The 55,661-nt window shown below is 68.6% G+C and carries 57 protein-coding genes (1 of these 57 only partly in view); 40 read left to right on the forward strand and 17 right to left on the reverse strand.

Features of this window, described 5'->3' with window-relative positions:
* Nucleotides 1-34: 34 nt before the first annotated feature.
* Together ETC07_RS08030 and ETC07_RS08035 are read right to left on the reverse strand one after the other, a co-directional pair.
* On the reverse strand, nt 35-391 hold the full coding sequence (locus ETC07_RS08030) for a hypothetical protein (protein WP_240724594.1): 357 nt from the start codon (nt 389-391) through the stop codon (nt 35-37).
* 226 nt (nt 392-617) lie between these two features.
* On the reverse strand, nt 618-1,412 hold the full coding sequence (locus tag ETC07_RS08035) for an inositol monophosphatase family protein (protein ID WP_136247983.1): 795 nt from the start codon (nt 1,410-1,412) through the stop codon (nt 618-620).
* A 171-nt stretch (nt 1,413-1,583) separates the two neighbouring features.
* Between ETC07_RS08035 and ETC07_RS08045 the strand changes: the two genes are divergently transcribed.
* The 15 genes from ETC07_RS08045 to ETC07_RS08115 all read left to right on the forward strand — a co-directional run bounded on the left by ETC07_RS08045 (nt 1,584) and on the right by ETC07_RS08115 (nt 15,645).
* Nucleotides 1,584-2,354 carry an RNA methyltransferase gene (locus tag ETC07_RS08045; RefSeq protein ID WP_136247985.1) on the forward strand — a complete coding sequence of 257 codons (771 nt, stop codon included), beginning with the start codon at nt 1,584-1,586 and terminating at the stop codon, nt 2,352-2,354.
* A 110-nt stretch (nt 2,355-2,464) separates the two neighbouring features.
* On the forward strand, nt 2,465-3,343 hold the full coding sequence (gene cysE, locus ETC07_RS08050; RefSeq protein ID WP_136247986.1) for a serine O-acetyltransferase: 879 nt from the start codon (nt 2,465-2,467) through the stop codon (nt 3,341-3,343).
* A 106-nt stretch (nt 3,344-3,449) separates the two neighbouring features.
* Complete coding sequence (locus ETC07_RS08055; protein WP_136247987.1) at nt 3,450-3,920, forward strand: Fe-S cluster assembly transcription factor; 471 nt, start codon at nt 3,450-3,452, stop codon at nt 3,918-3,920.
* Between the two features lie 20 nt (nt 3,921-3,940).
* Nucleotides 3,941-5,089, forward strand: a complete 1,149-nt coding sequence (locus tag ETC07_RS08060; protein ID WP_136247988.1) for an aminotransferase class V-fold PLP-dependent enzyme — start codon at nt 3,941-3,943, stop codon at nt 5,087-5,089.
* A 60-nt stretch (nt 5,090-5,149) separates the two neighbouring features.
* Nucleotides 5,150-5,476, forward strand: coding sequence for a HesB/IscA family protein (locus ETC07_RS08065; protein ID WP_136247989.1), 327 nt, complete (start codon nt 5,150-5,152; stop codon nt 5,474-5,476).
* A gap of 164 nt (nt 5,477-5,640) precedes the next feature.
* Nucleotides 5,641-6,066: a nucleoside-diphosphate kinase gene (gene ndk / locus ETC07_RS08070; RefSeq protein WP_136247990.1), complete on the forward strand. Its 426-nt coding sequence runs from the start codon at nt 5,641-5,643 to the stop codon at nt 6,064-6,066.
* A gap of 126 nt (nt 6,067-6,192) precedes the next feature.
* Nucleotides 6,193-7,320, forward strand: coding sequence for a dual-specificity RNA methyltransferase RlmN (gene rlmN, locus ETC07_RS08075; RefSeq protein WP_136247991.1), 1,128 nt, complete (start codon nt 6,193-6,195; stop codon nt 7,318-7,320).
* Nucleotides 7,321-7,421: 101 nt separating this feature from the next.
* The gene (gene pilW, locus ETC07_RS08080; protein ID WP_136247992.1) at nt 7,422-8,132 is read left to right on the forward strand and encodes a type IV pilus biogenesis/stability protein PilW; all 711 of its coding nucleotides are present in this window, start codon (nt 7,422-7,424) and stop codon (nt 8,130-8,132) included.
* Nucleotides 8,133-8,159: 27 nt separating this feature from the next.
* A complete protein-coding gene (locus ETC07_RS08085; protein WP_136247993.1) occupies nt 8,160-9,161 on the forward strand; it encodes a RodZ domain-containing protein in 1,002 nt (333 codons plus the stop codon).
* Nucleotides 9,162-9,169: 8 nt separating this feature from the next.
* Nucleotides 9,170-10,285, forward strand: a complete 1,116-nt coding sequence (gene ispG / locus ETC07_RS08090) for a flavodoxin-dependent (E)-4-hydroxy-3-methylbut-2-enyl-diphosphate synthase (protein WP_136247994.1) — start codon at nt 9,170-9,172, stop codon at nt 10,283-10,285.
* A 23-nt stretch (nt 10,286-10,308) separates the two neighbouring features.
* On the forward strand, nt 10,309-11,631 hold the full coding sequence (hisS, locus tag ETC07_RS08095) for a histidine--tRNA ligase (RefSeq protein WP_276605505.1): 1,323 nt from the start codon (nt 10,309-10,311) through the stop codon (nt 11,629-11,631).
* A gap of 28 nt (nt 11,632-11,659) precedes the next feature.
* Nucleotides 11,660-12,316 carry a YfgM family protein gene (locus ETC07_RS08100; RefSeq protein ID WP_136247995.1) on the forward strand — a complete coding sequence of 219 codons (657 nt, stop codon included), beginning with the start codon at nt 11,660-11,662 and terminating at the stop codon, nt 12,314-12,316.
* A complete protein-coding gene (bamB, locus tag ETC07_RS08105) occupies nt 12,313-13,461 on the forward strand; it encodes an outer membrane protein assembly factor BamB (RefSeq protein WP_136247996.1) in 1,149 nt (382 codons plus the stop codon). Before ETC07_RS08100 ends, bamB begins: the two co-directional genes overlap by 4 nt.
* Nucleotides 13,458-14,861 carry a ribosome biogenesis GTPase Der gene (gene der, locus ETC07_RS08110; RefSeq protein WP_136247997.1) on the forward strand — a complete coding sequence of 468 codons (1,404 nt, stop codon included), beginning with the start codon at nt 13,458-13,460 and terminating at the stop codon, nt 14,859-14,861. The genes bamB and der overlap by 4 nt, the downstream gene beginning before the upstream one ends.
* A 151-nt stretch (nt 14,862-15,012) precedes the next feature.
* Nucleotides 15,013-15,645 (forward strand): hypothetical protein, encoded by a 633-nt coding sequence (locus ETC07_RS08115; RefSeq protein WP_136247998.1) that lies wholly within the window; start codon nt 15,013-15,015, stop codon nt 15,643-15,645.
* On the opposite strand, the gene ETC07_RS08120 is transcribed toward ETC07_RS08115, so the two are convergent.
* Nucleotides 15,630-16,499: an ATP-binding protein gene (locus ETC07_RS08120; RefSeq protein WP_136247999.1), complete on the reverse strand. Its 870-nt coding sequence runs from the start codon at nt 16,497-16,499 to the stop codon at nt 15,630-15,632. The two genes, ETC07_RS08115 and ETC07_RS08120, sit on opposite strands and share 16 nt — an antisense overlap.
* A gap of 120 nt (nt 16,500-16,619) precedes the next feature.
* Here ETC07_RS08120 and ETC07_RS08125 point away from each other — a divergent pair, with 120 nt between their 5' ends.
* Nucleotides 16,620-17,411, forward strand: a complete 792-nt coding sequence (locus ETC07_RS08125; protein ID WP_136248000.1) for a M48 family metallopeptidase — start codon at nt 16,620-16,622, stop codon at nt 17,409-17,411.
* A gap of 341 nt (nt 17,412-17,752) precedes the next feature.
* Here ETC07_RS08125 and aroE read toward each other — a convergent pair whose 3' ends face one another.
* The 5 genes from aroE to ETC07_RS08150 are packed head-to-tail and all read right to left on the reverse strand — an operon-like array spanning nt 17,753 to nt 22,345.
* Nucleotides 17,753-18,583, reverse strand: coding sequence for a shikimate dehydrogenase (gene aroE, locus ETC07_RS08130; RefSeq protein ID WP_136248001.1), 831 nt, complete (start codon nt 18,581-18,583; stop codon nt 17,753-17,755).
* Nucleotides 18,580-19,512: an oxygen-dependent coproporphyrinogen oxidase gene (gene hemF, locus ETC07_RS08135; RefSeq protein ID WP_136248002.1), complete on the reverse strand. Its 933-nt coding sequence runs from the start codon at nt 19,510-19,512 to the stop codon at nt 18,580-18,582. The genes aroE and hemF overlap by 4 nt, the downstream gene beginning before the upstream one ends.
* A gap of 28 nt (nt 19,513-19,540) precedes the next feature.
* On the reverse strand, nt 19,541-20,110 hold the full coding sequence (locus ETC07_RS08140; protein WP_136248003.1) for an L-threonylcarbamoyladenylate synthase: 570 nt from the start codon (nt 20,108-20,110) through the stop codon (nt 19,541-19,543).
* Between the two features lie 37 nt (nt 20,111-20,147).
* Nucleotides 20,148-21,248 carry a DNA-processing protein DprA gene (dprA, locus tag ETC07_RS08145; protein WP_136248004.1) on the reverse strand — a complete coding sequence of 367 codons (1,101 nt, stop codon included), beginning with the start codon at nt 21,246-21,248 and terminating at the stop codon, nt 20,148-20,150.
* 11 nt (nt 21,249-21,259) lie between these two features.
* The gene (locus ETC07_RS08150; RefSeq protein WP_136248005.1) at nt 21,260-22,345 is read right to left on the reverse strand and encodes a LysM peptidoglycan-binding domain-containing protein; all 1,086 of its coding nucleotides are present in this window, start codon (nt 22,343-22,345) and stop codon (nt 21,260-21,262) included.
* Between the two features lie 165 nt (nt 22,346-22,510).
* Between ETC07_RS08150 and def the strand changes: the two genes are divergently transcribed.
* The 7 genes from def to ETC07_RS08185 all read left to right on the forward strand — a co-directional run bounded on the left by def (nt 22,511) and on the right by ETC07_RS08185 (nt 30,405).
* Nucleotides 22,511-23,023 (forward strand): peptide deformylase, encoded by a 513-nt coding sequence (def, locus tag ETC07_RS08155; protein WP_136248006.1) that lies wholly within the window; start codon nt 22,511-22,513, stop codon nt 23,021-23,023.
* A 144-nt stretch (nt 23,024-23,167) separates the two neighbouring features.
* Nucleotides 23,168-24,148, forward strand: coding sequence for a methionyl-tRNA formyltransferase (gene fmt / locus ETC07_RS08160; protein ID WP_136248007.1), 981 nt, complete (start codon nt 23,168-23,170; stop codon nt 24,146-24,148).
* Nucleotides 24,145-25,485 (forward strand): 16S rRNA (cytosine(967)-C(5))-methyltransferase RsmB, encoded by a 1,341-nt coding sequence (rsmB, locus tag ETC07_RS08165; RefSeq protein WP_136248008.1) that lies wholly within the window; start codon nt 24,145-24,147, stop codon nt 25,483-25,485. The genes fmt and rsmB overlap by 4 nt, the downstream gene beginning before the upstream one ends.
* Before the next feature lie 78 nt (nt 25,486-25,563).
* The gene (locus ETC07_RS08170; protein ID WP_136248009.1) at nt 25,564-25,767 is read left to right on the forward strand and encodes a dodecin; all 204 of its coding nucleotides are present in this window, start codon (nt 25,564-25,566) and stop codon (nt 25,765-25,767) included.
* A 250-nt stretch (nt 25,768-26,017) separates the two neighbouring features.
* Nucleotides 26,018-27,391, forward strand: coding sequence for a Trk system potassium transporter TrkA (trkA, locus tag ETC07_RS08175; RefSeq protein WP_136248010.1), 1,374 nt, complete (start codon nt 26,018-26,020; stop codon nt 27,389-27,391).
* A 103-nt stretch (nt 27,392-27,494) separates the two neighbouring features.
* A complete protein-coding gene (locus tag ETC07_RS08180; RefSeq protein ID WP_438590658.1) occupies nt 27,495-28,973 on the forward strand; it encodes a TrkH family potassium uptake protein in 1,479 nt (492 codons plus the stop codon).
* A gap of 196 nt (nt 28,974-29,169) precedes the next feature.
* Nucleotides 29,170-30,405, forward strand: a complete 1,236-nt coding sequence (locus tag ETC07_RS08185) for a TraB/GumN family protein (protein ID WP_136248012.1) — start codon at nt 29,170-29,172, stop codon at nt 30,403-30,405.
* 21 nt (nt 30,406-30,426) lie between these two features.
* Here ETC07_RS08185 and ETC07_RS08190 read toward each other — a convergent pair whose 3' ends face one another.
* Nucleotides 30,427-31,374 (reverse strand): bile acid:sodium symporter family protein, encoded by a 948-nt coding sequence (locus tag ETC07_RS08190; RefSeq protein WP_136248013.1) that lies wholly within the window; start codon nt 31,372-31,374, stop codon nt 30,427-30,429.
* Between the two features lie 200 nt (nt 31,375-31,574).
* Here ETC07_RS08190 and ETC07_RS08195 point away from each other — a divergent pair, with 200 nt between their 5' ends.
* Nucleotides 31,575-32,033 (forward strand): MarR family winged helix-turn-helix transcriptional regulator, encoded by a 459-nt coding sequence (locus ETC07_RS08195; RefSeq protein ID WP_136248014.1) that lies wholly within the window; start codon nt 31,575-31,577, stop codon nt 32,031-32,033.
* On the opposite strand, the gene ETC07_RS08200 is transcribed toward ETC07_RS08195, so the two are convergent.
* Nucleotides 32,030-32,818 (reverse strand): tRNA-uridine aminocarboxypropyltransferase, encoded by a 789-nt coding sequence (locus ETC07_RS08200; RefSeq protein ID WP_136248015.1) that lies wholly within the window; start codon nt 32,816-32,818, stop codon nt 32,030-32,032. The genes ETC07_RS08195 and ETC07_RS08200 overlap by 4 nt on opposite strands.
* A 139-nt stretch (nt 32,819-32,957) precedes the next feature.
* Between ETC07_RS08200 and ETC07_RS08205 the strand changes: the two genes are divergently transcribed.
* The 3 genes from ETC07_RS08205 to ETC07_RS08215 are packed head-to-tail and all read left to right on the forward strand — an operon-like array spanning nt 32,958 to nt 34,786.
* Nucleotides 32,958-33,722, forward strand: a complete 765-nt coding sequence (locus tag ETC07_RS08205) for a pseudouridine synthase (protein ID WP_136248016.1) — start codon at nt 32,958-32,960, stop codon at nt 33,720-33,722.
* Complete coding sequence (tcdA, locus tag ETC07_RS08210) at nt 33,719-34,543, forward strand: tRNA cyclic N6-threonylcarbamoyladenosine(37) synthase TcdA (protein ID WP_136248017.1); 825 nt, start codon at nt 33,719-33,721, stop codon at nt 34,541-34,543. The genes ETC07_RS08205 and tcdA overlap by 4 nt, the downstream gene beginning before the upstream one ends.
* A gap of 15 nt (nt 34,544-34,558) precedes the next feature.
* Entirely contained in the window at nt 34,559-34,786 is a 228-nt protein-coding gene (locus ETC07_RS08215) for a DUF1653 domain-containing protein (RefSeq protein ID WP_136248018.1), read from the forward strand.
* Nucleotides 34,787-34,959: 173 nt separating this feature from the next.
* Here ETC07_RS08215 and bfr read toward each other — a convergent pair whose 3' ends face one another.
* The 5 genes from bfr to lptF all read right to left on the reverse strand — a co-directional run bounded on the left by bfr (nt 34,960) and on the right by lptF (nt 38,597).
* Nucleotides 34,960-35,436: a bacterioferritin gene (bfr, locus tag ETC07_RS08220; RefSeq protein ID WP_136248019.1), complete on the reverse strand. Its 477-nt coding sequence runs from the start codon at nt 35,434-35,436 to the stop codon at nt 34,960-34,962.
* A gap of 152 nt (nt 35,437-35,588) precedes the next feature.
* Nucleotides 35,589-35,795, reverse strand: a complete 207-nt coding sequence (locus ETC07_RS08225; RefSeq protein ID WP_136248020.1) for a (2Fe-2S)-binding protein — start codon at nt 35,793-35,795, stop codon at nt 35,589-35,591.
* Nucleotides 35,796-35,967: 172 nt separating this feature from the next.
* A complete protein-coding gene (locus ETC07_RS08235) occupies nt 35,968-36,441 on the reverse strand; it encodes an RDD family protein (RefSeq protein ID WP_136248022.1) in 474 nt (157 codons plus the stop codon).
* A 12-nt stretch (nt 36,442-36,453) separates the two neighbouring features.
* Nucleotides 36,454-37,518, reverse strand: coding sequence for an LPS export ABC transporter permease LptG (gene lptG / locus ETC07_RS08240; RefSeq protein WP_136248023.1), 1,065 nt, complete (start codon nt 37,516-37,518; stop codon nt 36,454-36,456).
* Complete coding sequence (gene lptF / locus ETC07_RS08245; protein ID WP_136248024.1) at nt 37,515-38,597, reverse strand: LPS export ABC transporter permease LptF; 1,083 nt, start codon at nt 38,595-38,597, stop codon at nt 37,515-37,517. The genes lptG and lptF overlap by 4 nt, the downstream gene beginning before the upstream one ends.
* 297 nt (nt 38,598-38,894) lie before the next feature.
* Between lptF and ETC07_RS08250 the strand changes: the two genes are divergently transcribed.
* The 5 genes from ETC07_RS08250 to ETC07_RS08270 all read left to right on the forward strand — a co-directional run bounded on the left by ETC07_RS08250 (nt 38,895) and on the right by ETC07_RS08270 (nt 46,170).
* Complete coding sequence (locus ETC07_RS08250; RefSeq protein ID WP_136248025.1) at nt 38,895-40,418, forward strand: leucyl aminopeptidase; 1,524 nt, start codon at nt 38,895-38,897, stop codon at nt 40,416-40,418.
* Between the two features lie 173 nt (nt 40,419-40,591).
* The gene (locus tag ETC07_RS08255; RefSeq protein WP_438590659.1) at nt 40,592-41,671 is read left to right on the forward strand and encodes a branched-chain amino acid aminotransferase; all 1,080 of its coding nucleotides are present in this window, start codon (nt 40,592-40,594) and stop codon (nt 41,669-41,671) included.
* Nucleotides 41,672-41,729: 58 nt separating this feature from the next.
* Nucleotides 41,730-42,470, forward strand: a complete 741-nt coding sequence (locus tag ETC07_RS08260) for an SDR family oxidoreductase (protein WP_136248027.1) — start codon at nt 41,730-41,732, stop codon at nt 42,468-42,470.
* A gap of 9 nt (nt 42,471-42,479) precedes the next feature.
* Nucleotides 42,480-42,923, forward strand: coding sequence for a DNA polymerase III subunit chi (locus ETC07_RS08265; RefSeq protein WP_136248028.1), 444 nt, complete (start codon nt 42,480-42,482; stop codon nt 42,921-42,923).
* Between the two features lie 400 nt (nt 42,924-43,323).
* Nucleotides 43,324-46,170 (forward strand): valine--tRNA ligase, encoded by a 2,847-nt coding sequence (locus ETC07_RS08270; protein WP_136248029.1) that lies wholly within the window; start codon nt 43,324-43,326, stop codon nt 46,168-46,170.
* A 247-nt stretch (nt 46,171-46,417) separates the two neighbouring features.
* Here ETC07_RS08270 and ETC07_RS08275 read toward each other — a convergent pair whose 3' ends face one another.
* On the reverse strand, nt 46,418-46,864 hold the full coding sequence (locus ETC07_RS08275; protein ID WP_136248030.1) for an META domain-containing protein: 447 nt from the start codon (nt 46,862-46,864) through the stop codon (nt 46,418-46,420).
* Nucleotides 46,865-46,977: 113 nt separating this feature from the next.
* On the opposite strand from ETC07_RS08275, the gene ETC07_RS08280 reads away from it, so the two are divergent.
* Nucleotides 46,978-47,382, forward strand: a complete 405-nt coding sequence (locus tag ETC07_RS08280) for a DoxX family protein (protein ID WP_136248031.1) — start codon at nt 46,978-46,980, stop codon at nt 47,380-47,382.
* A 99-nt stretch (nt 47,383-47,481) separates the two neighbouring features.
* Here ETC07_RS08280 and ETC07_RS08285 read toward each other — a convergent pair whose 3' ends face one another.
* Nucleotides 47,482-48,174: a GntR family transcriptional regulator gene (locus ETC07_RS08285; protein ID WP_240724595.1), complete on the reverse strand. Its 693-nt coding sequence runs from the start codon at nt 48,172-48,174 to the stop codon at nt 47,482-47,484.
* A gap of 218 nt (nt 48,175-48,392) precedes the next feature.
* Here ETC07_RS08285 and ETC07_RS08290 point away from each other — a divergent pair, with 218 nt between their 5' ends.
* The 7 genes from ETC07_RS08290 to ETC07_RS08320 all read left to right on the forward strand — a co-directional run.
* Nucleotides 48,393-49,835: a Na+/H+ antiporter NhaC family protein gene (locus ETC07_RS08290; protein WP_136248032.1), complete on the forward strand. Its 1,443-nt coding sequence runs from the start codon at nt 48,393-48,395 to the stop codon at nt 49,833-49,835.
* 132 nt (nt 49,836-49,967) lie between these two features.
* Complete coding sequence (locus ETC07_RS08295) at nt 49,968-51,611, forward strand: gamma-glutamyltransferase family protein (RefSeq protein WP_136248033.1); 1,644 nt, start codon at nt 49,968-49,970, stop codon at nt 51,609-51,611.
* Between the two features lie 3 nt (nt 51,612-51,614).
* Entirely contained in the window at nt 51,615-52,184 is a 570-nt protein-coding gene (locus ETC07_RS08300; protein WP_136248034.1) for a chromate transporter, read from the forward strand.
* Nucleotides 52,181-52,717: a chromate transporter gene (locus ETC07_RS08305; protein WP_136248035.1), complete on the forward strand. Its 537-nt coding sequence runs from the start codon at nt 52,181-52,183 to the stop codon at nt 52,715-52,717. Before ETC07_RS08300 ends, ETC07_RS08305 begins: the two co-directional genes overlap by 4 nt.
* An 86-nt stretch (nt 52,718-52,803) precedes the next feature.
* The gene (locus ETC07_RS08310) at nt 52,804-53,763 is read left to right on the forward strand and encodes a Bug family tripartite tricarboxylate transporter substrate binding protein (protein WP_205742522.1); all 960 of its coding nucleotides are present in this window, start codon (nt 52,804-52,806) and stop codon (nt 53,761-53,763) included.
* Nucleotides 53,760-54,293 (forward strand): tripartite tricarboxylate transporter TctB family protein, encoded by a 534-nt coding sequence (locus ETC07_RS08315; protein ID WP_136248036.1) that lies wholly within the window; start codon nt 53,760-53,762, stop codon nt 54,291-54,293. Before ETC07_RS08310 ends, ETC07_RS08315 begins: the two co-directional genes overlap by 4 nt.
* 30 nt (nt 54,294-54,323) lie before the next feature.
* Nucleotides 54,324-55,661, forward strand: partial view of a tripartite tricarboxylate transporter permease gene (locus ETC07_RS08320; protein WP_240724596.1) — the 5' portion only. 168 nt of this gene lie beyond the right edge of the window; the window shows 1,338 of its 1,506 coding nt (coding positions 1-1,338); its start codon is at nt 54,324-54,326; its stop codon lies off the right edge, out of view.

Genomic DNA, 55,661 nt, shown 5'->3' on the forward strand with positions numbered 1-55,661 from the left:
GGCGACGGCGGGCCCGCGTCGGGACGGGGTGCGCCTAGGCGACGCCCTGGGCCTCGCCATCCGCAGCGGGGGAATAGTCCTCGCGGGCATGGTGATAGAGGACCCCGGCGTAGCCGTTGCGCTGCATCACCTTGAGGATCTTGGCCGGATTCTCGTCGTCCAGGGCACGGCGCAGCTTGTCGCGCTGCTCATCGTCCAGGGACTCGTGCCAGTGGTAGGGCTCGCCATTCGCGCTGGCCGCCTCGGCTCGGCGGATCAGGTCCATCTCGACCCGGCCGCCATAGCGATACAGCAGGTCGTAGCCTTCCTGAAGGTGCAGGGCCGGCACATCGCACGGCTTCTCCAGGCTTTCCAGCACGTTATAGTAGTAATAGCTGAGCGGTTCCATCATCACTCCTCTCGCGAATGAGGGGCATGGCCCGGCGTCGAGCGCCTGCGGGCCGGGGTGCATGGAGCCGGGGCAACAACGCCGCCGACCTCCCCAAAGCTACACCCAGTGACGCGCCTAGAACAGCCCTGAAAACATCCACCATCCGACGCCCTCGACCCATCACGCGAGACGCCCCCACGGCGGGGCCGTGGGGGCGTCTCGAGCGTCGCTGGAACGCGGCGTCGGGTCAGAAATGCGGCTTGAGCTGCTTCAGCAACGCCTTGAACATCCGCGGACCGGCGGCCATCAGCTGGCCTTCGGTGGTGACCGAGGGTTGGCCGTCCGGAACCCCCTGCAGGGCGCCGGATTCCTTGAGCAGCAACGAGCCAACCAGCAGGTCCTGCTCCTCGATGCCCATCACGAAGGCGGCATCGACGCGGCCGGCAGCCAGATCGGCGATATCCAGCAGCCCACAACCGGAGGCCCGCATCAGCTCAATCTGGGGCGCCAGCTGCTGGGTGACCGTCAGGTAGGACGGCAGCTGGCGCTCGCGCAGCCAGCTGTCCGGCAGGCTCATGGCGATGCGCGAGCCCGGAATCGCGGTGGCCCGGGAAACCCGCAGACGCTTGCCGTTGAGCTGGGCACCGCGGCCACGGCTGGCCAGGTATTCGTCATCGCTGAAGGGGCAGATCACCACCGCATGCTCCGGACGGCCCTTGACCAGGCATACCAACGACAGCGCGAAGCTCGGCGCGGCGACGGACAGGTTGGAATAGCCGTGGAAGGGTTCGATGCGCCACAGCACGTCGGCCCCTTCGTCTTCGCCGGCGCGGTGCGGCGTGTAGCGACCCACGACGCCGTGCTGGGGGTAACCGCGGGACAGCTGGCGCGTGATCAGCGCCTCGGCGTTGCGCGCGGTGTCCTCGAGCAGCTTGTCGAGATTGTGTTCCTCGTGAGAGTTTTCGATACGCTCACGGATACGCAGGAACTGTTCGCCGGCACTGCGCGCGGCACGCAGGGCGTATTGGACCATCGGATGCATGATCAGGCCTTGGGGAGTCGGTGGTGTTAAAGAACGGGTCGGCGCGAATCCTAGCAGAAGCACGGCTACCGCGCCATGCGCCCGCAGCCCGCAGCCCGCAGCCCGCAGCCCGCAGCCCGCATGCTAGACTACGCCCCTGCATTCTTCGTCAGCCCCAACCGGACCCCCTCTATGCTCGAGCGCATCCGTATCGTCTTGATCGGCACCAGTCATCCCGGCAACATCGGCGGCGCCGCCCGTGCCATGCACAACATGGGCCTGGCCGACCTGGCCCTGGTGGCACCCCGCTGCGAAGCGCTCACCGCGGACACCGTGTCACGCGCCTCCGGCGCCGATGCCCTGGTGCATGATGCCCGCAGCGTGGAGACGCTGGAGGAGGCCGTCGCCGACTGCACCCTGGTAGTCGGCGCCAGCGCCCGCTCACGCACCCTGCCCTGGCCGATGGTCACCCCACGGGCGCTCGGCGAGCGGCTGCCCGAAGAGCTATCCTCATCGGAGAACCGCGTGGCGCTGGTCTTCGGCCGCGAGGACAGCGGCCTCACCAACGCCGAGCTGCAACGCTGCCACGCCCATGTGCACATCCCCACCAACCCCGACTTCAGCTCGCTGAACCTCGCCGCCGCGGTGCAGGTACTGGCCTACGAATGCCGGCTGGCCTGGCTCGAGCATGGCGAGCCCCCGCAGGAAGCGTCCGACGCCCCGACACTGGCCAGCCACGAGGAACTGGAGCACTACTTCACGCACCTCGAGCGCGCCCTGATCGCCATCGGCTTCCATGATCCGGCACAGCCGCGCCAGCTGATGGCACGGCTGCGCCGCTTCACCCTGCGCGCCCGGCCGGAGCGCATGGAGCTCAACATCCTGCGCGGCATCCTCTCGAGCACCGAGAAACTGGCCCACCCCGAGCGACCGGCCACCGGCGAGCGCGCGGCGCACGACTGAGCCGCCAGCGCTTGAAGCCGGCTCGCCACACCCTCACTATGAAGGCAGCGTCGCGACCTCTGACACCGTCGGCGCCTCGTCCTCAGGCTCTTCAACCAAGGATCCGCCGCATGTTTCAACGTCTGCGCGAAGACATCAACAGCGTATTCGACCGTGACCCGGCGGCGCGCAACTTCCTGGAAGTGCTCACCAACTATCCCGGACTCCACGCCCTGCTCGCCCACCGCCTGAGCCACCGGCTGTGGCGCAGGAACTTCAAGTGGCTGGCGCGCACCCTGTCGAGCCTGGCGCGCTGGTTCACCGGCATCGAGATTCACCCCGGGGCGAGTATCGGACGACGCTTCTTCATCGACCACGGCATGGGCGTGGTGATCGGCGAGACCGCCGAGGTCGGCGACGACGTCACCCTCTATCAGGGCGTGACCCTGGGCGGCACCAGCTGGAACAAGGGCAAGCGTCACCCCACCCTGGAAGACGGCGTGATCGTCGGCGCCGGGGCCAAGATCCTCGGCCCGTTCAGCGTCGGCGCCGGGGCCAAGGTCGGCTCCAATGCGGTGATCACCAAGGAGGTGCCGGCCGGCGCCACCGTGGTAGGCATCCCCGGCAAGGTGGTCAAGCGCGACGAGCCCGACACCGTCACCCCGCTCTCGGTCGACCCCGAACGCCGCGAGGCCATGCGCCGCAAGTTCGGCTTCGATGCCTACGGCGTCAGCCAGGACATGCCCGACCCGGTGGCGCGCTCGATGCAGGCCATGCTCGACCACATGCACGCGGTGGACGAGCGCGTCGAGCACATGTGCTCGGCGCTGCGCCAGATCGACGCCGGCTTCCGCGACAGCCATCTGCCCGAGCTGCGCGACGAAGACTTCGCCAACGTGCTCGCCGACGTGGACAGCTGCTGCGGCCCCCAGGGTGAGCCGCCGGCCGACGCCGACCGACCCGATGCCGAACGACAGGACACGGCGGCGAAGCAGCGCCATAATGGTTGACCCTCATACTCGGGTTTCCTCATAATACTCCCCCGATCCGACGCCGCCGGAATCGGCCCGCCTCGCCGTGGGCCGAGGCCCGTACCGGCACCGAGGTAATACCCCCATGCGCCTGACCACCAAGGGACGCTACGCCGTCACCGCCATGCTCGACCTGGCCATGCATGCCGACGCAGGCCCAACCAGCCTCGCCGACATCTCGCGGCGCCAGGAGATCTCGCTGTCCTATCTCGAGCAGCTGTTCGCCCGCCTGCGGCGCGGTGGGCTGGTCGACAGCGTGCGCGGCCCCGGCGGCGGCTACCTGCTGGCGCTGGCGCCGGCCGACATCTCGGTGGCCCGGGTGATCGACGCGGTCAACGAATCGGTCGACGCCACCCGCTGTGGTGGCCTGTCGGACTGCCAGCAGGGGGATACCTGCCTGACCCACCATCTGTGGAACGAGCTGTCCGACCAGATCCACGGCTATCTCGAGAGCGTGACCCTGGGCCAGCTGGCCGGTCGCGAGGAATTCCGCCGCATCGCCACGCGCCAGCGGCAACGCCTCGACGACAACCAGATCCCCACCGTCTCGTCCTGATCCTCTTACCGGTTTGAACCATGAGCGCATCCGTCTACCTCGATTACGCCGCCACCACCCCCGTCGACCCGCGGGTCGCCGAGGTCATGAGCCGCTACCTGACCCTGGAAGGCACCTTCGCCAACCCGGCCTCGCGTAGCCACATGCCCGGCTGGCAGGCCGAACAGGCCGTGGAGAGCGCCCGCCGCCAGGTCGCCGACCTGATCGGCGCCGACCCGCGCGAGATCGTCTGGACCAGCGGTGCCACCGAGGCCAACAACCTCGCGCTGACCGGCTACATGCGCGCCAACCGCGCGCGCGGCCGGCACATGGTGACCTCGAGCATCGAGCACAAGGCGGTGATCGACACGGCGAAGGCGCTGGAGACCGAAGGCTTCGAGGTCAGCTGGCTGGCCCCGGACGCCGACGGCCGGATCTCCCCCGAGGCGCTGCGCTCCGTCATGCGCGACGACACCGTGCTGGTCTCGCTGATGGCGGTGAACAACGAGCTTGGCAGCGTGCATGACCTGGCCACCCTGGCCGAGGTGGCTCACGCAGGCGGCGCGGTCTTCCATACCGATGCCGCCCAGGCGACCGGGAGAATCCCGCTCGACGTCGCCGCCCAGGGCATCGACCTGATGTCGCTCTCCGGCCACAAGGCCTACGGCCCCAAGGGGGTGGGCGCGCTCTACGTGAAACGCGACCCGGACCTACGCCTCGCCGCGCTGATCCACGGCGGCGGCCACGAGCGCGGCATGCGTTCCGGCACTCTGCCGACCCATCAGATCGCCGGCATGGGCGAGGCCTTCGCCCTGGCGACCGCCGAAGGCGAGCAGGACCAGGCACGCATCCAGGCCCTGCGCGACCGCTTCCTCGCCGGGCTCGATGACCTCGAAGGCGTTCATCACAACACCACGATCGACCAGGCGGTGCCCAACATCCTCAACCTGGCCTTCGAGGGCGTCGACGGCGAATCACTGCTGATGGCGCTGCGCAACATCGCGCTATCCACCGGCTCGGCCTGCAACTCGGCCAGCGTCGAGCCATCCTATGTACTGAAGGGCATCGGCGTGCCGCGCCGTCTGGCGCTGGCCTCGCTACGCTTCAGCTTCGGACGCTTCACCACCGACGCCGACATCGACCGCACCCTAGAGGCCCTGCGACACGCCTTGCTCGGCCTGCGCCGCTGACCCACAGCGCGTGACGGCCAGCGTTTCGTACACGACCTCTGACTCCGCAGGAGAAACATCATGGCGACACTCTCGATCACCACCGCCGCCGCCGACCAGATCCGTCAGGTGCTCGGCGAGCGCGGCCACGGCCTGGGCCTGCGGGTCTCGGTCAAGCCCAGCGGCTGCTCCGGCTACAGCTACGTGCTCGACTTCGCCGACGAGGCGGCCAACGACGACATCATCGTCGAGGAACACGGCGTGAAGGTCTACGTGGCCCCGGAAGCCCTGGAAGTCCTCGACGGCAGCGAAGTGGACTACGTCTCGGAAGGCCTCAACCGCTACTTCCGCTTCAACAACCCCAACGTCAAGGACGAATGTGGTTGCGGCGAGAGCTTCAGCGTCTGAGCCCGTGCCACTGATTGTCCATCGTCGCCCGGGGACGGTATACTCTGCGACCAATTCGGCGCCCGGCGCCGAACTGCCTCTTTCTCCGGCCTCGTGCCGCCCCGGCCCTCCCGGGGCGGCACGAGGCCGTCAACGCTCGTGACTTCCCCAACTGGAGACACACCATGGCTACCGAACGCACCCTGTCCATCATCAAGCCCGACGCCGTCGCCAAGAACGCCATCGGCGAGATCGAGAGCCGCTTCGAGAAGGCCGGCCTGAAGATCGTCGCCGCCAAGATGATCAACCTCTCCCAGGAGAAGGCCGAAGGCTTCTACGCCGAGCACAAGGAGCGTCCCTTCTTCGGCGCGCTGGTCGGCTTCATGACCTCCGGCCCGGTCGTCGTGCAGGTGCTGGAAGGCGAGAACGCCATCGCCACCAACCGCGACCTGATGGGCGCGACCAACCCGAAGGAAGCCGAGGCCGGCACCATCCGCGCCGACTTCGCCGAGTCCATCGACGCCAACGCCGTCCACGGCTCCGACGCGCCGGAATCCGCGGCACGTGAAATCGCCTACTTCTTCGAAGACAGCGAGATCTGCCCCCGCTGAGGGAGACGCCGATCGATGGCCGCACCGGCGGCCCGATCGGCCGTTTCCTTCCGCCATGGCAGCCTCACTGCCGAGCGGGGGCGATCGTGCCCCCGCATCTTGCCCCACCGACTCCGCTGACCGCCCATGACCGCCACCAATGCTTCCCAACGCTCCAATCTGCTCGGCATGACGCGCGAGGAGATGGAAGCCTTCTTCCTTTCCATCGGCGAGAAGAAATTCCGTGCCGCTCAGGTGATGAAATGGATCCATCACGAGGGCTGTGACGATTTCGCGGCCATGACCAACCTCTCCAAGGCGCTGCGCACGCGTCTCGAGGAGGTCGCCGAGATCCGCGGACCCAGCGTGGTCTACGAGGGCTCCTCCAGCGACGGCACTCGCAAGTGGGTGCTGGAAGTGGAGGACGGCAGCTACGTGGAGACGGTGTTGATCCCCGCCGAGAACGGCAAGCGCCGTACCCTCTGCGTCTCCTCCCAGGTCGGCTGCTCGCTGGAGTGCAGCTTCTGCTCCACCGGCAAGCAGGGCTTCCAGCGCAACCTCACCGCCGCCGAGGTCATCGGCCAGGTGTGGGTCGCCAGCAACAGCTTCGGCCCGCGCAAGGACACCGCCAACCGCCCGGTCACCAACGTGGTGATGATGGGCATGGGCGAACCGCTACTGAATTACGATAACGTCGTGCCGGCGATGAAGCTGATGCTCGACGACAACGGCTACAGCCTTTCCAAGCGCCGCGTCACGCTCTCCACCTCCGGCGTGGTGCCGATGCTCGATCGCCTCGGCGACGAGCTCGACGTGAGCCTGGCCATCTCGCTGCATGCGGCCAACGACGAGCTGCGCAACGAGCTGGTACCGCTCAACCGCAAGTACAACATCCGTACTCTGCTCGACGCCTGCCAACGCTATCTGGCCAAGTGCGACGACGCCCGCGTGGTCACCATCGAGTACACCATGATGAAGGACGTCAACGATCAGCAGCAGCACGCGCGCGAGCTCGCCGAGGTGCTCAAGGATCTGCCCTGCAAGATCAACCTGATCCCGTTCAACCCCTTCCCGCACTCGGGCTACGAGACGCCGTCGCGCAACCAGACCATGCGCTTCCAGCAGTGGCTGGCCGACCTGGGCTACACCGCGCCGGTGCGCTCCACCCGCGGCGACGACATCGATGCCGCCTGTGGCCAGCTGGTGGGCCGCGTCAAGGACCGCACCAAGCGCCATGCCCGTTACATCCAGTCGATCCAGATCGACGCCGACTGAGCTCGGGGAGCGCCTTGACTTCCACCGGGCACGACGCTTTGATGGTCGGGCCTTTTTCACCCACGGTCGAAGGCCCCATGCCACCGCCCAGCGAGGATGCCATGACACGCCGCCCGCACGGCTCCCGACAGCTATCCGTCACCGTCGTCCTGGCGAGCGTCCTCTGGCTGACCGGCTGCGCCACACGGCCCGGCGTGACGGCACCCCAGACGGACACCGGCGAACCGGTCGCCGCCTACACCCGGCTCGGCACCGCCTACCTCGAGCGCAACAACCTGCCGCGCGCGCTCTCGGCCCTGGACCGCGCCCTGGAACTCGACGCCGACGCCCCCGAGGCGCTGCAGGCCATGGCCATCGTCTACCAGCGTCAGGGCGAGACGTCGCTCGCCGGCGAGACCTTTCGTCGCGCGCTCGAGGCCGCCCCCGAACTGACCCAGGCACGCAACAACTATGCTGCCTTCCTGTATGATCAGGGGCGTATCCGCGAGGCCTGCCAGCAGCTCGAACGGGCTACTGCCGACACTCAGTACGCCAACCGAGCCCAGCTGTTCACCAACCTGGGCCAGTGCCAGCGCCGTCGCGGCGATACCCAGGCCGCCCGCGAGAGCCTGCGGCGCGCCCAGCGCATCGATCCGCGGCGCGCAAACAGCTACCTGCGCCTCGCCCAGCTCGAGTACGACCAGGGCCGCTACGCGCTTGCCGAGCAGCAGCTCCAGGGCTACCGGCGCCGAGCCGGTGCCACGCCGGCGGCACAACGGCTGTCCGAGGACCTCGCGAGCGAATCGTCGACGGCCCCCGCTGACGCGCCCTGACGCCGTTTTTCCATGAAGGATGCATGCATGAGCGACACCCCTTATTCGGAGCCCGACGCAGCCGCCTCCCAGGCCTCTCCCGGCGAACTGCTGCGCCGCCAGCGCGATGCCCTGGCGCTGTCTCGTGGCGAGGTCGCCGAGGCCCTGAACCTGCGCCTGGCCGTGATCGACGGCCTGGAGCATGACCACTATGAAGAGGTCCCGATCGCCACCTATCGGCGTGGCTACCTGCGCAGTTACGCCAGCCTGCTGGGGCTCGACCCCGAGCAGGTACTGGCCGCCTACCAGGCACGCCACGGCGGCAACGATGCGGAGACCCGGGTCACCCCGGTGCACGTGGTCAACAAGCCGCCCTCGCGGCTCGGCGCCTGGCTGTTCCGCCTGGCGACCGTGCTGGTGATCGCCGGCCTGATCGGCCTGACCCTGATGTGGTGGCAAAGCCGCGGCGGCAGCCAACCGCCCACCCCGGGCGACAATGCCCCGGTCGCGGTGGACAGCCTCGACGGCACCACCATCACCGAGGGCGGCGACGCGACGAGCGACGAGCTCGACGACAGCACCGGCGACTGGACCCGCGAGGTCGCCACCACCAGCGCCGACGAGGCCGCCCCGGCCGAGACCGAGGCGGGCTCCGTCGAGGACGACGCCGAAGGTGACACCCCCGCCGCGCCGAGCGAGCCCGCCGACGAGGCGACGCCCGACACCGACAGCGACGCGTCCAGCGATGCCGAGAGCGTCGCCGTGGCCGAAGACGGCGACGATGCCGCCGCCGAGACGGCCGGCGATCCGCGGGTGCTGGAGCTGACCTTCGACGAATCGTCCTGGACCGAGATCTTCGACGCCAACGACCAACGCGTCTTCGTCGGCCTCCAGGAGGCCGACACCACGGCCCGCGTCGAGGGCGAGCCGCCCTTCCGCCTGACCGTGGGCAACGCCACCGGCGTCGCGCTGACCTGGCAAGGCGAGTCCGTGGATCTGGCCTCGCACACCGGCGCCAACAACGTCGCCCGTTTCACTCTGGGAGAATGAGTCCGACCATGCACGCTACATCGCCCATCACCCGTCGCCAGTCTCGCCGTATCCATATCGGCCAGGTGCCGGTCGGCGGCGGCGCCCCCATCTCCGTGCAGAGCATGACCAACACCGACACCCACGACGTGGCGGCTACCGTGGCGCAGATTCGCCAGCTGGAGACGGCCGGCGCCGACATCGTGCGCGTCTCGGTACCGACCATGGACGCCGCGGAGGCCTTCGGTCGCATCAAGCGCGAGGTGGACGTCCCGCTGGTCGCGGACATCCACTTCGACTATAAGATCGCCCTGCGCGTCGCCGAGCTCGGCGTCGACTGCCTGCGCATCAACCCCGGCAACATCGGCCGCGAAGACCGCGTCCAGGCCGTGGTCAGCGCCGCCCGTGACAACGGCATCCCGATCCGCATCGGCGTCAACGCAGGCTCCTTGGAGAAGGACCTGCAGAAGAAATACGGCGAGCCGACCCCCGAGGCGCTGGTCGAGTCGGCGATGCGTCACATCGACCATCTCGAACGCCTCGACTTCCCCGATTTCAAGGTCAGCGTCAAGGCCTCCGACGTGTTCATGGCGGTGGCCGCCTACCGCGACCTGGCGGCGCGCATCGAGCAGCCGCTGCACCTCGGCATCACCGAGGCCGGCGGCCTGCGCTCGGGCACCGTCAAGTCGTCCATCGGGCTCGGCATGCTGCTGATGGATGGCATCGGCGACACCCTCCGCGTATCGCTGGCCGCCGATCCGGTCGAGGAGGTCAAGGTCGGCTTCGACATGCTCAAGAGCCTGCGACTGCGGGCCAAGGGCATCAACTTCGTCGCCTGCCCGAGCTGTTCGCGCCAGAACTTCGACGTCATCGGCACCATGAACGAACTCGAGGAGCGCCTCGAAGATGTCATGACACCGCTCGACGTCTCGGTCATCGGCTGCGTCGTCAACGGCCCGGGCGAGGCCAAGGAAAGCGACATCGGCCTGACCGGCGGCAGCCCCGCCAACCTCGTCTACATCGACGGCAAGCCGGCCAGCAAGCTGCGCAACGACCACCTGGTCGACGACCTCGAACGGATGATCCGCGACAAGGTCCGCGAGAAAGAACAAGCCGAGCAGGATGTCATCGCCCGGGACGCCTGAGGCGTGCCGACAAGGAGCCAGCATTGAGCAAGCCCCAAGCAAATAGCAAAGAGCCGAGCGGCAAGAAGATCCAGGCCATTCGCGGCATGAACGACCTGCTACCGGACCAGTCCCCGCTGTGGCAGTACTTCGAGGGCCAGATGCGCGCGCTCATGGGCCGCTATGGCTATGACGAGATCCGCACGCCCATCGTCGAGCAGACCGCGCTGTTCAAGCGCTCCATCGGCGAGGTCACCGACATCGTCGAGAAGGAAATGTACACCTTCGAGGACCGCAACGGCGACAGCCTGACGCTGCGTCCCGAAGGCACGGCGAGCTGCGTGCGTGCCGCCATGGAACACGGCCTGTTGCACAACCAGACCCAGCGGCTGTGGTACCAGGGCCCGATGTTCCGTCACGAGCGCCCCCAGAAGGGGCGCTACCGGCAGTTCCATCAGGTCGGCGTGGAGACCTTCGGCCTCGAGGGGCCGGACATCGACGCCGAGCTGATCCTGCTCTCGGCGCGGCTGTGGAAGCAGCTCGGGCTGTTCGAACACGTCACCCTGGAGCTCAACTCCCTGGGCTCGCCGGAGGCGCGCGCCGCCTACCGCGACACCCTGGTGGCCTACTTCGAACAGCACATGGAGGTGCTCGACGAGGACTCGCGTCGCCGGCTCGCGACCAACCCGCTGCGCATCCTCGACGCCAAGAATCCGGACATGGCGCCGATGCTGGCCGATGCGCCGCGGCTGATGGATCACCTGGACGCCGAATCGAAGGAACACTTCGAGCGCCTGACCGCCATCCTCGACGAGGCCGGCATCGCCTATACGATCAACCCGCAGCTGGTGCGCGGCCTGGACTACTACTCGCGCACCGTCTTCGAGTGGACCACCACGGCACTGGGCAGCCAGGGCACGGTGTGTGCCGGCGGGCGCTACGACGGCCTGGTCGAGCAGCTCGGCGGCAAGCCGGTGCCGGCGGTCGGCTTCGCCATGGGCATCGAGCGCCTGATCCTGCTGCTCGACACCCTGGACCTAGTGCCCGACGAGGCCCGCGGCGACCTGGATGTCTACCTGCTGCCGATGAGCGAGGCCACCGAGTCGGCCGCCCTGCTGCTGGGTGAGCGCCTGCGCGAGGCGCACCCCGAGCTCCGCGTGCAGCTGCACTGCGGCGGCGGCAGCTTCAAGAGCCGCATCAAGAAGGCCGACAAGAGCGGTGCCCGCCTGGCCCTACTGCTCGGCGAGGACGAACTCGCCGAAAACACCGTGACGCTGAAGTTCCTGCGCGAGGAGCGCGAACAGCAGCGCCTCGACCAGGACGCGCTCGCCGACACCCTCGCCTCCCTGCTGGCAGGCCAAGCCTGACGCCCGAGGATAGACAAGGAGACCGCCCGTGGCGGAGATGAGAACGGAAGAAGAACAGCTCGAAGCCATCAAGCGCTGGTGGAAGGAAAACGGCACCTCGCTGATCGCCGGCGCGGCGATCGCCGCCGCCGGTGTCTTCGGCTGGCACACCTGGCAGGACTATCAGGCCGGCCAGGCCGAGGCGGCCTCGGCCTCCTATCAGCAACTGTTGACCCTGAGCAGCCAGGACGAGCTCGATGATGGCGCCCGCCAACAGGTCGAGAGCCTGACGAGCCGCATCGTCGAGGATCACGGCGATAGCCTCTACGCCGATCTGGCGCGCCTGATGGACGCCCGCGTGGCCGTGGGTGCCGGCGATATCGACGCCGCCGCCAGCACCCTGCAAGCGCTGGTCGCCGAGGGCGAGCGCCCCTACCTGCAAGGCGTGGCGCGGCTGCGCCTGGCGCGCCTGCAGCTGGCCGGCGAGGACGCCGAGGCGGCGCTCGCTACCCTCGACGGCGACATCCCCGAGCCGCTGAATGCTCAGCGCGCCGACGTCCGCGGCGATGCCCATCTGGCGCTCGGCGACCGTGAGGCCGCCCGCGAGGCCTGGCAGCAAGCCTTGAGCCTGTCCGAGGCCAGCGACCAATCGCTCTACGGCGTGCAACTCAAACTGGACGATCTGGGCGTCGAGGAGACCTCATGAGCAAGACCACACTCGCCATCGCCGCGACCGCCGCGCTCGGCCTGCTGACCGGCTGTGCCGGCCAGGTCGAGCCCGAGTATCCGCCCAAGGCGCTCGGCGATACCGCCGGCACCACCAGCGTCGACACCCTGTGGGACACCCAGGTCGGCGAGGGGCTGGGCCAGGGCGGCTATCCGCTGGAGCCGGCGCGGGACGGTGACACCCTGTTCGTCGCCGACCATGCCGGCCGCATCGAGGCCATCGACACCGACAGCGGCGAGTCTCGTTGGCACATCGAGCTCGACGCCGGCGTCTCCAGCGGCCTGACCGCGGTGGCCGAGCGCGTCTACCTCGGCACCCGCAACGGCGAGGTGCTGGCCATTGACCAGTCCGACGGCGAGGTGCTGTGGCGCACCCGCGTCAACAGCGAGGTGCTGGCCGCTCCCCAGGCCAACCGCCAGCTGGTCGTCGTGCAGGCGGTGGACGGCAGCGTGACCGCCCTGGATCGCGCCAGCGGCACCGAACGTTGGGTCTACAGCGGCAGCCGCCCGGCCCTGACCCTGCGCCACACCGGCACCCCGCGGATCATCGATCAGGTGACCTTCGCCGGCCAGGCCAACGGCCAGCTGGTCACCCTGGACAATCGCCGTGGCGAGCCGCTGTGGGAGCGCCGCATCGCCGTCCCCGAGGGCCGTAGCGAGATCGAACGCCTGGTCGACCTGGCCGGCCAGCCGCTGCTGACCCCCGACGGGCGCCTGTTCGTGACCAGCTATCACGGTCGCCTGGCGGCGCTCAAGGCCACCAGCGGCGAGATCCTGTGGGCGCGCGACATCTCCAGCTACCGCAGCCCGATCCTGGCCGGCGACTACCTGTTCGTGGTCGACGAGGCTAGCCATGTGATGGCCATCAATGCCGGCAACGGCGACACTATCTGGGAGCTCGACGACCTCGAAGGGCGCGAGCTCACCGACCCGGCCTTCGCGGACGGCCGACTGGTGGTCGGCGACTTCGAGGGCTACCTGCACCTGATCGATGCCCGCGAGGGCGGCCTGGTCGGCCGCACCGAGGTCGACGACACCGTCAGCGTGGCTCCGCTCACCGACGGCAAGCGCGTCTACGCCCTGGCCGACGACGGCAGCCTAGAGGCCCTGGAACTGCAACCATGAATCCCGTTATCGCACTGGTCGGCCGCCCCAATGTGGGCAAGTCGACCCTGTTCAACCGCCTGACGCGTACCCGTGACGCCCTGGTGGCCGACTTTCCCGGGCTGACCCGGGACCGCAAGTACGGCAATGGCATGCTCGGCGGCAAGGCCTACACGGTGATCGACACCGGCGGCATCAGCGGCGACGAGGCGGGCATCGATGCGGCCATGGCCGAGCAGTCGCTGCAGGCCATCGACGAAGCCGACATCGTGCTGTTCATGGTCGACGGCCGCAGCGGCCTGAACGTGGCCGATGAGGCCATCGCCAATCACCTGCGCATCAACCAGAAGAAGACCTGGCTGGTGGTCAACAAGACCGACGGCCTGGAAGAGCATTCCGCCATGGCCGATTTCTGGCAGATCGGCCTCGGCTCGCCCTACCCGATCGCCGCCGCCCACGGTCGCAATGTCACCACGCTGATCGACGAGGTGCTCACGCCCTTCCCCGAGCGCGATGCCGACATCCCCGCCGATACCGGCACCAAGGGCATCCGCATCGGCGTGATCGGCCGCCCCAACGTCGGCAAGTCGACGCTGGTCAACCGCCTGCTCGGCGAGGATCGGGTGGTGGTCTTCGACGAGGCCGGCACCACCCGCGATGCCATCGAGATCCCCTTCGAGCGGCGCGGCGAGCCCTACGTGCTGGTCGACACCGCCGGCGTGCGGCGACGCAAGAACGTCAGCGAGACCACCGAGAAGTTCTCGATCATCAAGGCCCTCGAGGCGATCAAGGAATGCCACGTCGCGGTCATGGTGCTCGACGCCAGGAGCGGCCTGGTGGAGCAGGACCTGCACCTGCTCGACTACGTGCTGACCAGCGGCCGCGCGCTGGTGCTGGCGGTCAACAAGTGGGACGGCCTGGAGAGCGAGGCCAAGGACAAGATGCGCACCGAGATCAAGCGCCGCCTGGGCTTCGCCGACTACGCCGACCTGCACTTCATCTCGGCGCTGCACGGCACCGCGGTGGGCGACCTCTACCCGTCCATCGAGCGCGCCTTCGCCTCGGCCAACAGCCACTGGTCGACCAACCGCCTGACCAACATCCTGCGCGACGCCGTGGAGCAGCACCCGGCGCCGATGATCAACGGCCGGCGTATCAAGCTGCGCATGGCCCACCAGGGCGGCAGCAACCCGCCGATCATCGTCGTCCACGGCAACCAGACCGAGTCGCTGCCCGAGGCCTACAAGCGCTACCTGACCAACATCTTCCGCAAGGTGCTCAAGGTCCGCGGCACGCCGATACGCTTCGAGTTCCGCTCGGGCAAGAACCCCTACGATCACATGAGCGGCGCCAGCGACCGCGAGAAGGCCAAGAAGCGCGAGCTCAACCGCACCAAGGAATCACGCCGCAGCCGGCGCTGAGTTCCTCGGCGGCCCCGTCGTCGACGCCTGTCGGCGCCGGGGTGAGCCTCGTCGATCGCACACCGCCGGCTCGCGAGCCGGCGGTGTGCGTCTGCCGCCCCGCGGCGAGCGTCCCCCACGCCCCTGCTTCCCCCATGAGCGAGAAACGACCATGCCCCTGAATGTTCCGCGCCGTGGCGCGCGCATGCTGATCCCCGGCTGCCTGGCGCTGCTGCTCGGCGGCTGCCAGGCCCTGTCCCAGGCCGGCCTGCCCACCTTCCAGCCGAAGGTGACCTCGCTGGATGTCGAGGATATCCGCCTCGACTCCCGGCCCCTCGATGCCGGCTCCGCCAGCGACCTCGGCTCGTTGATCGCCACAAGCCTCGGCAGCGGTAGCCTGCCGGTGCAGGCCACCATGGCGATGGGGCTGGAGCTGCCCGCCGGACTCCCCGCCATGCAGATGGACGGCTTCGACTGGCGGCTGGACATGCCCGGGCTCGACTCCGTCGGCGGCCGCTACGACCAGCGGGTAGCCCTGACGCCGGGCGATGACAGCGACCTGCGACTGCCGCTGGCCTTCGACCTGCTCCAGGGCGACCGCGACAAGCTGGCGCCGCTGCTCGACCTGGCCCGGCAGATGGTCCGCAGCGGCGAGCTGCCCACCGGCAGCGAGCTTTCGATCACCCCCGGCGGCCTCAGCGGCCTGGGGGTGAGCCTGCCGTCCGGACTGCTGGCGCCGACCCTGCGCCTCGTCGTCGGCGAAGACGGCACGCTGCGCTCGAGCGGCGCTCAGCCTTCGTCATAGAGCCGCTGGCGGCCGATCCACTGGCAGGCGAACTGCCAGGCCACCCGGCCGCTGCGACCGCCACGCAGGGTGGCGTAACGCAGCGCCTCGGCGCGCGCCTGCTCGTGCCAGTCGCTCGCGGTGCCGAGGCGCTGCGTCCAGTGCTGGCAGGCCTCGAGGTAGGCCTCCTGGGAGCTGGGATGGAAGGCCAGCCACAGCCCGAAGCGGTCGGACAGCGAGATCTTCTCCTCGACGGCGTCGCCGTGATGCAGCTCCTCGCCGACCAGCCGGGTGGCGTCGTTGTCGGCCGGCGATTCGGGCACCAGGTGGCGACGGTTGGAAGTAGCGTAGAGCAGCACGTTCTCGGGCGGCCCGGTCAGGGTGCCGTCGAGCACGCTCTTCAAGGCCTTGTAAGCATCGTCGTGGCCCTCGAAGGAGAGATCGTCGCAGTAGACCACGAAGCGCTGCGGCTGGTGGCGTAGCTGGTTGACCAGCGTCGGCAGGTCGGACAGGTCGTGGCGGTCGACCTGCACCAGGCGCAGGCCTTCGCCTCCCAGGCCGTTGAGCAGCGCGCGCACCAGCGACGACTTGCCGCTGCCCCGGGCGCCCCACAACAGGGCATGGTTGGCCGGGTAGCCGCGCAGGAAGGCGCGGGTATTGTCGACCAGCGCCCGCTTCTGGCGCTCGATGCCGAGCAGGTCGTCGAGCGCCAGGGCATCGCGGGGCGGCACCGGCACCAGGCGCCCACCCAGCGCGTGGCGCTCCCACAGGGCGGCCACGTCATGCGTCCAGTCGACGCCCTCGGCCGCCGGCGGCAGCCAGGGCTCCACCCGGGCCAGCAACGCCAGCAGGCGTTGCGACAGTTCATCGTCCATGCACTTCCTCCGTGATTGCAGGTTTGGCGGTTGACCTGACAAGCGTTCGGGGTATCTTGTGGCGAACGCTTATTCGCCGTCCAGTGGCACCGCCACGGCCGGCCCCCCAGGAGGTCTTTCATGCGCTGGATTCCGTGTCTCGCCGTGGGCGCGCTGAGCATCGCCCTGGCCGCCTGCAGCACCTCGCCCACCGGGCGCTCGCAGCTGACCCTGATGTCCGCCGATCAGCTCGACCAGATGGGTGCCAAGGCCTTCGACCAGTATCAGCAGGAGCGCCCCACCGTCGACGGCGCACCCTACCGACTCGCCCAATGCGTGACCCGCGAGATCGTCGCCAACCTGCCCGCCGAGCTACAGCAGGAGAACTGGCAGGTGCGAGTCTTCGAGGACGACTCGGCCAATGCCTTCGCCCTGCCCGGCGGCTATGTCGGCGTGAACACCGGACTGCTCGAGATCACCGACAACCAGGACCAGCTGGCCTCGGTCATCGGCCACGAGATCGGGCACGTACTGGCCCACCACGCCAACGAACGCGCCTCGACCCAGAACGCCACCCAGCTGGGGCTGTCGGTGCTTTCCTCGGCCGCTGGCCTGGAGGGCGCGGGCGGTCAGCAGGTGATGGCCGCGCTGGGCATGGGCGCCCAGTACGGCATCCTGCTGCCCTTCTCACGCAGCCACGAGAGCGAAGCCGATACCATCGGCCTGCGCCTGATGGCCAACGCCGGCTTCGACCCGCGGGCCAGCATCGCCCTGTGGCAGAACATGGCGAACGCCGGGGGCGGCCAGCCGCCGGAGTGGATGTCCACCCACCCCAGCCACGGCAGCCGCATCTCGGGCCTCGAGTCCGACATGCCCGAGGCGCTGCAGCGCTATCGCCAGGCCGGCGATGCGCCGAACTGCGGACAGCCCTGAGCCTGTAGAAAGCCCTGAGCGGATGGAAAGCCCTGAGCCTGAAGAGAGCTCTGAGCAGGCCTCATGAAAAACGCCCCGAGCCGGACAGCGACTCGGGGCGTTTTGCGAGATGCCACGCGGCGGCCAGGTTGTGTCGGGAAGTCGGCGAGCGAAGGCTAGGGCTAGACCCGCTCCAGGCGGACCAACGCACTTCCCACCTCCATGTGGGGCACAATCGACAAACCGACGAGGATTGCCGATTTGGGCGGCTCCGCTGCTCGAAGAGCGAGTGACAGGATGTCGCTCGTCAAAAGCCGACGTTTACGGGCGTCAGATGCTTAACGCCGTATAGCCGAGCGCAGTCACGTTTCAGGCATTGCCTGGAGACCCCGGCGCAGCGTCTCCAGCACCGGGGCGACGTCCGGGCGCACGCCGCGCCACAGCATGAAGGACTCGGCGGCCTGGCCCACCAGCATGCCCAGGCCGTCGATGGTGGCCGCGCCACGCTCGTCGGCCCAGCGCAGGAAGACCGTCGGCTCGGCGCCGTACATCATGTCGTAGGCGCTGGCCCCGGCGACGAACAGGCCCTCGGGCAACGGCGGCAGTTCGCCACCGAGACTGGCGCTGGTGCCGTTGATCACCAGGTCGTAGGGGCCTTCCAGCGCCTCGAAGCCGCCGCCCGTGACCTCACCCAGGTCCGCGAAGTCCGCCGCCAGCGCCTCGGCCTTCGCGGCGGTGCGGTTGGCGACATGCAGGCACGCCGGGGCTTCCGCGAGCAGCGGCTCCAGCACCCCGCGCACCGCACCACCGGCGCCGAGCACCAGGATGCGCGCGCCGGCAAGTCGCACGCCGCGGCGCCGCAGGTCTCCCACCAGGCCGGCGCCATCGGTGGTGTCGCCGCGGGTCAGCCCGTCGGCCTGCCGAATCAGGGTATTCACCGCCCCGGCACGCTTGGCCCTCGGGGTGAGCGCATCGCACAGCCGGTAGGCCTCCTCCTTGAAGGGGGCGGTGACGTTGGCGCCACGCCCTCCCGCGTCGACGAAGGCGCGCCAGGTGGCGCTGAAACCCTCCAACGGCGGCTCGATGGCGGTGTACTCGAGCGCCTCGTCGGTCTGCTCGGCGAAGGCCGAGTGGATGGCCGGCGACTTCGAGTGGCCTACCGGGTGGCCGAACACGCAGTAACGATCGGTCATGTGTCGCTCTCCTGGGCTGCCTCGCCGAGCCAGTCGTGGGGCTGAAGGTAAGCGTCGAGGGACGCCTCGGGGCTGTCGGGCTCCGGCGTCCAGGCATACTCCCAGCGCGCCAGCGGCGGCATCGACATCAGGATCGACTCGGTGCGCCCGCCGCTCTGCAGGCCGAACAGGGTGCCACGGTCCCAGACCAGGTTGAACTCCACGTAGCGGCCGCGACGATAGAGCTGAAAATCGCGCTCGCGCTCGCCGTAAGGCGTCTCGCGGCGGCGGCGTACGATCGGCAGGTAGGCCTCGAGGAAGCTGTCGCCGACCGCGCGCTGAAAGGCGAAGCAACGATCGAAGCCGCCCTCGTTGAGGTCGTCGAAGAACAGCCCGCCGACGCCACGGGTCTCGTCACGATGTTTGAGGAGGAAGTAGTCGTCGCACCAGGCCTTGTAGCGCGGGTAGACGTCGTCGCCGAAGGGCGCACAGGCGTCCCGCGCCACCCGGTGCCAGTGGCGCACGTCCTCGAGCACCGGGTAGAAGGGCGTCAGGTCATAGCCGCCGCCGAACCACCACACCGGCGCCTCGCCCTCTTTCTCGGCGATCAGGAAGCGCACGTTGCCGTGGCTGGTCGGCACGTGGGGGTTCTCGGGATGCAGCACCCAGGACACGCCCACCGCGTGGAAGCCGCGGCCGGCGAGTTCGGGGCGCGCGGCGGTGGCCGAGGGCGGCAGGGTCGTGCCGTGCACATGGGAGAAGTTGACGCCGCCCTTCTCGAACACGGCGCCGTTCTCGATCACCCGCGAACGGCCGCCGCCGCCCTCGGCGCGCTCCCAGCTGTCCTCGCGGAAGCTGGCCCGGCCGTCCTCGGCGGCCAGGGCCTCGCACAGTCGGTCCTGCAGGTCGAGCAGGTAGGTCTTCACGGGGTCGAGATGGGCGTAGGCCACGGGGCCTCCTTGATCGGCAGCGAAAGGGTCAGTCGCGCAGCACGCGGTCGGTGATCAGGTCGCGGATGGTGCTCGGGCGGTCGTGACCGCCCAGGGGGCCGTCGAGCACGGCGGCGAGCTCGCCCTCGGGCGCCTCGCCGAAGATCGCGCGGACCTCGGCGCCGCTCATCGCCGAGGGCTCACCGGCACGGTTGGCGGAGGTGGAGACGACGGGCCCGCCGAAGGCGTGGCACAGAGCGGCCACCCGCGGGTGGCCGCTGATCCTGAGTGCCACCCGCTCATGCTCACCGCGCACCAGCGCGAGCGAGCGCCCGTTGTCGGGCACCAGCCAGGTGGTGGGCGTCTCGCGGGGCGTCGCCAGGAGCGCGCGACACTCGGCGTCGAGGCCGTCCAGCCAGGGCTCGAACTGGGCGATGTCGGCGGCCACCAGGATCACCCCCTTGGCCGGGTCACGGCGCTTGAGGGCGAGCAGTCGGGTCAGCGCCGCGGCATCATCGGGGTCGCAGCCGAGGCCCCAGACGGCCTCGGTGGGATAACCGATCACGCCGCCGGCGCGCAGCGCGGCCACGGCGTTGGCGAGGGAAGGGTCCTGGATCATCGTGGGGTTCCGGCGGCCTCGGACATGAGCCCGGATTCTACCACGCTCCTGCGGGGCCCGGCAGACGCACCCAGCCGCCGGCCGTGGGACCGGCGCGCCCCTCCAGCTCTAGGGTCAGCAGCCGACGCTGGCAGTCGGCCACCGATAGCCCGGTCAGGCCGACCAGGGCATCGACCGGTGCCGGGGTATCGCTGAGCCAGGCCAGCAGCGGATCGTCTCCATCGTCGGCCTCGGCGGGTGGCGCGTCGGGACGCGCCGGCGGCGCTTCCCAGGCCGGCAACTCGGCGAGGATGTCGTCGACCTCGCGCACCAGCACGCCCCCCTCGCGAATCAACCCCAGGCAGCCGCGTGCCTGGGGGTTGTGGATCGACCCCGGCACGGCGAACACCTCGCGACCCTGCTCCCCGGCCAGTCGAGCGCTGACCAGCGATCCGCTGCGCTCGGCCGCCTCCACCACCAGCACGCCGCACGCCAACCCGGTGACGATGCGATTGCGGCGTGGGAAGAAGCCCGGATGCGGCCTGGTGCCCGGCGGATGCTCGGCGAGCAACAGGCCACCAGGCCCGCGCAGCCGCTCGTGCAGGGCGCGATGACGCGCCGGATAGACCACGTCGACCCCGCCACCCAGTACCGCCACGCTGCGCCCGCCGGCCTCCAGGGCCGCGTGCTGGGCGGCACCGTCGATGCCCAGCGCCATGCCGCTGACCACACTCCAGCCACGCTCGACCAGCGCCCGGGCGAAGCCGGCGGCATTGGCGAGCCCTTCGCGGGTCGGTTTGCGCGTGCCGACCATCGCCAGCCGCGGCGGCGCGAGCGCCGCCAGGTCGCCCCAGGCCCAGAGCACCGGCGGCGGATCGGGGATCTCGGCCAGCAGCCGTGGCCAGGCGGGATGCTCGGGAAACAGCAGGTGGCGGTCCGGGGCCGCCGAGAGCCACGCCTCGTCGGCATCCAGCGCCGCGTTCAGCGGGCTGCGGGAGGGATACTCGAGCCACCATCGCAAGGCGGCGGCCGCCTTGGCCGGCATGACCGCCAGCCAGCCCTCGGGCCAGGCCGGCGAGCGGGCCGCCAGCTCGGACAGCCGGCCGGCCCCGAGGCCGGGCAGGCGCGACAGCAGCAACCACTCACGGGCCGTCGGCATAGGCGTGGCTCCTAGCGTCGTGCCGTGTGCAAGGCCGCCCCCGGCGTGGACAGGCGATCGCCCACCTCCAGGGGGTGGGAGGCGCGCATCACCAGGCCGTAGCTCATCTTCTCGAAGGGGTGCACGACCATCACCAGGCCGGCCTGCTCGCCGGGCAGGCGTAGCGGCTCGCCGGTACGCGGGTCATCGACGAGTTCTCCGCGTTGCTCGACCGCCAGCACATGGCCGGGGGCCAGGCCGTCGCGGATGCCGCGGTCCAGGGCGACCATCCGCCCGCGACCGATGAAGCGCACGCCGCCGGGCACCGACAGGATATGCCCTTCGACGGCCCGATCCGGGGCCCGCGGCTGGAACTCGGTGGCCAGCTCGGAGGCCTCCCGCGGCAGCACGATATCGCCGTTGCGGATCTCCTGATACGCCTGGGTCGCCTCCAGCACCGCGATGTCGCCTTCCTGGCGCAGCCAGCGAGCCTCGCCCACCCTCTCGAGTTCGAGGCCCAGCGGATCGCCGCTGGTCGGGTCGAGGTAACGCTCGCCGCGGCGATAGAGGCCCATGCGGCCGCTCTCGGGCATGCGGCCTCGGGCATAGAAGCGATCGCCGGCACCGCTGATCAAGCGGCCGTCGTCGCCACCCACCACATACCCCAGCGCCTCGAGGCTCGCGGGATCGTCGATGACCCGATGGTCGCGCAGGAACAGGCGTACCGAGGAAAGTGGGATCGGCGCGATGGCCTCTCGCCGCGGGACGGTGCGGACTTCCGGCGACAGGTGCACCACCTCCCGGCCGCGCTCCAGACCCAGGCACGGCCGATCGCCGCAGTCGTCGAGGTAGAGGGTATCGCCCGGATAGATCCGGTGGGGATCGTCGATCTGCGGATTGCCGCGCCACACCTCGAGCCACTGCCAAGGGTGATGCAGGAAGCGTCCGGCGATGTCCCAGAGGGTGTCACCCCGGACCACGCTGTAGCGTTCCGGAGCGTCGTCTCTCAGGCCTTCATCCCAGTCGAGCCCCTGCGCATGGGCACCGGCGGCCAGCACGCCCAACACCAGTCCGCCCAGCCAATGCGTCGCTCGCCTGCCGTGTCCGATCTGCTTCATCGTGTCGCACTCCCGCCCGCTGGCCGCGGCGGCGCCAGGAACCTTATTGCCGTGGTATAGTCTGACGCTATCAATACGATGCGTGAACCGCGGTTCCCCGGCACGCCACAGGCTTCTAGAATAGTCATGATTCCCGAATGACAGCACAACGGTGACAGCAACGCCATGGCCAAACTCCCTATTCTCGAATTCCCCGACGAGCGGCTGCGCACCAAGGCGGCTCCCGTCGAGACGGTCGACGACGAGGTACGCCAGCTGGTCGACGACATGCTGGAGACCATGTACGACGCGCCCGGCATCGGCCTGGCGGCCAGCCAGGTGGACGCCCACCGCCGGGTCATCGTCATAGACGTCAGCGATGATCAGAGCGCCCCGCTGGTGCTGATCAACCCCGAGTACACACCGCTCGACGACGAGCGCGAGCCGATGCAGGAAGGCTGTCTGTCGATCCCCGAATACTATGCCGAGGTGCCACGCGCGCTGCGCGTCGGGCTCAAGGCCCTGGGACGCGACGGCCAACCCTACGAGCTGGAGGCCGAGGGCCTGCTGGCTCATTGCATCCAGCACGAATACGACCACCTCGAAGGCGTGCTATTCGTCGACTACCTCTCGCCGCTCAAGCGCGACCGGGTGATGAAGAAGATGCAGAAACGCCACCGGGCGGCCCAGCCGGCCTGACGCCGGGGCGGCCGACGCGCCTCGACGGTCATGCACCGAGTCGACACGAACGAAGGTCGGCGCCGATCAAGGCGCCGGCCTTCGTCGTTTGGGTCCGGCTCCGTTATCATGGGGGGCATTCATTCCGGCAAGGCCACCGAACCCATGTCCCGACCCCTGCGCGTCATCTTCGCCGGCACGCCCGACTTCGCCGCCGAAAGCCTGGCGGCGCTGCTTGCGAGCGCCCATCGCGTCGTCGCCGTCTATACCCAACCCGACCGCCCTGCCGGCCGAGGGCGCAAGCTCACGCCGAGCCCCGTCAAGGCGCTGGCGCTCGACCACGCGCTGCCGGTCTACCAGCCCGCGTCCCTGAAGGCACCCGAGGCACAGGCCGAACTGGCCGCGCTGGAGGCGGATATCATGGTGGTGGTGGCCTACGGCCTGATCCTGCCCAAGGCGGTACTCGACACCCCGCGTCTCGGCTGCGTCAACGTCCACGCCTCGCTGCTGCCGCGCTGGCGCGGCGCCGCCCCTCTGCAGCGCGCCGTCGAGGCCGGCGACAGCGAGAGTGGCGTGACCCTCATGCAGATGGACGAGGGGCTGGATACCGGCGCCATGCTGCATGTCGCCCGCACGCCGATCACCGCCACCACCACCGGCGGGACGCTGCACGACACCCTGGCCGCCCAGGGGGGCCAGGCGCTGGTCGAGACGCTCGACGCCCTGGCCGGCGACGGCCTCGCCGCCACGCCCCAGCCCGAGGAAGGCGTCACCTACGCCGCCAAGCTCTCCAAGGCCGAGGCCGAGCTCGACTTCCACGCCGATGCCGAGGTGCTGGCCGCTCGCATCCGTGCCTTCAACCCCTGGCCGGTGGCCTGGTGTGCGCTGGGCGATGACCGCCTGCGCCTGTTGATGGCAGACGCCGCCCCCGGCGACCGACACGCCGCCCCCGGCACCCTGCTCGCCGGCGAGGATGACGCGCTGTGCATCGCCTGCGGCGAGCAGGGCGACCAGGTGCTGCGCATCACCCGGGCCCAGCTGCCCGGCGGCAAGCCCCTCGACGTGCGTGAGCTCCTCAAGGCTCGCGCAGAGCGTTTCGCGCCCGGCATCCGCCTGGGCCGGTCGAACCAGGAGACCCCCGCATGAACCAGCCGCGCCACCCTTCCCGTTCCCCCGATAACGGCCAGGCGGTGCGTGCCGCGGCCGCCCGCGCCCTGATGCCGGTGATCACCGGCCGAGGCTCGCTCAGCAATCTCGACGATCATCAGGTGGTGTCCCGGGATCGCGGCCTGTTCAAGGAGCTGTGCTTCGGCAGCTGCCGCGCCCTGTGCCGCCTCGAGGCGCTCGCCGGCAAGCTGCTGGACAAGCCCTTCAAGGCCCGCGACGCCGATGTCCAGGCCCTGCTGCTGGTGGGCATCTACCAGCTGCTCTACATGCGCATCCCACCGCACGCCGCGGTGGGCGAGACCGCAGGCGCCGCACGGCTGATCAACAAGCCCTGGGCCACCCGGGTGCTGAACGGCTGCCTGCGCCGCCTGCAGCGCGAGTCCTCCGCCCTCCAGGCCGAGGTCGATCGCGACCCGGCGGTGGCGCTGCTGCATCCCAAGTGGTGGCTCAAGACCCTCCGCCAGGCCTGGCCGGACGACTGGCGGGCGATCTGCGAGGCCAACAACCGGCCCGGGCCGATGACGCTGCGGGTCAACCGCCGTCATGGCGACCGCGAACAGTATCTCGAGTGCCTCGATGCACCGGCCATCGACGCCCGGCTGTGCCTGCATTCTCCCGAGGGCCTGACCCTCGACGAACCTTGCGACGTCAGCCAGCTGCCTGGCTTCCAGGAAGGCCGGGTCAGCGTGCAGGACGAGGCGGCCCAGCTCGCCGCCGAGCTGCTCGGGCCGATGATCGCGCCGCGCCCCGGCGCCCGAGTACTGGACGCCTGCTGCGCCCCGGGCGGCAAGACCGCCCACCTGCTCGAGCTGTTCGATATCGACCTGCAGGCCATCGACAGCGACGACACCCGCCTGGTGCGGGTCGAGGACACCCTGGCGCGGCTCGGCCTGGAGGCCAACCTGGCCCACGGTGACGCCACCCTCCGCGACTGGTGGGACGGCACGCCCTTCGATGCCATCCTGCTCGATGCGCCCTGCTCGGGCAGCGGCGTGATCCGCCGCCATCCGGACATCAAACGCCTGCGCCGGCCCTCGGATATCGCCAAGCTGGCCGAGCTCCAGGCCCGGCTGCTCGACAACCTCTGGCCGCTACTGGCCCCGGGCGGCACCCTGCTCTACGCCACCTGCTCGGTGCTGCCCGAGGAAAACGCCGACCAGGTCGCGGCCTTCCTCGAACGCACGCCGGACGCCGAGGCGACGACGCCCGAGGGCGTGGCCTGGGGCCGCCCCGCCGGCGCCGGCCGCCAGCTGCTGCCGAGCGTCGACAGCCATGATGGCTTCTTCTATGCCAGACTGAGGAAACAGGCCGCCTGAGCGGCCAGGGGATACCCCGACGACGGCGAGTGTCGTCGGGGCATCCTGGTCATTTCCCCGCTGCCGAAGGACGACACCATGAGCCACACCTACAAGCATCTCGAGCTGACCGGCACCTCCGAGCGAGGCATCGAGGACGCCATTCAGGGCGCGCTGACCAAGGCCTCCGAGAGCCTGCACGGCATGCGCTGGTTCGAGGTCCTCGACACCCGCGGCCATATCGAGCACGGTCGGGTCGCCCACTGGCAGGTCACGATCAAGGTCGGCTTCACCCTGGACTGAGGATCCCGCCCTGTTCAGCCAACCACGGCGAGTTTAGGGAAGCGCTGCACAAATCGGCGAGCGGAGTAAGGTGCCAGGCGTCCGGCGCGCAAGAACCGGAGCCTATGCGGTATAGGTGAAGATGCTGAGCACCGCGACACGCAGCCCTTTGCCCGCATAGACATTTGTGCAGCGTTTGCTTAGGCTTGCCGCCACCCATGCGACGGCGCACCCGCGGCGCCGTCCGTCTTGCTGCGGACTGTGATACGCGATGAAGATCATCATCCTCGGCGCCGGCCAGGTCGGCGGCACCCTGGCCGAACATCTGGCGCACGAAGAAAACGAGATCACGGTGGTGGATACCGATGCCAAGAAGCTCCGCGAGCTTCATACCCGGCTCGATATCCGCACCGTGACCGGGGCCGGCTCCTATCCCGTGGTGTTGCGCCAGGCGGGCTGTGAAGACGCCGACATGCTGATCGCGGTGACCAATTCCGACGAGGTCAACATGATCGCCTGTCAGGTCGCCTACACGCTGTTCCGTACGCCGACCAAGATCGCCCGCGTCCGCGCCACCGCCTACCTCACCCGCAAGGGGCTGTTCGCCCACGAGGCGGTGCCCATCGACGTGCTGATCAGCCCCGAGCAGGTGGTCACCGACCACATCCGCCGCCTGATCGAGCACCCCGGGGCGCTGCAGGTGCTGGAGTTCGCCGGCGGCCAGGTCCAGCTGGTGGCGGTCAAGGCCTTCTACGGCGGGCCGCTGGTCGGCCAGGAGCTCGGTTTCCTGCGCCGCCACATGCCCAGCGTGGACACCCGGGTCGCGGCCATCTACCGCCGCAACCGGCCGATCATCCCGCGCGGCGATACCGTCATCGAGGCCGACGACGAGGTGTTCTTCATCGCCGACCGCCGTGACATCCGGGCGGTGATGAGCGAGCTACGCCGCCTCGAGCGCGACTTCCGCCGGATAATCATCGCCGGCGGCGGTAACATCGGCGAACGCCTCGCCGAGCACCTCGAGCACAGTCACCAGGTGAAGATCGTCGAGCACAGCCTCGAGCGCTGCACCCAGCTCTCCGAGCGTCTCGACCGCACCGTGGTCCTCCATGGCAGCGCCACCAGCAAGCGCCTGCTGGAAGAGGAAAACATCGAGGACTGCGATATCTTCTGCGCGCTGACCAACGACGACGAGGTCAACATCATGTCGTCGATGCTGGCCAAGCGCATGGGCGCCAAGAAGGTCCTCACCCTGATCAACAACGCGGCCTATGTGGACCTGGTCCAGGGCGGCGAGATCGACATCGCCATCTCACCGCAGCAGGCCACCATCGGCAGCCTGCTGACCCACGTCCGCCGCGGCGACATCGTCAACGTCCACTCGCTGCGCCGCGGCGCCGCCGAGGCCATCGAGGCCATCGCCCACGGCGATACCCAGTCCTCCAAGGTGGTGGGCCGGGCCATCGGCGAGATCGACCTGCCCCGCGGCACCACCATCGGCGCCGTGGTGCGCGGCAAGGAGGTCCTGATCGCCCACGACGACGTGGTGATCCAGTCGGGCGACCACCTGATCCTGTTCGTCATCGACAAGCGCCGCATCCGCGACGTGGAACGGCTCTTCCAGGTCGGCCTGACCTTCTTCTGAGCCGCTGCCAGCCTGCACGCGAGGGAATCCGCATGAAGCACCTGCCATCGTCCGACGCCATTCGTCGCCCGGCCACCCGCGCCTTGGAGGCGCACTCGTGAGCCTGCTGGTGGGTCGGACGCCCATCACGCGGACACGCCACTGGGCGCCGGTGTTCAAGGTGCTGGCCCTGCTGTGGCTGGTGCTGGCGGCCTTCATGATGGTGCCCTGGCTGGTGCTGCTGCTGGAGGACGACGTCGACACCATGGCGTTCGGCCTGTCGATCCTGATCCTGCTCGGCTCGTCGGCCGTGGTATTACTGTCGACCCTGCGGGTGGAGGTCAGCTTCAAGCCCTGGCAGATGTTCGTGATCACCACCCTGAGCTGGGTGTCGATCAGCGGCTTCGCCAGCCTGCCGCTAGTCCTGGGAGCCACTCAGCTGTCGCTCACCAACGCGGTCTTCGAATCGGTCTCGGGCATCACCACCACCGGCTCCACGATCCTCAGCGACATCGATAATCTTTCCGACGGCCTCAAGCTGTGGCGCGGCATGATGCAGTGGCTGGGCGGGGTCGGCATCATCGTCATGGGCATCGCCATCCTGCCGTTCCTCAAGGTCGGCGGCATGCGCCTGTTCCACACCGAGTCCTCGGACTGGTCCGACAAGGTGATGCCACGCACCGGCGGCATCGCCAAGGCCACGCTGATCATCTACTGCGGCATGACCCTGGCCGCGGTGGCCAGCTACTGGCTCGGCGGCATGCTCCCGCTGGACGCCATCGTGCACGCCATGACCTCCGTCGCCACCGGTGGCTTCGCCAACTCGGATGCCTCGTTCGGGGCCTACGCCGACCAGCCCCACCTGCTGTGGATGGGCAGCCTGTTCATGCTCGGCGGCTCCCTGCCCTTCGTGATCTACATCCGGGTCCTGCGCGGCGCCCGCATGGCCCTGTGGCATGACCAGCAGGTGCGCGGCCTACTGGGGCTGCTGACGATCGTCATCGTGATGCTCACCGCCTGGCGCATCGGGAGCGGCAACGACGCCTTCACTTCCCTGACCCAGGTGACCTTCAACGTCATCTCGGTGGTCACCACCACCGGTTATGCCGGCGACGAATACACGGCCTGGGGCAGCCTGTCCGCGGTGGCCTTCTTCTACCTTTCCTTCATCGGCGGCTGCAGCGGCTCCACCAGCGGCGGCATGAAGGTGTTCCGCTTCCAGGTCGCGCTCACCCTGCTGCGCAACCAGCTGCGCTTCCTGGTGCATGCCAACGGCGTCTTCTCGGCCCGCTACAACGGCCACCCACTGACCGATGACGTGACCCGCGGGGTCATCGCCTTCTCGTTCTTCTTCTTCCTGACCATCGCCGGGCTCGCCCTGGGACTGTCGCTGCTCGGCCTGGACCTGGTCACCGCGCTGTCGGGCGCGGTCACCGCGGTCGCCAACGTCGGCCCGGGGCTCGGCGACATCATCGGCCCGGCGGGCAACTTCGGCTCCCTGCCCGATGCCGCCAAGTGGCTCCTGTGCCTCGGCATGCTGATGGGCCGCCTGGAGATCCTCACCGTGCTGGTGCTGTTCACGCCGATGTTCTGGCGGAAATAGGCAAGCGCGGATTCATTGCTGCGCTCCGGCGGCGACCCGCCTCGCCTCGCTCGCGACATACATCAGCGCCCCCGAAATTCCGGCAGACGCGGTATAGCGACAAGTCGCAAAGCCGGTGCAAGCGCCCGCGGCGGGTTTGGCCCGCCGGCGGGCTTCGTGGATAATCGAGCCTTCACCCTCACAGACTCGAGCGTCCATGACCGACTCCCAGGACACCGCCACCGTCGAACGCGAGCAGGCTGCCGGCGGCGGTCCGCGTCGCACCCTCACGGTCGGCGCGACCCGCTATACCCTGCTGGGCACCGCCCACGTCTCCGCCGAGAGCGCCGACGAGGTCCGCCAGCTGATCGATTCCGGCGAGTTCGACGCCGTGGCCATCGAGCTGTGCGAATCGCGTCATCAGAATCTCGCCAACCCCGATGCCCTGGGCGAGCAGGACCTGTTCCAGATATTTCGCCAAGGTAAGGCGGGCATGGTCGCCGCCAGCCTGGCGCTGGGCGCCTTCCAGCAGCGTGTCGCCGAGCAGTCCGGCATCGAGCCCGGCGCCGAGATGCGTGCCGCCCTGGAGGCCAGCCGTGCGGGCGACCTGCCGCTGCTGCTGATCGATCGCGATGTCGGCGTGACACTCAAGCGCATCTACCACAACGTGCCCTGGTGGCAGCGCTTCTCGCTGTTCTCGGGGCTGCTCGGCGGCGTGCTGTCGCGCCAGGACGTCTCCGCGGCGGACATCGAACGGCTCAAGGAAGGCGACGTGCTGGAGTCCACCTTCAGCGAATTCGCCGCCGAGTCCGAGACCCTCTACACGCCGTTGATCAGCGAACGCGACCGCTACATGGCGCTGCGCCTGGCCGAACAGTGTCCACCGGGCGACTATCGCCACGTGCTGGTGGTGATCGGCGCCGGCCACCTCAAGGGCATGGCCGAGCATCTGGAGCAGCCGTTGCCCGAGGCTCCGACGCCGGAGCGCGAGGCCCTGGAGGCCACGCCGCCGCCCTCGAAGGTCTGGAAGGCGCTGCCCTGGGTCATCACCGCGCTGGTGCTGACCGGCTTCGCCATCGGCTTCTCGCGCAACACCGAACTCGGCTGGCAGCTGGTGGCCGAGTGGTTTTTGATCAACGGCGTACTGTCCGGCGCGGCCACCCTGGTGGCGCTGGCCCATCCGGTCACGGTGATCGCCACCGTGATCGCCGCCCCGCTGACCTCGCTCAACCCCACCGTCGGCGCCGGCTTCGTGGCCGCAGGGGTCGAGCTCGCCATGCGCAAGCCCAAGGTGCGCGACTTCGCCACCCTGCGCCACGACGTCACCGAGGTGAAGGGCTGGTGGCGCAACCGGGTCTCGCGCACCCTGCTGGTGTTCCTCGCCGCCACCCTCGGCTCCGCCGCCGGCACCTGGATCGCCGGCTTCCGCATCGCCGGGGCGCTGTTCGGCTAACCCGCTGCCCCGGCGACGGGCTCAACGCGCGACGGGTGCCGCTTCGGCGTCATCCGCCGCCGTGCGGCGCTTCCACCAGCCCGCCAGCAACGAGCCCGAGACGTTGTGCCACACGGAGAACAGCGCCCCGGGCAGGGCCGCCGTGGCGGTGAAGAACTGGTTGGCCAGGGCCACCGCGAGGCCGGAATTCTGCAGCCCCACCTCGAAGGCGATGGTCCGCGCGGTGCGCTCGTCGAAGCGCAGCGCCCGGGCCAGTCCATAGCCTCCGGCCAGCCCGATGGCATTGTGGGCCACCACGGCCAGGGCGACGATCGGCCCCAGGGTCGCCAGCCGCCCGGCATTGAGCGCCACCACGATGGCGATGATCACCACGATGGCCAGCATCGCCAGGCTCGCCAGGGCCGGCTCGACCCGCGCGATACGCTCCCCGAGCCAGTGGTTCACGATCACCCCGACCAGGATCGGCGCCACCACCAGCTGAGCGATGCTGGCCAGCATGCCGGCCACCGGCACATCGACGCTCTTGCCGACCAGCAGCCAGGTCAGCAGCGGCGTGGCGGCCACCGAGAGCAGCGTCGAGACCATGGTCATCGACACCGACAGCGCCACCCGACCGCCGGCCAGCCAGGTCATGACGTTGGACGAGGTGCCTCCGGCGGTGGCCCCGACCAGCACCATGCCGATGGTCAGGGCATCCGACAGCCCCAACAGCCGCGAGATCGCCAAGGCCGCCAGCGGCATGATCAGGAACTGCAGCACCACGCCCACCGCGATCGGTGCCGGCGACTTCACCACCCGCGCGAAGTCGGCCTTGGACAGCGTCAGGCCCATGGCGAACATGATGACCACCAGCAGCGTCTTGATGCCGCCTGCCAGGCCGGTGAAGAGCTGCGGCTGCCAGGCGGCCACGACGGCCAGCAGTATCGCCCAGACGGGGAAGAGACGATTGAAGCGCTCGAAATAGGGCATGACGCGTCCTTATTGTGGGATGAGGGAATCTCGAGGCTGGGCCCACCCCCGCTCATCGGGTGGCCCCGCCATGCCATCATCGTCGCTCGGCCGGAGGCGGGCAATGGCCGGCCGACGACGCTCTCCCCGGGTTGGCTGACACACCCCGAGCACGCATGATAGGTTCGAGTATCAATAATTAGCGGTAAAACATTAATGCCATGACCTCATCCGACGCACGCAATCGCTTCGGCATCCGCCTGTCCACCGTCTCGCGCCGCTGGCGCCGCGCCCTCGATCATCACATGGCGCTGGCCGGCCATACCGACGCCAGCTGGGCCCCGCTCATGCATCTCGGTTCGGGCGGCGATGGTCTCAGCCAGAAGGCACTGGCCAAGCGTGTGGGCATGGAAGGCTCCAGCCTGGTACGTCACCTGGACCGCCTGGAGGCCAAGGATCAGGTCCAGCGCGTCGGCGACGAGCAGGATCGGCGCACCAAGCGGGTCTTCCTGACGCCCGCGGGAGAGGCGGCCGTGGGCGTCCTGCGGGCCGACCTGCTCGAGGCCGAGCAGGCCCTGCTCAGCGAGCTGAGCGATACGCAACTCGAGACCCTGGTCGAGGCCCTCGAGCTGATCGACCGGCGCCTCCAGCAGGCCCCCGGCGCCCAGGAAGACGCCTAGGCTTGGGTGTCGGCCCGCGCGGCCAGTAGCCGCTGCATGGCCGGTGTCGGCGCCTCGATCTTGCCGTGCCGCCGGCTCGCGGCATAGTTGTCGTTGAAGACGTCGAAGTAATCGTCGAGACGGCCGGCCGCCGCCTCGTCGCCGGCCTGGCGTAGCAGCTCCACGGCCACCTCGGCGGTGCACAGATGGGCCGCCGAGGCCGCCTTGCGCAACCGGTAGCGGCTCAGCCGTTCGGTGCTGAGCGGCAGCACCGGCAGCTCGGCGAGGTAAGGGCTGCGGCGAAAGATCCGCCGCGCCTGTCGCCAGGTGCCGTCGAGGATCACAAACACCGGGATCCGCCCCTCACACTGACGCGCCACCACGCGCTCCATGCTCACCACACGATGGGCGTAGTCGTCCTGGTCGTCGGGGAAGACCACGAACGGCGCGTAGCGCTCGTCCGCGAGCAACGCCAAAAGCCGCGGGTCCGGCGCCGTGCGATACCAGGTGAAGACCTCGGTGGTGGGCAGCACATCGCGGATCAGTCGTCCGGTATTGGTCGGCTTGTAGTGCTCCAGCGGATGGGTCAGCAGCCAGACGCGGGAGCGGCTGTCCGCCGTCACCCGATAGGGGCACAGGCAGTTCAGCGCCGGCAGGTTGCACTCATCGCAGCGCCGTACGAAGCTGCCGCGGGCCTTGAATTCGCGCCGCGGCGGCGACGCCTGCTCGGCAGACGTCTCGGGCGCCGTGGTCGGCGAGGCGCTGTCATCGGCGGCTGAGGAAGCCGAATCGTGGGGGTCTCTCATGGTGCTGGCATCGTCGCGGACGGGGCCGGCATCCTAACATGCCGGCCCCGCCGCCGAGGGCCTCGGCGGCGGTCGCCGTCGACAGCGGCGCCCCGTGCGGCGACAATAGGCACCCTCGCCGCATCTCCCGAGCCGCCCGATGACCGAACCGCTGCCCATCCTCCATCACGACGAACACCTGGTCGCCGTGCACAAGCCGGCCGGGCTCTTGGTGCATCGCAGCGCCCTGGCGCGGGGCGAGCGCCACTTCCTGCTGCAGACACTGCGCGACCAGCTGGGCCAGCGGGTCTATCCGGTGCATCGCCTCGACCGCCCGACCTCGGGGCTGATGGTGTTCGCGCTGTCACCCGAGGTCGCCCGCCGCCTGGGCGAGGCCTTCACCCAGCAACGGGTCGCCAAGCGTTACCTGGCGGTGGTGCGCGGCACGGGGCCGGCGAGCGAACGCCTCGACTATGCGCTGCGCGAGGAGGATGGTCGCCGACCCAAGGCCGAGATGCCGGCCATGGAGGCCGTGACCGAGGTGCGGCGCCTGGACAGCGTCGAGCTGCCGGTACGGGTCGAGCGCTACCCGACCAGTCGCTACTCGCTGATGGAGGCGCGCCCGCTGACCGGGCGACGCCACCAGATTCGCCGCCACCTGTCGCGCCGCGGCTATCCGATCATCGGCGATGCCAAGCATGGCAAGGGCGTGCATAACCGTTTCTTCGCCGATCACCTGCAGTGCCCACGGCTGCTACTGGCCGCCGTGAGCCTGAGTTTCGACCACCCGATGGAGGGGCGACGCCTCGAACTGGGATGCGCCCTGGACGCGCCCATGACCGAGCTGCTGCGACGCTTCGGCTGGGCGGGCCACCTGCCCCATCCACGCCGCGTTCCCTCCGCCGAGCCCAGTGAACTGCCATGAACGACTTCCCGAGCCCCGCCTCTCTCGAGGCCGACGATCACGAGCTGCGTTTCGGCGGCATCCGGCGCCTCTACGGTGCCCGCGCCCTCGAGCGCTTCCGCGATGCCCATGTGGCGGTGATCGGCGTGGGCGGCGTGGGCAGCTGGGCCGTGGAGGCCCTGGCCCGCTCCGGCATCGGCCGGCTGACGCTGATCGACCTGGATGACGTCTGCGTGTCCAACGTCAACCGCCAGCTGCACGCCCTGGACGGCACCATCGGCCGTCCCAAGGTCGAGGTGCTGGCCGAACGCTGCCGGGCCATCCAGCCCGGCATCGAGGTGATCGCGGACAGCGCCTTCGTGACCCCCACCAATCTGGCCGAACGGCTGCCCGAGGACCTCGACCACGTGATCGATGCCATCGACAGCGTGGTCGCCAAGGCGGCCCTGATCGCCTGGTGCAAGCGACGCAAGCTACCACTCACCGTGACCGGGGCGGCGGGCGGCCAGACCGACCCCACGCGCATCCGGGTCGCCGACCTGACGCGTACCGAGCATGACCCGCTGCTGGCCAAGGTGCGCTCCCGGCTGCGCCGCGACCACGGCTTCTCGCGCAATCCGAAACGCCGCTTCTCGGTCGAGTGCGTCTACTCCAACGAGCAGCTCGTCTACCCCGGCGCCGACGGCGAGGTCTGCCATACCAAGCCCGGCACCGGTGAAGCCACGCGCCTCGACTGCGCCTCGGGCTTCGGCGCGGCGACCTTCGTCACCGGCAGCTTCGGCTTCGTGGCCGCCTCGCGCACCCTGGCACGGCTGGCCCGCGACGCCAATTCCGCCCGTTAACCCCTGGAGACGTTCATGGACGTTGTGCCTCCCACGCCCGGCATCTACCGCCACTACAAGGGCCCGCTCTACGAGGTGATCGGCGTGGCCCATCACAGCGAGACCGAAGCGCCATTGGTGGCCTATCGCGCCCTCTACGGCGACTACGGCCTGTGGGTGCGCCCGCTCGACATGTTCATGGAGACCGTCGAGGTGCAGGGCGAGCCGCTGCCACGCTTCGCGCTGGAGAAGGCCTTCTCCTGAACGGTACCCAACGCGAAGAAGGCGCCCCTCGGGGCGCCTTCTGGCGAACGATGATGGGCCACTGTCGGAGGGCCAAGCGGCGCGGGTTATCCGCCGCAGGTGGCGAATGAGGCGCCCAAGGGTGGAGGCGTGTATCGCGCCTCACGCCGGCAACCTCATCCCTCGACAATGCCTTATTCCGCGTCGTGCATCTGCTTTTGCAGGTAGTTCTCGATGCCGACCTTGTCGATCAGCGAGAGCTCGGTCTCGAGCTTATCGATGTGCTCTTCCTCGTCGGCGAGGATGTCGCGGAACAGGTCGCGGGTCACGTAGTCCTGCACCGATTCGCAGTAGGCGATCGCCTCGATGTAGTCATCGCGGCCCTGGTGCTCGAGCTTGAGATCGCACTCGAGCATTTCCTTGGCGTCTTCGCCGATCAGCAGCTTGCCGTAGTCCTGCAGGTTGGGCACGCCCTCGAGGAACAGGATCCGCTCGATCAGCTTGTCGGCGTGCTTCATCTCCTCGATGGATTCCTCATACTCGAACTTGCCCAGCACCGCCAGGCCCCAGTCCTGATACATCTTGGCATGCAGGTAGTACTGGTTGATCGCCACCAACTCGTTGCCGAGTGCGGTATTGAGGTACTCGAGGACCTTCTTGTCGCCTTTCATGACACCACCTCTTCACTGTCGTCGGGATCGTCTTTCAGCTTGGCACGCGCGGGGCGGCGCTGCCATTCATGACAGACAGTCTAGGCGATGCCTACAAAAACTCAAATAAATCAAATGGTTGAAAACGACAACAGAAACGATAGCGATTGCCATCACACGGCGTAGGCGAGCCCCTGCCGAGCCACGACCCGCTCCTCCTGGATGGCCTCACGGGTGATGCTCTTGCCCATGCAGGCGCACTTTCCGCATTGGGTGCCGCACCCCGTCTCGTGCTGGACATCGCGCCAGCTGCGCGCGCCCTCTTCCACGCTACGGCGGATCGCCTTGTCACTCACACCCTTGCACAGACACACATACATGACATCACCTCGTCTAGATCACACATAGAATGTAAATGATTCGCATGGGCTATCGCAAGCATGGCCGCCGACTATTCCTCGGCCGCAGTGCGAGGTGCGAGGTGCGAGGTGCGAGGTGCGAGGTGCGAGGTGCGAGGTGCGAGGTGCGAGGTGCGAGGTGCGAGCGGCAGGCTCAGCGGCGCCGGGGAAGCACCACCATGCGGGTGCCGGAAGCCAGGTCCGACCAGCTGCGCCGCTCGCCGTCGAACAACACCCACAGATGGCCGAGCCCCAGCGGCAGGAAGGCCAGCCCACCGATCAGGCAGCGCGCCAGGCTCTGGCGCCGTCCGATGGCGTGGCCATCACGGGTCTGTACCCGCAGCCGCCAGGCCTGCATGCCCAGCGTCATGCCGCCGCGGGTCCAGAAGTAGGTGAAGAAGGCGCCGGCGGCGAACGCCAGCAACAGGCGCAACGACCACACCTGGACGGCACCGAGGCCGACCCGGTCGGGGGGAATGCCCAGCAGCAGGCGACTCACCGCCACGTGGGCGGCGGTGAGCAGGACCCACAGCGCCAGCACCAGCAGGCCATCGTAGAGCATCGCCCCGAGCCGCCGGCCGAGGCCGGCGGGCCAGGCGTCATCGAGGTGATCGAAACGGCGCGACATGATGACTCCGGTTCAGCCGGTACGACGCAAGAGGTAGAGCCCCAACCCGGCACACAGCAGCGTCGGCACCAGCACGGCCCAGGCCGGCGAGAAGCCGAACAACGTCGAGGCGGGCCCCAGCAGGTCCTGCAGGTACTTGAACACCAGCCCGGTGACCACGCCATAGAACACCCGGGTGCCGGCGGCCACGGTGCGCAGCGGGCCGAACACGAAGGAGGCCGCGACCAGCACCAGCGAGGCCATGGTCAGCGGCATCAGCATCTTCTGCCAAAAGTAGATCAGCGGCTGGGTGGCGTCCTGCCCCTGGGAGCGAAGATGTCGCGCATAGGCCCACAGTTCGCTGGGCGCCTGGGTCTCCACGTCGCGCAACAGGCGATCGAGGCGCTGGGGGGTCAGCTCGGTCTGCCAGGCGCGCGTCGACTGATGAGAGGTCTCGGTGCGGCCATCCAGGAAACGGGTCTCGTCGACGTCGTGCAGCATCCAGCCGCCGTCCTGCCACACCGCACGGCGGGCGCTCAGCGCTTCTTTAAGCTCGCGACCCTCGAAGCGGTAACGGGTCAGCTCCAGCACCACCTCATCGGCGCGGATCGCCCCGAAGCGGTAGAAGTCGTCGCCCTCGCGCTGCCAGCCGCCGCTCTCGGTCAGCACCGCACCCTCGCCCTGCATCTGCTCGAGCCGCCAGGCGCTGGCGAACTGCTCGGTCTTGGGGCTGACGAACTCGGCGACGAACAGCACCACCGCGATCACCAGGATGATCGGCTTCATCACGCCCCACAGGATGCGCACCAGCGAGCGGCCGGCGGCGCGCATCACGGTGAGCTCATTGCTCGAGGCCATGCCGCCGAGCCCGATCAGGGCGCCGATCAGCACCCCCACCGGGGCATACTGGTAGAAGCGCCAGGGTAGCTGGAAGATCAGGTAGAGGAGCACCTGCAGGGCGCCATAGTCGCCCTCCACGTCACCCAGGTCATTGATGTAGGTGATCACCAGGTCGAGCCCCAGCAACACCACCTGGACCACCAGGATGGCGCCGAGGATCTGGCGCGCGATATAACGGTCGAGACGGTCGGCGATCATCCGCTCATCCCCTTGCGTTGGGCCTGCAGCGTCATCGCCAGGCCGATGACCAGGAAGGCGGCATGGATCGGCCACATGCCGAACCCGGCCGGCCACGCCCCCCGCGTGATGGCATCCAGGGACGCCAGCAACAGGCTGAGATAGGCCACGTACAGGAAGATCGCCGGCAACAGCTTGGCGAAGCGGCCCTGGCGTGGATTGACCCGCGACAACGGCATCGCCATCAGCGTCAGGATGAAGACCATCAGCGGCAGCCCCAGGCGCCACTGCAGCTGGGCCGCGGCGGGCGACGAGTCGGCGGCCAGCAGGGCCTGCGTGGTGGCGAACTCGGGATCATCGAGATCGAGACTCTTCTCGTCCCGGGCCAGCCGCACGGCGTAGGTGCCGAACTCGAGCCGCTCGGCCTGGGATCGGCCGGGGTCGACGCTGTAACGTTCGCCGTCGGTCAGCACCAGAAAGCGACTGCCGGTGTCCTCGTCGACGGCCTGGTAGCCGCCATCGGCACGGGTCACCACGGTGGTCGGCGTGCCGTCGGAGCGGCGCTGACGCTCGCTGATGAAGACTTCATCCATGCGAGTCTCGTCTGCGGTCAGCGCCTCGGTATAGGCGGTGCGACCGCCGCCGAACTCCTGGAAGCGCCCTGGGTTCAACACCGAGAAATCCAGCTGGCTGCGCTGCTTCTCCAGCATCACCTCGTTGTGCAGCGCGCCGGCGGGGCTCAGCCACAGGCTGCATAGCCCGACCATCACCGCCACCACGGTGGCCGGCACCAGGCTCACCTGCAGCAGCTTGTTGGGGCTGGTGCCACAGGCCACCAACACGGTGATCTCGCTGTTCAAATAGAGCTGCCCATAGGCCAACAGGATGCCCAGGAAGAAAGCCAGCGGCAGAATCAGTTCGAGGAAGCCCGGCAGGTGGAACAGCATCAGGGTGCCGAGGATGTTCAGGGGAATCTCGCCATCCGCGGCGTTGGCGAAGTAGCGAATGAAGCGGCTGCCCATGATCACCAGCAGCAGCACCCCGGCCACGGCGGCCATGGTCTGCAGGATCTCACGGGACAGATAGCGGAATATGATCAACGTTGTCTCCCGGTCCGGGGCCTTCCGGCCCGACCCTCTTCCATGCAATGAGACACGGGGCCGGGGGAGTGTCGAACGCCATTCGAGCGATCGTGGATAGCGGCATCCCCGGGGTGGATATGGCCACCGCCCCTCTCCATGCCCCGCCCCGGTGCCCCTCGCCATATACCACGGCGATAGACCCGCGCACGCCACAGATCGGTGTGAAGTCCGGCGGGCTCCTAGGGTACACTGGGCCGAATCGGCCACGTGCCGGCATTATCCAGAATCCCCCACCGCTTGTCTTGTGGAGACACCATGGAATTCCCAGTTCAGACGGCCAATCCCGCCAAGGCCGAGACGGCTTGCCTCGTGGTACCGGTGTTCAAGGATGGCGACCTGCTACCCGCCGCTACCAAGCTCGACGATGCCAGCGAGCGTCTGATCGGCCAGTTGATCGAGCGCGAGGACTTCGATCCCAAGCTCGGCAACGTGCAGATGATCCCCTTCGCCCCGGGCCTGAACGCCGACCGCCTGCTGCTGGTCGGCCTGGGAACTCGTGAGAAGTGCCAGGAAGGCGCCTTCTGCAAGGCCGTGGACGCCGCCTTCTCGGCGCTGGCCAAGCTGCCCGTCGAAGACACCGCCGTGGCCTTCACCGACGTACCGGTGCCCGACCGTGCCTGCGACTGGAAGGCCCGCATGGTCGCCGAGGCCGCCCACCGCGCCGTCTATCGCTTCACCGACTTCAAGTCCGAACCCGGCCCGGCGCCGAAGCTCGAGCGCGTCACCCTGCTGGTCAGCGAAGGCGACGACGCCGCGGCAACCCGCGAGGGCGCGCGAGTCGGCGACGGCATCGGCCAGGGCATCAACACCACCCGCACCCTGGGCAACCTGCCCGGCAACGTCTGCACGCCGCGCTACCTGGCCGGCCGCGCCGAGCAGTTGGCCGCCGAGTCCGGCGGCGCGCTGAGCACCGAGATCCTCGACGAGGAAGCCCTGGAAGCCCTGGGCGCCCACTCGCTGCTCTCGGTAGGCCACGGCAGCGATGAGCCCTCGCGGCTGATCGTGATGAAGTACCAGGGCGCCGAGGATCCGGACGAGGCGCCCCATGTGCTGGTCGGCAAGGGCATCACCTTCGATTCCGGCGGCATCTCGCTGAAGCCCGGGGCGGGCATGGACGAGATGAAGTTCGACATGTGCGGCGCCGCCAGCGTGTTCGGCGCCGTCACCTCGGTGCTCGCCGTGCGCCCGAAGATCAACCTGGTGGCGATCGTCGCCAGCGCCGAGAACATGCCCAGCGGCCGTGCCACCAAGCCCGGCGATATCATCAAGACCCTCCGCGGCCTGTCGGTGGAGGTCCTCAACACCGACGCCGAGGGCCGCCTGGTGCTGTGCGACGCCCTGACCTACGCCGAGCGCTTCGAGCCGGCCAGCGTGGTCGACATCGCCACCCTCACCGGCGCCGCCATCATCGCGCTGGGCCATCATGCCACCGGCCTGATGGCCAACGACGACGACCTGGCGCTGGACCTGCTGGACGCCGGCGAGACCTCGTGGGACCGTGCCTGGCACCTGCCGCTGTGGGACGAGTACCAGGAACAGTTGGACTCCAACTTCGCCGACCTGGCCAATATCGGCGGCCGCCCGGCGGGCACCATCACCGCCGGCTGCTTCCTCTCGCGCTTCGCCGACAAGTTCCCCTGGGCGCACCTGGACATCGCCGGCACCGCCTGGCAATCCGGCGCACAGAAGGGCGCCTCCGGCCGCCCGGTGAGCCTGCTCACCCAGTACCTGCTGGATCGTGAGGCCGAAGGCCGGGTCGAGGAAAACAGCGAGGCATAAGGCCCATCGCCACGCCCGGCTCACCCTGCGGGCGTGGCGATGCCTTTCCCGCCCTGAAGCGCGATTTTCATGTCCCGAGCGGCCCCTCGCCCGGTGATACCGAACAGCATGCCGGGGCGCCGACGGCGCCCCGCTGAAGCGGAGACCCAGCCGTGTCCACCCAACGTTTTTCCGTGCAGCCCACCGCCGACGCCACGGCGACCTCGGTCCGTGAGGACGTCCTGAGCGATCCCGGTTTCGGGCGTTACTTCACCGATCACATGGCCCACATTCGCTGGACCATCGATGCCGATTGGCAGGGCCACGAGGTGCGCCCCTACGGCCCGCTGACCCTGGACCCGGCCGCCGCCGTGCTGCACTACGGCCAGGAGATCTTCGAGGGCGTGAAGGCCTATCGCCATGCCGACGGCTCGGTATGGACCTTCCGCCCCGAGAAGAACGCCGAGCGTTTCCGCCGTAGCGCCCGCCGCCTGGCCCTGCCGGAGCTCTCCGACGAGGACTTCATCGGCTCGCTCAAGGCGCTGCTGGCCCAGGACCACGCCTGGGTGCCGACGCCGGCCAGCGAGGCCGACGAATCGAGCCTCTACCTGCGCCCGTTCATGATCGCCAGCGAGAGCTTCCTCGGCGTGCGGCCGTCCCACGAGGTCGACTACTACGTCATCGCCTCGCCGGCCGCGGCTTATTTCCAGGGCGGCATCAAGCCGGTATCGATCTGGCTGTCCTCGCACTACAAGCGCGCCGCCGCCGGGGGTACCGGCTTCGCCAAGTGCGGCGGCAACTACGCCGCCTCCCTGGCCGCCCAGAAGGAGGCCGCCGAGCACGAGTGCAGCCAGGTCGCCTTCCTCGACGCCGCCGAGAACAAGTGGATCGAGGAACTGGGCGGCATGAACCTGTTCTTCGTCTACCGCGACGGCCGCATCGTCACCCCGCGCCTGACCGACACCATCCTCGAGGGCGTGACCCGCGACTCGGTGCTGACCCTGGCCCGCGACGAAGGCCTGACCCCGGAAGAGCGCCCGATCAGCATCGACGAATGGCGTGAAGGGGCGGCCAACGGCGAGATCGTCGAGGTCTTCGCCTGCGGCACCGCCGCGGTGATCACCCCGGTGGGCGAGCTGGTCAGCGAGGACGACACCATCCGTCTGAACGCCGAGGGCGACAACGCGATCGCCAAGCGCCTGCGTACCCGCCTACTCGACCTGCAGTACGGCCGCAGCGAGGACAAGCACGGCTGGCTGACGCGCCTGGCATGATGCCCCTCCCCCGGGCCAGCGCCCGGGGGTTCATGCCTCCCGGCAGGAGAGACGCCACATGAATCCCGTGATGCTGATCACCGGTGCCGGCCGTGGCATCGGCGCGGCCACCGCCCGGCTCGCGGCCCGCGAGGGCTATACGGTGGCCATCAACTACCGGCGTGACCATCATGCCGCCGAGAGCGTGGTCGAGGCCATCCACCAGGCCGGTGGACAAGCCATCGCCATCCCCGCCGACGTCGCCAGCGACGCCGGCATCCAGACGCTGTTCGAGACCGTCGATGCCAAGCTCGGGCGCCTGGACGCGCTGGTCAACAACGCCGGCGTGGTGGACGCCAACTGCCGCCTCGAGGACATGGACTTCGCCCGCATCGAGCGCATGATGCGCATCAACGTGGCGGGTCCCATGATCTGCGCACGGGAGGCCGTGCGGCGCATGTCGACCCGCCATGGCGGTCACGGTGGCACCATCATCAACGTGTCGTCCGCGGCCGCGCGCCTGGGAGGCGCCGATGAATACGTCGATTACGCCGCCTCGAAGGGCGCCATCGACAGCCTGACCCGCGGCCTGGCCCGCGAGGTCGCAGGCGACGGCATCCGCGTCAATGGCGTACGCCCGGGGGTGATTCGCACCACCATCCATGCCAGCGCCAATAACCCGCACAAGGTCGAACTCGCCGGCCAACGCATTCCTCTCGGACGCATCGGCGACCCCGAAGAGATCGCCTCGGCCATCCTGTGGCTGAGCGGCAGCGGCTTCTCGACCGGCTCCATCATCGACGTCGACGGTGGCGTGTAACGAGGCCCCATGACCCGTATCGATTTCTACATCCTCCCCGAGACGACCCTTGAGGCGCGGCTGGCCTTCGCCTGCCGACTGGCCGAGACCATCGCCCGCAAGGGCTATCGGCTGCACCTGCACGCCGAGGACGAGGCCATGGCCCGAGAGCTGGATGACGCCCTGTGGACCTTCCGCCCCGACGCCTACCTGCCGCATGCCCTTCTCGGCAGCGAGCAGGCCTCGAGCGTGCCGGTGACCATCGGCTGGCAGGAACCACCGCCCGGCGACGCCGGCGTGCAGGCGATGCTCAACCTGCACCCGGAGATCCCGGAATGGTTCTCGCGCTTCGAGCGGGTCGCCGAGATCATCAACCAGCACCAGGCGGTGCTGACCGCCAAGCGGCGCTGCTGGCAGACCTACAAGAAACGCGGCTATCCGGTCACCCCGCACCATCTGCGCGCGGGAGCCTGACCCCGCACGCTCAGTGGAGCAGGGTGAAGGAGCGCCGAGGGGTAGGCCTAAGCGAGGGTCTTTTGACCAGGGGCGAGGTGGAAGAAGGGCATCCGGTGAATGATCCTCCCGCCGAGCGGGCTTGGCCATGGAGGGCCAACCCAGGCCCTGCCAGCGGCGCAGGAAGCGACAGCGCCGCAGAGCAAGAGTAGCGGGGTTCACAGCGCCCTCGCGCAGGTCTGCCGCCGGACAAGTCCCAAGATCGAGGCGGTGAGAAACGATAGTCCTGGCCTGCCCTCGCGCCCATGACGCCACCCGCCCCCTCGGGCTATAATCGAGCCCATTTTTCGCGTCCCGCACCGCCGGCCTCGAGGGCCCAGCGTGCCGCGTGGCCGCCTCCTCCTTCGACCCGGAAGACACCATGGACAAGACCTACCAACCCGAGCAGATCGAATCCCGCTGGTACGAGCGCTGGGAAGCCGACAACCGCTTCGCCCCATCGGGTGAAGGCGAGCCGTTCTCGATCATGATCCCGCCGCCCAACGTCACCGGCAGCCTGCACATGGGCCATGCCTTCCAGGACACCATCATGGACACCCTGACGCGCTGGCAACGCATGCAGGGACGCAACACCCTGTGGCAGATCGGCACCGACCACGCCGGCATCGCCACCCAGATGCTGGTCGAGCGCAAGGTCGCCGCCGAGGAAGGCAAGAGCCGCCACGATCTCGGGCGCGAGGCCTTCATCGACAAGGTCTGGGAGTGGAAGCACGAGTCCGGCGGCCACATCACCCGCCAGCTGCGGCGCATGGGCGCCAGCGTCGACTGGTCCCGCGAACGCTTCACCATGGACGACGGCTTCTACCAGGCGGTGCAGGAAGTCTTCGTACGCCTGCATGAAGAGAAGCTGATCTACCGTGGCAAGCGGCTGGTCAACTGGGACCCGACCCTGCATACCGCGATCTCCGACCTGGAGGTAGAGAACCGCGACCAGCAGGGCCAGTTCTGGCACTTCCGCTACCCGCTGGCCGATGGCGTGACCACCGACGCCGGCGAGGACCATCTGGTGGTCGCCACCACCCGTCCCGAGACCCTGCTCGGCGACAGCGCCGTGGCGGTCAACCCCGAAGACCCGCGCTACGCCTCGCTGGTCGGCAAGTTCGTCGAGCTTCCGCTGGTCGGGCGGCGCATCCCGGTGGTGGCCGACGAGCACGCCGACATGGACAAGGGCTCCGGCTGCGTGAAGATCACCCCGGCCCACGACTTCAACGACTACGAGGTCGGCAAGCGCTGTGGCCTGCCGCTGATCAACGTCTTCACCCAGGACGCCGCGGTGCTCGAGGCCGCCGAGGCCTTCGACCTCCAGGGCCGCCCGCTCGCCGACATCGACACCGGCCTGCCCGCCGCCTACGCCGGTCTCGGCCGCTTCGAGGCTCGCGAGCGCATCGTCGCCGACATGGACGCGGCCGGCCTGCTCGCACAGGTCGAGGCGGTCAACAACACCCTGCCCTATGGCGACCGCAGTGGCGATGTCATCGAGCCGCTGCTCACCGACCAATGGTTCGTGTCCGTCGATGAGCTAGCCAAGCCGGCCATCGCCGCGGTGGAGAACGGCGACATCGAGTTCGTGCCCAAGAACTACGAGAACATGTACTTCTCCTGGATGCGCGACCTCCAGGACTGGTGCATCTCGCGCCAGCTGTGGTGGGGCCATCGCATCCCCGCCTGGTACGACGAGAGCGGCAACGTCTTTGTCGCACGCAGCGAGGCCGAGGCCCGCGAGAAGCACGGCCTGCCCGCCGATCTCGCCCTGACCCAGGACGAGGACGTGCTCGACACCTGGTTCAGCTCCGGGCTTTGGACCTTCGGCACCCTGGGTTGGCCCGAGCAGACCGAGGAAATGGCGACCTTCCACCCCACCAGCGTGCTGGTCACCGGTTTCGACATCATCTTCTTCTGGGTCGCCCGGATGATCATGATGACCTGCAAGTTCACCGGCCAGGTGCCCTTCAAGAAGGTCTACGTGCACGGCCTGGTGCGCGATGGCCAGGGCCAGAAGATGTCCAAGTCCAAGGGCAACGTGCTCGACCCCATCGACCTGATCGACGGCATCGACCTCGAGACGCTGATCGACAAGCGCACCGGCAACATGATGCAGCCGCAGAAGGCCAAGGCGATCGCCAAGGCCACCCGCTCCGAGTTCCCCGAGGGCATCGAGCCCCACGGCACCGACGCCCTGCGCTACACCTTCCTGTCACAGGCCACCACCGGGCGTGACATCAAGTTCGACATGGGCCGCCTGGATGGCTACCGCAACTTCTGCAACAAGCTGTGGAACGCCTCGCGCTATGTGCTGATGAACGCCGAAGGCGAGGACTGCGGCGCCGCCCCCCACGCCGAGGTCGAGCTGTCGCTGGCCGACCGCTGGGTCGTTTCCCAGCTGCAGAAGACCGAGACCCAGGTGACCAAGGCGATGGAGGAGTTCCGCTTCGACCACGCCTCTCAGGCGCTCTACGACTTCGTGTGGAACGAGTACTGCGACTGGTTCCTGGAACTCTCCAAGCCGGTGCTGTGGGACGACGCGGCAAGCGAGGCTTCCAAACGCGGCACCCGCCGCACCCTGGTGCGCGTGCTCGAGGCCGTGCTGCGCCTGGCCCACCCGATGATGCCATTCATCTCCGAGGAGATCTGGCAGCGTGTGGCGCCCCTGGCCGGCACCCACGCCGAGGGCGAATCGGTGATGACCCAGCCCTGGCCGCTGGCCGACGATGCGCTGCTCGATGACGACGCCACCCGCGACATCGAATGGCTCAAGGGCGTGATCGTGGCGGTGCGCAACATCCGCGCCGAGATGAACATCGCCCCCGGCAAGCCACTGGAGGCGCTGCTGACCAAGGGCTCCGAGGCCGACCGCGAGCGCCTGGAGGCCAACCGGCTGTTCCTCTCCAAGCTAGCCAAGCTCGAGCGCGTCGGCTGGCTCGACGCTCCCGAGCAGGCGCCGCTCGCCGCCACTCAGCTGGTCGGCGAGATGGAAGTGCTGGTGCCCATGGCCGGGCTGATCGACAAGGACGCCGAGCTCGCGCGCCTGGCCAAGGAGATCGACAAGCAGGACAAGCTGATCGGCGGTATCGAGAAGAAGCTCGGCAACGAGAGCTTCGTCGCCAAGGCCCCCGAGGCGGTGGTCGAGAAGGAGCGCGGCAAGCTCGCCGACTTCCAGGCCGCCCGCAAGGTGCTGGTGGAGCAGCGCGACAAGATCGCCGCGCTCTGACAGCCCCGGCCATGACGATACAACGGCCCGCTTCGGCGGGCCGTTTTCGTATAAGACTGATCTCACTGGGGGAAAGCCGGGTTTCGCGTCACGAGCGAAGAGAGACCGGCCGCCCCCGGAGCGCAGCCTGTTACATCAGGATGGCGAGCACCGCCGGTGGCCAGGATGGCTCGGTTCGTTCCCGACGAACCAACGCACTTCCCTCTTCCATGTGGGTCGTCGAGCGCAGTAGCGAACCCAGGTTTTCTCAGTTGGCGCGGCGGAAACCGCCCAGCACCCGCTTGTCGGGGCCGAAGAACACCAGCCGATCGTGATCGATCAGGTAGCGGTAGGCGTTATCCAGCATCGCGGTCACCCGGCCGGCCTCGTCCATGTGCGGGCAGGCCTTCCTGGTGGAGGCCAGCTGGCCGAACTCGATGCGATTATTCGCGCCCAGCTCGACGCTGCCGGTGAAGCGATTGCAGCCATCATGACCGTTCACCCGGCCGTCCGGCGAGATCTGGAAGCGCGGCGTGGTCGGCAGGTCGAGTCGCTCGTTGGTGCCCAACAGCAGCAGGTTCCACTGCGCCCCGACCACCGGGCCGGAGAGGGTCTCGCCCCCGCCGGGCTGACTCACCGACGCAGGGCCGGCGGCACAGCCGGCCAGCAGCACGAGCAGCATCAATGGCAGAGAGTGGCGTAGGAGCATAAACATGGCGCGGACCTCGAGGGGAGAATGACGGGATTGCGCGCCCAAGCTTGCCCCAGGTCGGCCTTTCGGACAATCCTTGCAGCCCCCCCCTCAAAAAAACGACACGGAGACGTCCCATGCTCAATGCGTTGCACAACGACGCCCTCGGCAAGCTGATCCTGCGCCTCGCCGTGGGCGGGCTGATGCTGTTCCACGGTGTCGCCAAGCTGCTCGGCCCCGGCCCGATCGAATGGATCGGCGGCCTGCTGGCGAACCATGGCCTGCCCACCGAACTGGCCTACGGGGTGCTGCTCGGCGAGGTCGTCGCGCCCATCATGGCGATCGTCGGCTGGCAGGCGCGGCTGGCGGGGCTGCTGATGGCCGGCAACATGCTGGTGGCGCTGATCCTGGCGCACAGCGGCGAGCTGCTGATGCTCGGCGACAGCGGCGGCTGGGTGCTGGAGACGCAAGGCCTGTTCCTGTTCGGCGCCCTGGCGATCGTCTTCCTGGGAAGTGGCCGCATGGCCACCCGGCCCGACTGAGTCCGGCCCGACTCACCCGCCGCCCCGCCGGTGACCCATACACCGAGGGCGCCTCACGGCGCCCTCGGTCATGCCTCTCGATGACGGCGAGTCTAGCCGCTACCCCGGGCGATCGACACAGGCGCCCCGGGCGATCTCCCAGGACAGGCGAATATGCTCCTCGAGCAGGTCGCTAGCATCCTGGATACGTCGGTTCAGTACCAGCTGGGCCAGTTCGCCATGCTGGGCGTCGAGACGCGTGCGAATGACCGTATCGCCGGGCGCCAGGCGGCGATAGCGATCGAACTGATCGTGCAGTTGACCGATGAAGCGCAACAGCCAAGGGGAGCCGCAAGGGGCCAGCAGGGTACGGTGGAAGCGCAGGTGAGCCTGCTCCCAGTGCTCCAGATCCTGCGGTTCCTCATCGGCCTTCAGCAGCCGATGCTGGGCGGCCAGTAGCTGCGACTCCCACTCGGCATCCCCGGCCTCGAAGGCCTGGCTCAACGCCATGCATTCGAACCGCATGCGCAGCCGGGCGATATCCTCCAGTTCCTCCGCCGCCAATGGCGGCACACGAAACCCGCGTTGATTGTGCTGCTCGAGCAGGCCATACGCGGCGAGACGGTTCAGGGCTTCACGCAGAGGGCTCAGGCCCACCGCATAGTGGTGCTTCAGGGTGCTGATCGCGAGCTTTTCGCCGGCCGCGAAGCGTCCGCTTATCAGATCTCGCTTGAGGGCATCGAACACCTGGCTGGCCGCGGTTTCCCCTGTGCCGGCGCCAGGCATCGTTTCAGCCGCTTTCGGGATTGTCATATCGCCACTCTCAACCATCAGCGTGCAGGGTACGTCGCCGATTGACGTCCGCCAAGCGGTGGGCCATAGTTCACAAAAAAATCGATTATTAGACAATATATGCGTTTCACTAAAATAAATCGAGTTACCGACACGGCCCCGCGAGAGCGCTGACGCTCCGCTACACCCCCGAGCCAGTCGCCGGGGCATAACCACAACAACCTCATAAGGATCCTCTCGTGTCTCAAGACGCCACCTCCACGGCATCGCCTCCGGCATGGCGCGGCACCCGCCACCTCGTGCTGCTGGTGCTCGCCATCGGCAGCCTGCTGTTCGCCATCATGGGTCTTGGCATCCCCACCGCCGTCGCCCTCATCCTCGCCGGCAGCCTGGCCATGGCCCTGTGTCTGCTCTGGGGCATTCCCTGGGCGCGCCTGGAGGCCGACCTGCTGACCGGCATCCAAGCCATGCTGGTGCCCATCCTGATCCTCATGTCGGTGGGCATGATGGTCGGCGTGTGGATGCTCTCCGGTACCATCCCGGCCATGGTCACCCTGGGCCTTGAGTCCCTCACTCCCGGGCTCTTCCTGGTGGTGGCCTGCCTGTCGTGCTCGTTGATGTCGATCATGGCCGGCACCTCCTGGGGCACCCTGAGCACCATCGGCGTGGCCCTGATGGGCGTGGCGCTGGGCCTCGGCATCCCGCCGGCCTATGCCGCCGGCGCCATCATCACCGGCACCTTCTTCGGCGATAAGCTGTCGCCCTTGTCCGACACCACGGTGATGGCCTCGGCGGTGTGTGGCGTGAACATCGTCAGCCACATCCGCCACATGCTGTATTCCACCCTGCCCCCCTACCTGATCGCCCTGGTCGTCTACGCCTGGCTCGGCAGCGACGTGGCCAGCGGCGGTGCCGGCATGTCCGGCGAGACCCAGGCCATCATCGACACCCTGGCGGCGACCTTCAGCGACAACCCGCTGGTCCTGCTGCCGCCGCTGGTGGTGTTCGGCTGCATCCTGCTGAAGAAGCCCGTGCTGCCCGCCTTCATGCTGGGCATCGTCAGCGGCGCGCTGCTCGCCCTGATCATGCAGGGCGCCAGCCTGGGCGAGATCGGTAGCGCCATGAACGGCGGCTATGCGGCCGACACCGGTGTCGCCATGGTCGACAAGATGCTCTCCCGTGGCGGCCTGCAGGGCATGATGTCCACCGTGGCGGTGCTGATCGCCGCCGCCGTTCTGGGCACGCCATTCAAGAGCGCCGGCACCCTGGATGCCGCCATCGCCTATCTGTCACGCCGCCACGCCGGGCGTCGCCAGGTGCTCGGCGGCTCCATGGCGCTGCACAGCCTGGCCTTCCTGCTGACCGGCAGCTATTACGTCACCTTCTCGCTGCTCGGTCCGCTGCTGCGTCCCCTGGTCGCCGGAAGCGGCAGCCCGACCAAGAACCTTTCGCGCGTCCTGGAAGATACCGGCACCACCCTATCGCCGCTGGTGCCCTGGGGCGTGACCGGCGCCTTCACCGCCGCGACCCTGGGCGTCGCCACCGCGGACTTCTTCCTCTACGCCATCCTCTGTTATGGCGCCATCGCCTTCTCGCTGTTGTATGTGGTCACCGGCCTGACGCTGAACCACCCCGACACGCGCACCACGGAGGAGGCCCGGCCTCAGGGCCACACGCCTTAGCCCGACACACCCGCCCCCGCGCCTTCTCGTCCCGCTCACGCATGGATCGACGGGGCACGATGGGGGCGGTCATCCAGCATCGGCTGGATGGATCCATCGCTCGCGATTTACCGCTCACTGTAGGAGAACGTCATGTCATCCCTGGGCCCCAAGCACTACCCGGACACCACGCCCTATTCGTCTCGCCGCAGCCCGACCTATGCGCGCCATGGCATGGTGGCGGCGTCACAGCCGCAGGCGGCGCAGGTCGGCCGTGACGTGCTGAGCCGCGGCGGCAACGCCGTGGATGCCGCCATCGCCACCGCGGCGGCGCTGACCGTGGTCGAGCCCACCGGTTGTGGCATCGGCGGCGACGCCTTCGCCCTGGTGTGGATCGCCAACGACGACCAGGGCAACGGCGAACTCCACGGGCTCAACGCCAGCGGCGTCGCGCCCCAGGCGCTGACGCGCGAGGCCCTCATCGAGGCGGGCCACCAGGAAGTCCCGCTCTACGGCTGGACCCCGGTGACCGTGCCCGGCACGCCGGCCGCCTGGGCGGAACTATCGCGGCGCTTCGGCAAGCTCGACTTCGCCTCCCTGCTCGAACCCGCCATTCGCCTCGCCCGCGAGGGCTTCCCGGTGTCGCCGGTGATCGCCAGCCTGTGGCAGCGCGACACGGCGACCTTCCATAAGCATCTCGAGGGCGAGGCCACCCGGCCCTGGTTCGATACCTTCACCGTGGACGGCCGCGCCCCCGAGGCCGGCGAGTGGTTCCGCAACGAGGACCAGGCCCGAACCCTGGAGGCCCTCGCCGCATCCGGAGCCGAAAGCTTCTATCGCGGCGAACTGGCCGATGCCATCGACGCCTTCTCGCGCCAGACCGGCGGTTTCCTGCGCAAGGACGACCTGGCCGCCTATCGGCCGGAGTGGGTCGCCCCCATCTCGGCGCGCTACCGCGACGTGGACGTGTGGGAGATCCCGCCCAATGGTCAGGGCCTGGTGGCGCTGATGGCACTGCGCCTGCTCGACGGCGACGCGCCCTCCCACCGCGACGACCCGGAGCTTCTGCATCGCCAGCTCGAGGCCATGAAGCTCGCCTACACCGACGGCAAGGCCCACATCAGCGAGCCCTCCGCCATGACCCACTCGGTGGAGGCGCTACTCTCCGATGCCTATACCGAACAGCGCCGCGTGCTCATCAAGGACTCGGCCATCGACCCCGAGCCCGGCACGCCCAAGGCCGGCGGCACCGTCTACCTGGCCACGGCCGACGCCGACGGCAACATGGTGTCCTTCATCCAGAGCAACTATCACGGCTTCGGCTCCGGCATCGTGGTACCCGGCACCGGCATCGCGCTGCAGAACCGCGGCCACGACTTCAGCCTCGATGAGCGCCACGACAACGTGCTCAAACCCGGCAAGAAGACCTTCCACACCATCATCCCGGGCTTTCTCACCCGCGGCGGCAAGGCGCTGGGGCCCTTCGGCGTGATGGGCGGCTTCATGCAGCCCCAAGGCCATGTCCAGGTGGTGATGAACCTGGTGGACTTCGGCCTCAACCCCCAGTCGGCCCTGGACGCCCCGCGCTGGCAGTGGCTGGGCGACAAGACCATCGGCATCGAACACGGCTACCCGGCCCCGCTGGTGCGGGCGATGCTCGCCCGGGGCCACCAGATGAAGGTCGATACCGACAGCCGTAACTACGGTCGTGGCCAGGTCATCCTGCGTGACCCCGACACCGGCATCTACTGCGGCGGCACCGAGCCCCGCACCGATGCCGCCATCGCGGTGCTGTAGGCGATGAGCGTACAAGCCTCCCTGTTCGCCGCCTTCTTTCGCATCGGCATCTTCGGCTTCGGCGGCGGCCCGTCGATGATCCCGCTGGTCCACCAGGAGGTGGTCAAGCGCCACGCCTGGATGGACGACGACGCCTTCGCCGACGTGCTGGCCATCGGCAACACCCTGCCCGGCCCCATCGCCACCAAGATGGCCGGCTACATCGGCTATCGGGTCGGCGGCGTGGTCGGCGCCATCAACGCGGTGCTGGCGACCATCATCCCCGTGATCTTCGCCATGATCGCCCTGCTCGGCCTCTACAGCCGCTACGGCGATCAGCGCTGGGTGCAGGGCATGGGCATGGGCGTGGTGCCGGTGGTCATGGTGATGATGGCGCAGCTGACCTTCGACTTCTTCCGTAAGTCGCGGGCCGGGCTCGGCTGGGTGATCACCCTGGCCATGGGTGGCGTGGCCGGTGGACTGATCTATGGGATCGGCGTGCACCCGGGGCTGGTGATCGGCGCGCTCTTGATCGCCGCCCTGCTACGCCCGGAGAAACCCCACACCGCCGACCAGGGAGAAAGCGCCCGATGATCTACTGGCAACTGTTTCTGGCCTTCTTCGTGCCCAATATCGTCGGCTACGGCGGCGGCCCCGCGATCATCCCGCTGATCGAGAACGAGGTCGTCGGCACCTACGGCTGGATGACTCATCAGGGCTTCGCCGAGACCCTGGCGCTGGGCAATGCCCTGCCGAGCCCCATCGCCACCAAGATGGCCGGCTACATCGGCTATGACGTGGCCGGGTTCGGCGGCGCCATGGTGGCGGTGCTGGCCACCGTCGGGCCATCGCTGCTGTTGATGCTGGCGGCCCTCGGCACCCTGTATCGCTACCGCGACTCGCTCAAGGTCAAGTCCATGAGCCAGTGGGTGCGGCCGGTGGTGATGGTGCTGATGGCCTTCCTGACCTATAGCTTCCTGCGCGAAGGCATGGCCACCTCCGGCCTCGTGCACACCCTGATCATCGCCGCGGTGGCCGCGTTGCTGCTGATCCGCATCAAGGCGCATCCGGCCCTGGTGGTGTGCTTCGGGATCGCCTACGGCGCCCTGTTGCTGGGAGGCACCTGAAGCGATGGCGTCCGCCATCCTCACGACCCCGTCATCGGGGCCTCGACAACAATGACCTACAACATTCTTCCGCAAAGGACATTCCCATGATGCGTTCCAAGACGTCCCTCGCCCTCTTGCTCGCCGCTACCTCCCTGGCAGGCGCCGGCACGGCCCTTGCCGAGTCGGCCTATCCCGACGAGCCGGTGGAGTTCATCGTGCCCTGGTCGCCGGGTGGCGGCAGCGACACCCTGATGCGCGTGGTGGCCAATCACGCCGAGGCCCATCTCGAGCAGCCGCTGCCGGTCATCAACATGCCCGGCGTGAGCGGCACCACCGGCCTCAAGGAGCTGTCGCGCCGTGACGCCGACGGCTACACCATCGGCCAGGTGCACGAGGGCCTGCTGGTGGCCCATCACACCGGCCTCACGCCGCTCAACTATGACGACTTCGAGCCGGTGGCCGCGGTGACTCAGTCGCCGCAGTACCTGACCGTGCCGGCCGATGCGCCCTACGAGACCTTCGGGGAGTTCGTCGACTACGCCCAGGACAACCCGGGCGAGGTGCGTTTCGGCGTCACCCTGGGCGGCGTGCCGCATATCCACGCCGCCATGATGGAAGAAGCCGAGGACCTGCAGTTCCGCTACGTCGGCTTCGAAGGTACCGGCCCGCGCGTGCGTGCGCTGGTGGGGGGACACATCGATGCCGCCATCGGTGACGTCTCTTCCGCCGGAGAGTTCGTCAAGAACGGCGACCTGCGCTTCTTGGCCGTGGGCAGCGCGGAGCGCCAATCCGAAACGCCGGAGGTGCCGACCTTCGCCGAGCTCGGCCACCCGGAGCTTAAGCTCAACATCATCCGCGGCATCCTGGCCCCGGCGGGGACTCCGGAGGAGCGCATCGCGACGCTGGCCAGCGCCTTAGAGGCCATGACACAGGATGAAGGCTTCGCCGACGCCATCCACAATGCCGGCGCCAGCGTCGCCTTCAAGGGCCCGCAGGCCTTCGGCGAGTACCTCGAGACCAGCGACGCCACCATCGAGCGCCTGTCAGGGAAGCTGGCACGATGAGCCAGGCCCACACCGACCGCTCCTCCCAGGGGGAGCCCACCGCTTCCGGCCGAGGCGGGCCGCTGGCCCACCTGATCGTCAACGGCGCCCTCGCGGCGCTGTTCACGGCCCTGTTCTTCCGCGCCCAGGCCCTGCCGGCTTCCATGTGGGAGCCGCTCGGCTCGGGCAGCTTCCCGCGCCTGGTGCTGGCCGTGCTGGTCATGCTGAACCTGACCATCATGGTCAAGGAGCTGCGCGCCTTCATCGCCCAGCCCGCCGGGGAACGCGGCCAGGTGAGCGCCTGGATCTGGCGCCACCGCCTGGCCTTCGGCGTGCTGTCGCTGTTCGCGGCCTACATCCTGCTGCTGCCCTGGCTCGGCTTCACCCTGGCCTCGCTGGGTTTCCTGCTGGCCGGACAGTGGCTGCTCGGTGCCCGCTCGTTCAAGGGGCTGGCCATCGCGCTGGTCATCGCCCTGGTGTTTTCCCTCGGCGTGGACACCCTGTTCCGCGACGTCTTCATCATCAGCCTGCCCCGCGGCCTGTTCGGCTGAGGCGGCAACGACTCCTCGAGGAACCTGCTCATGATGGAAGCGCTGCTCTCCGGCATGGATCAACTCTTCACCGTCTCGACCATGATTTCCATGGCGCTGGGCGTGATCGCCGGGGTCATCGCCTCGGCGATTCCCGGCTTCACCATCACCATGGCCATCGTCCTGACGCTGCCCTTGACCTTTACCATGCCCCCCCTCCAAGGCGTCGCCACCATGCTGGCCGTCTACGTGGGGGGCTACACCGGTGGCCTGATCTCGGCGGCGCTGCTGGGCATCCCCGGCACCCCATCCTCGGTGGCCACCACCTTCGACGCCTTCCCCATGGCTCGCAAGGGCGAGCCGGGGCGCGCCCTGGCGCTGGGCATCTGGGCGTCGTTCTTCGGCGCCCTGGTCAGCGTGATCGTGTTGATCCTGGCCGCACCTCCGCTGGCGATGATCGCCGTCAAGCTCGGCGCCTGGGAATACTTCTCGCTGATCATCTTCGCCATGACGGTGGTGGCAAGCCTGGTCGGCACCTCCATGCTCAAGGGGCTGATGACCGGCCTGCTGGGGCTGTTCATCGCCACCGTGGGCGCCGACCCGATGATGGGCGTCGCCCGCTTCACCTTCGATTCCGACCTGCTCGCCAACGGCTTCCCGTTCCTGGTGGTGCTGATCGGCATCTTCGCCGTCAGCCAGCTGCTCTCCGAAGTCGAGGACGCCGCCGGCGTCAAGCAGGGCAAGGCGCTGATGCCCGACGATGTCAGCTTCGAGCCGCTGACCGCCCTGAAGGAGGTACTGCGCTATCCGGTCAACCTGGTGCGCTCCTCGCTGGTCGGCGTGTTCATCGGCGCGGTGCCCGGCGCCGGCGGCAGCATCGCCAACCTGCTGGCCTACGACCAGGCCAAGCGCGCCTCGAAGACCCCGGAGGCCTTCGGCACCGGCACCCCGGAGGGCGTGATCGCCTCGGAGTCCGGAAACTCGGCGACCTCCGGCGGCGGTCTGATCCCGATGATCGCGCTGGGCATCCCCGGCAGCGCCGTGGATGCGGTGCTGATGGCCTCGCTGATGGTCCACGGCATCGGTGTCGGCCCGCGACTGATCATGGACCATGGTGACCTGGTCTACGGCATGTTCATGGCGATGATGGTCGCGGCCATGATGGTGCTGGTGGTGTGCCTGTTCAGCATGCGTCTGTTCCTGCGAGTCACCGAGGTGCCGAAGTCGGTCATCGTGCCGGTGGTGCTGGTGTGCTGCGTGATCGGTGCCTTCGCGCTGAACAACCGCGTCACCGACGTCTACCTGCTGCTCGGCATCGGCGTCTTCGGCTATATTCTCAGCAAGCTGAACTACCCGCTGGCGCCGCTGGTGCTGGGCGTGATCCTCGGC

Origin of the sequence: Halomonas borealis, from assembly GCF_004798905.1 — a bacterium.
GTDB classification, from domain to species: domain Bacteria; phylum Pseudomonadota; class Gammaproteobacteria; order Pseudomonadales; family Halomonadaceae; genus Halomonas; species Halomonas borealis.

Bases quoted from the DNA above. Each gene is read 5' to 3' on its own strand.
- rlmN (WP_136247991.1), top strand. From the start codon at position 6,193: ATGACCGCCACCAATGCTTCCCAACGCTCCAATCTGCTCGGCATGACG.
- ETC07_RS08045 (WP_136247985.1), top strand. From the start codon at position 1,584: ATGCTCGAGCGCATCCGTATCGTCTTGATCGGCACCAGTCATCCCGGC.
- ETC07_RS08115 (WP_136247998.1), top strand. From the start codon at position 15,013: ATGCCCCTGAATGTTCCGCGCCGTGGCGCGCGCATGCTGATCCCCGGC.
- ETC07_RS08065 (WP_136247989.1), top strand. From the start codon at position 5,150: ATGGCGACACTCTCGATCACCACCGCCGCCGCCGACCAGATCCGTCAG.
- bamB (WP_136247996.1), top strand. From the start codon at position 12,313: ATGAGCAAGACCACACTCGCCATCGCCGCGACCGCCGCGCTCGGCCTG.
- ETC07_RS08235 (WP_136248022.1), bottom strand. From the start codon at position 36,441: ATGTCGCGCCGTTTCGATCACCTCGATGACGCCTGGCCCGCCGGCCTC.
- ETC07_RS08060 (WP_136247988.1), top strand. From the start codon at position 3,941: ATGAGCGCATCCGTCTACCTCGATTACGCCGCCACCACCCCCGTCGAC.
- ETC07_RS08030 (WP_240724594.1), bottom strand. From the start codon at position 391: ATGATGGAACCGCTCAGCTATTACTACTATAACGTGCTGGAAAGCCTG.
- ETC07_RS08190 (WP_136248013.1), bottom strand. From the start codon at position 31,374: ATGCCCTATTTCGAGCGCTTCAATCGTCTCTTCCCCGTCTGGGCGATA.
- ETC07_RS08125 (WP_136248000.1), top strand. From the start codon at position 16,620: ATGCGCTGGATTCCGTGTCTCGCCGTGGGCGCGCTGAGCATCGCCCTG.
- ETC07_RS08140 (WP_136248003.1), bottom strand. From the start codon at position 20,110: ATGATCCAGGACCCTTCCCTCGCCAACGCCGTGGCCGCGCTGCGCGCC.
- dprA (WP_136248004.1), bottom strand. From the start codon at position 21,248: ATGCCGACGGCCCGTGAGTGGTTGCTGCTGTCGCGCCTGCCCGGCCTC.
- ndk (WP_136247990.1), top strand. From the start codon at position 5,641: ATGGCTACCGAACGCACCCTGTCCATCATCAAGCCCGACGCCGTCGCC.
- ETC07_RS08215 (WP_136248018.1), top strand. From the start codon at position 34,559: ATGGACGTTGTGCCTCCCACGCCCGGCATCTACCGCCACTACAAGGGC.
- bfr (WP_136248019.1), bottom strand. From the start codon at position 35,436: ATGAAAGGCGACAAGAAGGTCCTCGAGTACCTCAATACCGCACTCGGC.
- ETC07_RS08250 (WP_136248025.1), top strand. From the start codon at position 38,895: ATGGAATTCCCAGTTCAGACGGCCAATCCCGCCAAGGCCGAGACGGCT.
- ETC07_RS08150 (WP_136248005.1), bottom strand. From the start codon at position 22,345: ATGAAGCAGATCGGACACGGCAGGCGAGCGACGCATTGGCTGGGCGGA.
- ETC07_RS08195 (WP_136248014.1), top strand. From the start codon at position 31,575: ATGACCTCATCCGACGCACGCAATCGCTTCGGCATCCGCCTGTCCACC.
- ETC07_RS08315 (WP_136248036.1), top strand. From the start codon at position 53,760: ATGAGCCAGGCCCACACCGACCGCTCCTCCCAGGGGGAGCCCACCGCT.
- pilW (WP_136247992.1), top strand. From the start codon at position 7,422: ATGACACGCCGCCCGCACGGCTCCCGACAGCTATCCGTCACCGTCGTC.
- ETC07_RS08200 (WP_136248015.1), bottom strand. From the start codon at position 32,818: ATGAGAGACCCCCACGATTCGGCTTCCTCAGCCGCCGATGACAGCGCC.
- fmt (WP_136248007.1), top strand. From the start codon at position 23,168: ATGTCCCGACCCCTGCGCGTCATCTTCGCCGGCACGCCCGACTTCGCC.
- ETC07_RS08295 (WP_136248033.1), top strand. From the start codon at position 49,968: ATGTCATCCCTGGGCCCCAAGCACTACCCGGACACCACGCCCTATTCG.
- ETC07_RS08275 (WP_136248030.1), bottom strand. From the start codon at position 46,864: ATGTTTATGCTCCTACGCCACTCTCTGCCATTGATGCTGCTCGTGCTG.
- def (WP_136248006.1), top strand. From the start codon at position 22,511: ATGGCCAAACTCCCTATTCTCGAATTCCCCGACGAGCGGCTGCGCACC.
- aroE (WP_136248001.1), bottom strand. From the start codon at position 18,583: ATGACCGATCGTTACTGCGTGTTCGGCCACCCGGTAGGCCACTCGAAG.
- rsmB (WP_136248008.1), top strand. From the start codon at position 24,145: ATGAACCAGCCGCGCCACCCTTCCCGTTCCCCCGATAACGGCCAGGCG.
- ETC07_RS08270 (WP_136248029.1), top strand. From the start codon at position 43,324: ATGGACAAGACCTACCAACCCGAGCAGATCGAATCCCGCTGGTACGAG.
- trkA (WP_136248010.1), top strand. From the start codon at position 26,018: ATGAAGATCATCATCCTCGGCGCCGGCCAGGTCGGCGGCACCCTGGCC.
- cysE (WP_136247986.1), top strand. From the start codon at position 2,465: ATGTTTCAACGTCTGCGCGAAGACATCAACAGCGTATTCGACCGTGAC.
- lptG (WP_136248023.1), bottom strand. From the start codon at position 37,518: ATGATCGCCGACCGTCTCGACCGTTATATCGCGCGCCAGATCCTCGGC.
- ETC07_RS08285 (WP_240724595.1), bottom strand. From the start codon at position 48,174: ATGACAATCCCGAAAGCGGCTGAAACGATGCCTGGCGCCGGCACAGGG.
- ETC07_RS08225 (WP_136248020.1), bottom strand. From the start codon at position 35,795: ATGTATGTGTGTCTGTGCAAGGGTGTGAGTGACAAGGCGATCCGCCGT.
- ETC07_RS08120 (WP_136247999.1), bottom strand. From the start codon at position 16,499: ATGGACGATGAACTGTCGCAACGCCTGCTGGCGTTGCTGGCCCGGGTG.
- ETC07_RS08265 (WP_136248028.1), top strand. From the start codon at position 42,480: ATGACCCGTATCGATTTCTACATCCTCCCCGAGACGACCCTTGAGGCG.
- der (WP_136247997.1), top strand. From the start codon at position 13,458: ATGAATCCCGTTATCGCACTGGTCGGCCGCCCCAATGTGGGCAAGTCG.
- ETC07_RS08085 (WP_136247993.1), top strand. From the start codon at position 8,160: ATGAGCGACACCCCTTATTCGGAGCCCGACGCAGCCGCCTCCCAGGCC.
- ETC07_RS08035 (WP_136247983.1), bottom strand. From the start codon at position 1,412: ATGCATCCGATGGTCCAATACGCCCTGCGTGCCGCGCGCAGTGCCGGC.
- ETC07_RS08305 (WP_136248035.1), top strand. From the start codon at position 52,181: ATGATCTACTGGCAACTGTTTCTGGCCTTCTTCGTGCCCAATATCGTC.
- ETC07_RS08310 (WP_205742522.1), top strand. From the start codon at position 52,804: ATGATGCGTTCCAAGACGTCCCTCGCCCTCTTGCTCGCCGCTACCTCC.
- ETC07_RS08055 (WP_136247987.1), top strand. From the start codon at position 3,450: ATGCGCCTGACCACCAAGGGACGCTACGCCGTCACCGCCATGCTCGAC.
- ETC07_RS08280 (WP_136248031.1), top strand. From the start codon at position 46,978: ATGCTCAATGCGTTGCACAACGACGCCCTCGGCAAGCTGATCCTGCGC.
- ETC07_RS08300 (WP_136248034.1), top strand. From the start codon at position 51,615: ATGAGCGTACAAGCCTCCCTGTTCGCCGCCTTCTTTCGCATCGGCATC.
- ETC07_RS08260 (WP_136248027.1), top strand. From the start codon at position 41,730: ATGAATCCCGTGATGCTGATCACCGGTGCCGGCCGTGGCATCGGCGCG.
- ETC07_RS08185 (WP_136248012.1), top strand. From the start codon at position 29,170: ATGACCGACTCCCAGGACACCGCCACCGTCGAACGCGAGCAGGCTGCC.
- tcdA (WP_136248017.1), top strand. From the start codon at position 33,719: ATGAACGACTTCCCGAGCCCCGCCTCTCTCGAGGCCGACGATCACGAG.
- ETC07_RS08205 (WP_136248016.1), top strand. From the start codon at position 32,958: ATGACCGAACCGCTGCCCATCCTCCATCACGACGAACACCTGGTCGCC.
- ispG (WP_136247994.1), top strand. From the start codon at position 9,170: ATGCACGCTACATCGCCCATCACCCGTCGCCAGTCTCGCCGTATCCAT.
- ETC07_RS08170 (WP_136248009.1), top strand. From the start codon at position 25,564: ATGAGCCACACCTACAAGCATCTCGAGCTGACCGGCACCTCCGAGCGA.